51 protein-coding genes, 1 tRNA gene and 1 pseudogene (1 of these 53 running past the window's edge) are annotated in these 56069 nt (G+C 68.5%); 31 read left to right on the top strand and 22 right to left on the bottom strand.

Annotated elements, in window-relative coordinates; all coding sequences use genetic code 11:
- Both PV781_RS10915 and PV781_RS10920 read left to right on the top strand, forming a co-directional pair.
- A pseudogene (locus PV781_RS10915) lies at positions 1-647 on the top strand (hypothetical protein); the annotation flags it as partial.
- Between the two features lie 259 nt (positions 648-906).
- Positions 907-3312: an NfrA family protein gene (locus tag PV781_RS10920; RefSeq protein ID WP_274775667.1), complete on the top strand. Its 2406-nt coding sequence runs from the start codon at positions 907-909 to the stop codon at positions 3310-3312.
- Here the strand turns inward: PV781_RS10920 and PV781_RS10925 are convergent.
- Positions 3306-4274, bottom strand: a complete 969-nt coding sequence (locus PV781_RS10925; RefSeq protein WP_274775668.1) for a DUF4434 domain-containing protein — start codon at positions 4272-4274, stop codon at positions 3306-3308. The two genes, PV781_RS10920 and PV781_RS10925, sit on opposite strands and share 7 nt — an antisense overlap.
- Before the next feature lie 89 nt (positions 4275-4363).
- Here PV781_RS10925 and wecB point away from each other — a divergent pair, with 89 nt between their 5' ends.
- From wecB to PV781_RS10940, 3 genes are all read left to right on the top strand, one after another.
- A complete protein-coding gene (gene wecB / locus PV781_RS10930; RefSeq protein ID WP_274775669.1) occupies positions 4364-5509 on the top strand; it encodes a non-hydrolyzing UDP-N-acetylglucosamine 2-epimerase in 1146 nt (381 codons plus the stop codon).
- 122 nt (positions 5510-5631) lie between these two features.
- Entirely contained in the window at positions 5632-7965 is a 2334-nt protein-coding gene (locus tag PV781_RS10935; protein WP_274775670.1) for a hypothetical protein, read from the top strand.
- Positions 7966-8074: 109 nt separating this feature from the next.
- Positions 8075-10186, top strand: a complete 2112-nt coding sequence (locus tag PV781_RS10940) for a glycosyl transferase family protein (RefSeq protein WP_274775671.1) — start codon at positions 8075-8077, stop codon at positions 10184-10186.
- A gap of 30 nt (positions 10187-10216) precedes the next feature.
- On the opposite strand, the gene PV781_RS10945 is transcribed toward PV781_RS10940, so the two are convergent.
- From PV781_RS10945 to PV781_RS10955, 3 genes are all read right to left on the bottom strand, one after another.
- A complete protein-coding gene (locus PV781_RS10945; protein ID WP_274775672.1) occupies positions 10217-10984 on the bottom strand; it encodes an HpcH/HpaI aldolase/citrate lyase family protein in 768 nt (255 codons plus the stop codon).
- A gap of 27 nt (positions 10985-11011) precedes the next feature.
- Positions 11012-12751 (bottom strand): L-arabinonate dehydratase, encoded by a 1740-nt coding sequence (araD, locus tag PV781_RS10950; RefSeq protein WP_274775673.1) that lies wholly within the window; start codon positions 12749-12751, stop codon positions 11012-11014.
- A gap of 129 nt (positions 12752-12880) precedes the next feature.
- The gene (locus tag PV781_RS10955; protein ID WP_274775674.1) at positions 12881-13867 is read right to left on the bottom strand and encodes a Bug family tripartite tricarboxylate transporter substrate binding protein; all 987 of its coding nucleotides are present in this window, start codon (positions 13865-13867) and stop codon (positions 12881-12883) included.
- 134 nt (positions 13868-14001) lie between these two features.
- On the opposite strand from PV781_RS10955, the gene PV781_RS10960 reads away from it, so the two are divergent.
- From PV781_RS10960 to PV781_RS10975, 4 genes are all read left to right on the top strand, one after another.
- Positions 14002-14724 carry a GntR family transcriptional regulator gene (locus PV781_RS10960; RefSeq protein WP_274775675.1) on the top strand — a complete coding sequence of 241 codons (723 nt, stop codon included), beginning with the start codon at positions 14002-14004 and terminating at the stop codon, positions 14722-14724.
- A gap of 88 nt (positions 14725-14812) precedes the next feature.
- A complete protein-coding gene (locus PV781_RS10965; protein ID WP_274775676.1) occupies positions 14813-15997 on the top strand; it encodes a pyridoxal phosphate-dependent aminotransferase in 1185 nt (394 codons plus the stop codon).
- Between the two features lie 103 nt (positions 15998-16100).
- On the top strand, positions 16101-16760 hold the full coding sequence (locus PV781_RS10970) for a lysozyme inhibitor LprI family protein (protein WP_274775677.1): 660 nt from the start codon (positions 16101-16103) through the stop codon (positions 16758-16760).
- A gap of 149 nt (positions 16761-16909) precedes the next feature.
- Complete coding sequence (locus PV781_RS10975) at positions 16910-17833, top strand: sugar kinase (protein ID WP_274775678.1); 924 nt, start codon at positions 16910-16912, stop codon at positions 17831-17833.
- 37 nt (positions 17834-17870) lie between these two features.
- Here the strand turns inward: PV781_RS10975 and eda are convergent, their stop codons facing one another.
- A complete protein-coding gene (eda, locus tag PV781_RS10980) occupies positions 17871-18518 on the bottom strand; it encodes a bifunctional 4-hydroxy-2-oxoglutarate aldolase/2-dehydro-3-deoxy-phosphogluconate aldolase (protein ID WP_274775679.1) in 648 nt (215 codons plus the stop codon).
- A 276-nt stretch (positions 18519-18794) separates the two neighbouring features.
- Between eda and PV781_RS10985 the strand changes: the two genes are divergently transcribed.
- From PV781_RS10985 to PV781_RS11005, 5 genes are all read left to right on the top strand, one after another.
- A complete protein-coding gene (locus tag PV781_RS10985; RefSeq protein ID WP_274775680.1) occupies positions 18795-19034 on the top strand; it encodes a hypothetical protein in 240 nt (79 codons plus the stop codon).
- Complete coding sequence (gene aztA / locus PV781_RS10990) at positions 19031-19771, top strand: zinc ABC transporter ATP-binding protein AztA (RefSeq protein WP_274775681.1); 741 nt, start codon at positions 19031-19033, stop codon at positions 19769-19771. Before PV781_RS10985 ends, aztA begins: the two co-directional genes overlap by 4 nt.
- A 44-nt stretch (positions 19772-19815) precedes the next feature.
- Positions 19816-20688, top strand: a complete 873-nt coding sequence (locus PV781_RS10995; protein WP_274775682.1) for a metal ABC transporter permease — start codon at positions 19816-19818, stop codon at positions 20686-20688.
- Positions 20689-20794: 106 nt separating this feature from the next.
- On the top strand, positions 20795-21778 hold the full coding sequence (locus tag PV781_RS11000) for a metal ABC transporter substrate-binding protein (RefSeq protein WP_274775683.1): 984 nt from the start codon (positions 20795-20797) through the stop codon (positions 21776-21778).
- Positions 21779-21879: 101 nt separating this feature from the next.
- Positions 21880-22965 (top strand): CobW family GTP-binding protein, encoded by a 1086-nt coding sequence (locus PV781_RS11005; protein ID WP_274775684.1) that lies wholly within the window; start codon positions 21880-21882, stop codon positions 22963-22965.
- An 86-nt stretch (positions 22966-23051) separates the two neighbouring features.
- Here PV781_RS11005 and PV781_RS11010 read toward each other — a convergent pair whose 3' ends face one another.
- On the bottom strand, positions 23052-24437 hold the full coding sequence (locus PV781_RS11010) for a sodium:proton antiporter (protein WP_274775685.1): 1386 nt from the start codon (positions 24435-24437) through the stop codon (positions 23052-23054).
- A gap of 229 nt (positions 24438-24666) precedes the next feature.
- On the opposite strand from PV781_RS11010, the gene leuS reads away from it, so the two are divergent.
- The 4 genes from leuS (at position 24667) to PV781_RS11030 (ending at position 29448) form a co-directional block, all read left to right on the top strand.
- On the top strand, positions 24667-27285 hold the full coding sequence (gene leuS / locus PV781_RS11015; RefSeq protein ID WP_274775686.1) for a leucine--tRNA ligase: 2619 nt from the start codon (positions 24667-24669) through the stop codon (positions 27283-27285).
- Positions 27272-27817, top strand: a complete 546-nt coding sequence (locus PV781_RS11020) for a hypothetical protein (protein ID WP_274775687.1) — start codon at positions 27272-27274, stop codon at positions 27815-27817. The genes leuS and PV781_RS11020 overlap by 14 nt, the downstream gene beginning before the upstream one ends.
- 5 nt (positions 27818-27822) lie before the next feature.
- Positions 27823-28848, top strand: coding sequence for a DNA polymerase III subunit delta (gene holA / locus PV781_RS11025; RefSeq protein ID WP_274775688.1), 1026 nt, complete (start codon positions 27823-27825; stop codon positions 28846-28848).
- Positions 28849-28995: 147 nt separating this feature from the next.
- Positions 28996-29448, top strand: coding sequence for a hypothetical protein (locus tag PV781_RS11030; RefSeq protein WP_274775689.1), 453 nt, complete (start codon positions 28996-28998; stop codon positions 29446-29448).
- A 21-nt stretch (positions 29449-29469) separates the two neighbouring features.
- On the opposite strand, the gene PV781_RS11035 is transcribed toward PV781_RS11030, so the two are convergent.
- From PV781_RS11035 to PV781_RS11045, 3 genes are all read right to left on the bottom strand, one after another.
- Positions 29470-30825 carry an AmpG family muropeptide MFS transporter gene (locus PV781_RS11035; RefSeq protein ID WP_274775690.1) on the bottom strand — a complete coding sequence of 452 codons (1356 nt, stop codon included), beginning with the start codon at positions 30823-30825 and terminating at the stop codon, positions 29470-29472.
- Positions 30826-30969: 144 nt separating this feature from the next.
- Complete coding sequence (locus PV781_RS11040) at positions 30970-31644, bottom strand: response regulator transcription factor (RefSeq protein ID WP_274775691.1); 675 nt, start codon at positions 31642-31644, stop codon at positions 30970-30972.
- An 88-nt stretch (positions 31645-31732) separates the two neighbouring features.
- A complete protein-coding gene (locus PV781_RS11045; RefSeq protein ID WP_274775692.1) occupies positions 31733-32203 on the bottom strand; it encodes a secondary thiamine-phosphate synthase enzyme YjbQ in 471 nt (156 codons plus the stop codon).
- A gap of 93 nt (positions 32204-32296) precedes the next feature.
- Between PV781_RS11045 and PV781_RS11050 the strand changes: the two genes are divergently transcribed.
- Positions 32297-33247, top strand: a complete 951-nt coding sequence (locus PV781_RS11050) for an alpha/beta hydrolase (RefSeq protein ID WP_274775693.1) — start codon at positions 32297-32299, stop codon at positions 33245-33247.
- Positions 33248-33256: 9 nt separating this feature from the next.
- Here PV781_RS11050 and PV781_RS11055 read toward each other — a convergent pair whose 3' ends face one another.
- Together PV781_RS11055 and PV781_RS11060 are read right to left on the bottom strand one after the other, a co-directional pair.
- On the bottom strand, positions 33257-33712 hold the full coding sequence (locus PV781_RS11055; RefSeq protein ID WP_274775694.1) for a hypothetical protein: 456 nt from the start codon (positions 33710-33712) through the stop codon (positions 33257-33259).
- Between the two features lie 144 nt (positions 33713-33856).
- Positions 33857-34486, bottom strand: a complete 630-nt coding sequence (locus tag PV781_RS11060) for a 2-hydroxychromene-2-carboxylate isomerase (protein ID WP_274775695.1) — start codon at positions 34484-34486, stop codon at positions 33857-33859.
- A 377-nt stretch (positions 34487-34863) separates the two neighbouring features.
- On the opposite strand from PV781_RS11060, the gene PV781_RS11065 reads away from it, so the two are divergent.
- Both PV781_RS11065 and PV781_RS11070 read left to right on the top strand, forming a co-directional pair.
- On the top strand, positions 34864-35220 hold the full coding sequence (locus tag PV781_RS11065) for a hypothetical protein (protein WP_274775696.1): 357 nt from the start codon (positions 34864-34866) through the stop codon (positions 35218-35220).
- Positions 35217-35675: a phage holin family protein gene (locus PV781_RS11070; protein ID WP_274775697.1), complete on the top strand. Its 459-nt coding sequence runs from the start codon at positions 35217-35219 to the stop codon at positions 35673-35675. Before PV781_RS11065 ends, PV781_RS11070 begins: the two co-directional genes overlap by 4 nt.
- Before the next feature lie 21 nt (positions 35676-35696).
- On the opposite strand, the gene PV781_RS11075 is transcribed toward PV781_RS11070, so the two are convergent.
- Genes PV781_RS11075 through dapE form a run of 3 tightly spaced genes read right to left on the bottom strand, consistent with a single transcriptional unit; the run spans position 35697 to position 38159 of the window.
- The gene (locus tag PV781_RS11075; protein WP_274775698.1) at positions 35697-36146 is read right to left on the bottom strand and encodes a DNA polymerase III subunit chi; all 450 of its coding nucleotides are present in this window, start codon (positions 36144-36146) and stop codon (positions 35697-35699) included.
- A gap of 39 nt (positions 36147-36185) precedes the next feature.
- Positions 36186-36959 carry an alpha/beta hydrolase gene (locus tag PV781_RS11080; RefSeq protein WP_274775699.1) on the bottom strand — a complete coding sequence of 258 codons (774 nt, stop codon included), beginning with the start codon at positions 36957-36959 and terminating at the stop codon, positions 36186-36188.
- Positions 36960-36971: 12 nt separating this feature from the next.
- A complete protein-coding gene (gene dapE, locus PV781_RS11085; protein WP_274775700.1) occupies positions 36972-38159 on the bottom strand; it encodes a succinyl-diaminopimelate desuccinylase in 1188 nt (395 codons plus the stop codon).
- 132 nt (positions 38160-38291) lie between these two features.
- On the opposite strand from dapE, the gene PV781_RS11090 reads away from it, so the two are divergent.
- The 3 genes from PV781_RS11090 (at position 38292) to PV781_RS11100 (ending at position 43304) form a co-directional block, all read left to right on the top strand.
- Complete coding sequence (locus PV781_RS11090) at positions 38292-40946, top strand: DUF3772 domain-containing protein (RefSeq protein WP_274775701.1); 2655 nt, start codon at positions 38292-38294, stop codon at positions 40944-40946.
- A 60-nt stretch (positions 40947-41006) separates the two neighbouring features.
- The gene (locus tag PV781_RS11095) at positions 41007-41534 is read left to right on the top strand and encodes a CAP domain-containing protein (RefSeq protein WP_274775702.1); all 528 of its coding nucleotides are present in this window, start codon (positions 41007-41009) and stop codon (positions 41532-41534) included.
- Positions 41535-41729: 195 nt separating this feature from the next.
- A complete protein-coding gene (locus PV781_RS11100; protein ID WP_274775703.1) occupies positions 41730-43304 on the top strand; it encodes an AMP-binding protein in 1575 nt (524 codons plus the stop codon).
- 7 nt (positions 43305-43311) lie between these two features.
- On the opposite strand, the gene PV781_RS11105 is transcribed toward PV781_RS11100, so the two are convergent.
- The 3 genes from PV781_RS11105 to PV781_RS11115 all read right to left on the bottom strand — a co-directional run bounded on the left by PV781_RS11105 (position 43312) and on the right by PV781_RS11115 (position 45130).
- Entirely contained in the window at positions 43312-43839 is a 528-nt protein-coding gene (locus PV781_RS11105; RefSeq protein WP_274775704.1) for a queuosine precursor transporter, read from the bottom strand.
- Between the two features lie 68 nt (positions 43840-43907).
- A complete protein-coding gene (gene rpmB, locus PV781_RS11110; RefSeq protein ID WP_274775705.1) occupies positions 43908-44207 on the bottom strand; it encodes a 50S ribosomal protein L28 in 300 nt (99 codons plus the stop codon).
- 170 nt (positions 44208-44377) lie between these two features.
- Positions 44378-45130, bottom strand: a complete 753-nt coding sequence (locus tag PV781_RS11115; RefSeq protein ID WP_274775706.1) for an SDR family NAD(P)-dependent oxidoreductase — start codon at positions 45128-45130, stop codon at positions 44378-44380.
- Positions 45131-45241: 111 nt separating this feature from the next.
- On the opposite strand from PV781_RS11115, the gene PV781_RS11120 reads away from it, so the two are divergent.
- Entirely contained in the window at positions 45242-45898 is a 657-nt protein-coding gene (locus tag PV781_RS11120; protein ID WP_274775707.1) for a TetR/AcrR family transcriptional regulator, read from the top strand.
- Here PV781_RS11120 and PV781_RS11125 read toward each other — a convergent pair.
- Positions 45831-46754, bottom strand: coding sequence for a LysR family transcriptional regulator (locus tag PV781_RS11125; protein ID WP_274775708.1), 924 nt, complete (start codon positions 46752-46754; stop codon positions 45831-45833). The genes PV781_RS11120 and PV781_RS11125 overlap by 68 nt on opposite strands.
- A gap of 132 nt (positions 46755-46886) precedes the next feature.
- On the opposite strand from PV781_RS11125, the gene PV781_RS11130 reads away from it, so the two are divergent.
- The 3 genes from PV781_RS11130 (at position 46887) to mmsB (ending at position 50626) form a co-directional block, all read left to right on the top strand.
- The gene (locus PV781_RS11130) at positions 46887-48383 is read left to right on the top strand and encodes a CoA-acylating methylmalonate-semialdehyde dehydrogenase (RefSeq protein ID WP_274775709.1); all 1497 of its coding nucleotides are present in this window, start codon (positions 46887-46889) and stop codon (positions 48381-48383) included.
- Positions 48384-48487: 104 nt separating this feature from the next.
- A complete protein-coding gene (locus PV781_RS11135) occupies positions 48488-49630 on the top strand; it encodes an isobutyryl-CoA dehydrogenase (RefSeq protein WP_274775710.1) in 1143 nt (380 codons plus the stop codon).
- Between the two features lie 102 nt (positions 49631-49732).
- A complete protein-coding gene (gene mmsB / locus PV781_RS11140; protein ID WP_274775711.1) occupies positions 49733-50626 on the top strand; it encodes a 3-hydroxyisobutyrate dehydrogenase in 894 nt (297 codons plus the stop codon).
- A gap of 18 nt (positions 50627-50644) precedes the next feature.
- Here the strand turns inward: mmsB and PV781_RS11145 are convergent, their stop codons facing one another.
- The 4 genes from PV781_RS11145 to mnmA form a co-directional block, all read right to left on the bottom strand.
- Positions 50645-51004 carry a DUF805 domain-containing protein gene (locus tag PV781_RS11145; protein ID WP_274775712.1) on the bottom strand — a complete coding sequence of 120 codons (360 nt, stop codon included), beginning with the start codon at positions 51002-51004 and terminating at the stop codon, positions 50645-50647.
- Between the two features lie 176 nt (positions 51005-51180).
- Positions 51181-51257 (bottom strand) — tRNA-Met (locus PV781_RS11150).
- A 97-nt stretch (positions 51258-51354) separates the two neighbouring features.
- A complete protein-coding gene (locus PV781_RS11155) occupies positions 51355-51999 on the bottom strand; it encodes a class I SAM-dependent methyltransferase (RefSeq protein WP_209100735.1) in 645 nt (214 codons plus the stop codon).
- Positions 52000-52160: 161 nt separating this feature from the next.
- Positions 52161-53366 carry a tRNA 2-thiouridine(34) synthase MnmA gene (gene mnmA / locus PV781_RS11160; protein WP_274775713.1) on the bottom strand — a complete coding sequence of 402 codons (1206 nt, stop codon included), beginning with the start codon at positions 53364-53366 and terminating at the stop codon, positions 52161-52163.
- Between the two features lie 254 nt (positions 53367-53620).
- On the opposite strand from mnmA, the gene PV781_RS11165 reads away from it, so the two are divergent.
- The 3 genes from PV781_RS11165 to PV781_RS11175 form a co-directional block, all read left to right on the top strand.
- Positions 53621-54802, top strand: coding sequence for an ABC transporter substrate-binding protein (locus tag PV781_RS11165; protein WP_425532390.1), 1182 nt, complete (start codon positions 53621-53623; stop codon positions 54800-54802).
- Between the two features lie 66 nt (positions 54803-54868).
- A complete protein-coding gene (locus PV781_RS11170) occupies positions 54869-55789 on the top strand; it encodes a branched-chain amino acid ABC transporter permease (RefSeq protein ID WP_209100741.1) in 921 nt (306 codons plus the stop codon).
- A protein-coding gene (locus PV781_RS11175; protein ID WP_274775714.1) for a branched-chain amino acid ABC transporter permease crosses the window boundary here: on the top strand, positions 55786-56069 show its beginning. 652 nt of this gene lie beyond the right edge of the window; the window shows 284 of its 936 coding nt (coding positions 1-284); its start codon is at positions 55786-55788; its stop codon lies beyond the right edge, outside the window. The genes PV781_RS11170 and PV781_RS11175 overlap by 4 nt, the downstream gene beginning before the upstream one ends.

Raw genomic sequence — 56069 nt, forward strand, 5'->3', positions numbered from 1 at the left:
GCACGGCCGCGGCCCCGCCGGCCGCCCCGGTGCCGCTGCCCATCCGCGCGCCGCAGCCCAAGGTCACCACCGTGGCTCTCGCGCCGGCCCCGCTGCCGTCCGCACGGCCAGCGGAGATTGCGGCGGCCATCGTCACCGCCCAGGCCGTGCTGGCGCCTTTGCCCAACGCGCCATTGCCTTTGCGCCGTCCCGCCACGGCTGATGCCAGCCTCCAGGCGGCCGATCCCATCCAGACCGCCTCCATCCCGCCGCTGCCCGCCGTCATCACGCGCGGCACCGGGACGCCGGAAGGCGCGCTCTCCTTCGCGCCGTCCGGCGACATGATCGGCGGCGCGCCCAACACCATCTTGAGCCCCAACCTGCAGCCCATGCCCCAGAGGCCCCGGGAGCGGGCGCGCACGGCGGACGTGCCGTTCGGCCGGGTGTTCACGGCACCGAACTTCGCCTTCGAGCCCTATATGCGGGCGCCGGAAATGCGCGTGCTCACCGCCTTCATGAGCGCACCCAAGGATGTGGTGGCTACCGGCTTCACGGCCGATCCCACGGCGGGCCTCTCCACCAGCCGCTTCTCTGGACCGGCCATCGCGGCGATTCCGGTCTATGCCTTCGCGCCCTCCAGCGTGCGGCTGACCCAGCGCTTCCAGTAGGGGCGACATCGGCGCCCAAGTAGACCCCCCAAGCAGCCCCCCCAAGCAGACCACCGCCCAACCGGGCGGCGGTCCTTGGCTCAAGCTCCGGCCATCCCCAGGCGTGCCCCGTCGACCCGCACAAGGCGCTGCCCGGACCGAATGGGCGTGCCGATCGGGCGCGCGACATCGCCTTGGACGCCCCTAAACCGCTCAGTTCACGGGACAAACGCCGGTTAACCTTAACGGGCGATTAACCGCGCGGGCGCACGGTCTAGTCATGACCGCCGCGATTCGCCCGCTCTCCCGCCGCACCTCATGCCTGCGCCCCTGGACGGGGCCGGCGGGGGCGTCATTGATCGCGCTGGTGGTGGCGCTGGGAGCGCTCGGCCCGGTCCTGTCGCCGTGCGCCTTCGCCCAGGAGGGGACAGGTGCCGCCTGGTCCCTGGCCGACCAGGCCTATCGCGCCTTCGCGGCCGGCGACTATGGCGAGGCCACGGACAAGGTCCGCTCGGCCCTGGCGCTCCAGCCCGACGTGGTGCGATGGCGCCTTTTGCTCATCGATGCCCTCATCGCCGCCAATCGCCTCGCCGAGGCTGAGACGGAGATCCGCCGCGCGCGGGCGCTGGGCGTCACCGATCCCCGCCTCGCGGAGCGGGAAAGCGTGGTCGCCGAGCGGGAGAAGGGCGTCGAGACGCAGCCCGTCATCCCCCCGGTGCGCCAGCCTCAGCCGACCCCGCCGCCCCAAGCGGCGCAGCAAGCTGCCCCTCCGGCCGCATCCCCGCCGGCACCGGCGCAGGCCGCGCCCGCCCAACCTGTTCCCGCCCAACCCGTTCCGTCGCAGCCCGTTCCGTCGCAGCCCGTTGCGTCGCAGGTCGCGCCCGCACCCACGCGTCCCTCCCAGGCCGGGCCCGCGCCCGCGGCGCCGCCTCCGGGCCAGGGCGCCCCGGCGCAAGGGGCGGCTGCTCCGGCCGCTTCCGCCCCCCGCCCCCCGGCGCCCCCCGTTCCGCCACCGGCCGCTCCCGCTACAGCGGAACCGGCGGCCCCGTCGCCCGAACAGGTGGCCTACCAGGCCGCGGACGCGGCCTACAAAGCCTATGGCGCGAAAGATTATGCCGGGGCCGTCGCGTCCGCCCGCAAGGCGGTGGAGGTGGCGCCGCAGAATGGCAGCTATCGCGCGCTGCTGGTGACCGCCCTGTCGGCCGCCGGACGCTTCGCGGAGGCGGTGCAGGCGGCAGGGCAGGGGCTCGCCCGCGTCTCCGCCAAGGCCGAGCTGCTGCTTCTGCGGGGCTTTGCCTATCAGAAGCTCGGCCGGCAGGCGCTGGCGGCCCAGGATTTTGCCGCAGCCCTGCGCGATCCCGCCTTGCCGGCGGCGCAGGGGCGCGAGGTGCGCCTGTCGCTGGCCGATGCGGCGCTGGAAGCCAGGCAGCCGGGCGAGGCGCTCGCGGCGCTGGCCCCCCTCGCCCGCGAGCGCAGCTATGACGTGGCCGCCCGCCGCGCCTTCGCGCTCCAGGCGCTCGAACGCCACGGGGAAGCGCTGGCCGCCTTCGAACTGGGCGCCGCCACCGCCCGCACCGCCGCCGACCGCGCCACCATGCTGCGCGGGGCCATCGGCGAGATGGTGGCGCTGAACCGCAAGGAGGAGGCCCGCCAGCTGTTCCTCGCCCGGCTCGCGGCCGGCGACTTCGAGACCTTCCGGCCCCTGGACGTGGCCTATCTGGCCAACCAGGTGGGGGCGGAGAAGGAGGCGCTGGTTTTCTTTGAGAAGGCCAAGTCCTACGGCCAGCTGCGGGGTCCCTCGACGCTGGACGCGGCCTATGTGGCCAAGCGCCAGGCGGAGAACGGCCAGGCCATCGCCTTCTTCGAGCAGGCGCTGGACGAATACCGCGCCGGCACGCTCCCCTTGCCCGCCCAGACCGCCTTCGGCGTGCGGCGGGAGGTGGCGGACATGGAGCGCAGCTGGGGCGCCTATGCCTCCCTCTCCTATGGCGCGGTGGGCGTCATGCCCACCTCCATCATGGCCCCGCCGCCCGGCGTCGGTCATTCCCTGCAGGCGGGCGGCGAACTCTATTGGCGCCCCCCGGGCATCGGCTACCGGAACGGGGCGCTGTTCGAGGTGTTCGGACGGGCGTTCGAGACCCTCTATGCGGAGAATGACGGCGTCACCGGCTGGCCGTCCGTGCAGCTCAGCGCGGGCGCGCGGTGGAAGCCCTTCACCGATCAGAACCTCATCCTGGAAGTGAGCTACCTCTTTCCCGGCGGCAGCGCGGCCCGCACCGACTGGCTGTTCCGCATCGCCTATTCCACCGGCGAGGGCTCGGACCTGAGGGTCGACGTGCCCGACTGGACCTATTGGCAGGTCTATGGGGAGGGCGACTATTTCGCCCTCAACCCCGAGACCATCGGCAATTTCGAGGCGCGCTACGGCCGCTCCTACCGGCTGGACGGGATCAGCGACAAGGTGGTCTTCACGCCTTTCCTGGCCATAGGCGGGGCCTATGATTCCGTGCTCGCCACCCCCGGCGCGCTGGGGGCAGGACCGGGGGCGAACCTGCGCTTCTGGTTCCGCGAGGGCACCTATGCGGCGCCCCGCTCCTATGTGGACTTCACGCTGCAATATCGCTGGCGGCTGGCGGGCGACGACCGCGCCCAAGGCGTCTTCGCCTCCGCCTTCCTGTCCTACTGATTGAGCGCGTGGGCATAGGCGGTGCGCAGCGCCCCGGCGCCGGATGCGGGGCCGGTCATGTAGGGGTGGAGCGCGAAGGCGATGAGGTGCTGCGCGCCGCTGGCGGCGGCCAGGTCGAGCTGGGCGGACAGGCGCACGAAGTCCGCCGCGTCGGCGGAGAAGGCGCCGGGTTCCAGGGCGTCCGTGTGCTTCTGGGCGAAGAGTTCCACCACCATGTCGAAGGCACGGCCGGTGGCACGGAAATGGGCGAAGAGGGGAGCGAGGTGGCGGTAATTGGCCAGGCCGAACACGCCGACCCCGTCCTGCACCAGCGGGCGCAGGGCAAGGTCGGCCGGCACGGCCTGCCACAGGTCCACCAGCGTGTGGTCCGGCGCATTGGCGCTGTGGAAGCAGGAGATGGACATGGGGCTCGTGCCGCCGGCCAGGCGCAGGCGCGCCAGGAAGGCGATGAGGAGCGCCCGGTCCGCCGGGCGCGCCCAGCTGGCCTGGTCGAGCTCATAGGGAATATACCAGCCGGCAAAGGCAGGATGTCCGGCAAAAGGCGCCGCCTCCAGGAAGCGGGCGGCTTGCGCGGCGGCGGCCTCCAGGAAGGCGGGCCGGGGGCGCGGGCTTCGGCCTTCCAGGACCGCCCAATAGTCGGGATCATAGGGCAGCCCCACCTGGAGCCGGCAGCCGGCGGCCAGGGCGAGGTCCATGAGGCGGACGATGAGGTCGGCATCGAGCGCATAATCGGCGCCGTGGGCCGTCCATTGCAGGATGAGGGAGGGGCAGCCCAGGGCGCGCGCATCCGCCACCTTCTGCGCCCATTGGGTGCTGGACAAAGCAAGGTCGTCGCGCCAGGGCTGGATGAAGGTGCCGTCGAGCCGGCCCGCGAGGCGCCAGGGATCGCGCGCCGAGCGGGAGAGGAGGGCAAGCGTGCCGAAAGCTGCCGCCGCCAGAATGGCGCGGCGGCCGACAGGCACGGGGCTCCTTCCAGGTGTCATCTCAGGTCCATGGGGGCAGGCGCAGAGGGGCGCCGTGGGACGGGTCAAAGAGGGGGCAATTGGAAATCATGCGCATATTGTCGGTGTTCGGCACCCGCCCCGAGGCGATCAAGATGGCGCCTTTGGTCAAGTCGATCGAAGGGGAAGCTGGACTGACCTCCCTTGTCTGCGTAACCGGCCAGCACCGCGCCATGCTGGACCAGGTGCTCGGCCTGTTCCAGATCACCCCCGATTACGACCTTGATGTGATGGTCCCCAACCAGACGCTCAACGGCCTGACCGCCCGCGTGCTCTCCGCCCTCGACCCGGTGCTTGAAGAGGTGCGGCCGGACCGGGTGCTGGTGCATGGCGACACCACGACGGCGCTGGCGGCGGCGCTGTGCGCCTTCAATCGCGGCATTCCGCTGGGGCATGTGGAGGCGGGCCTGCGCACCTATGACCTCACCCAGCCCTGGCCGGAAGAGATGAACCGGCAGGTGGCGGACCGCTTGTGTGGCCTGCTGTTCGCGCCCACCCCCGCGGCGGCGGACAATCTGCGGGGCGAGCGCCTCGCCGGGACCATCCACGTCACCGGCAACACGGTCATTGATGCCCTGTTCCTGGCGCTGGCGCGGATCGATTCCGATCCCGCCCTCGCCACCGAGCTGGCCGGGCAATTCGCCTTCCTGGACGGCAGCCGGCGCTTGGTGCTGGTGACCGGCCACCGCCGCGAGAATTTCGGCCCCGGCTTCATCGCCATCTGCGAGGCGCTCTCGCGGCTGGCGGCGCGCAGCGACATCGAGATCCTCTATCCCGTCCATCTCAATCCACAGGTGCGCGAGCCGGTGCATCGCCTCTTGGGCGGGCGGGCCAATGTGCATCTCATTCCCCCGCTGGACTACCTGCCCTTCGTCTATCTCATGCGCCGCTGTCATCTGGTCTTGACCGATTCCGGCGGCGTGCAGGAGGAGGCGCCCTCCCTCGGCAAGCCGGTCCTGGTGATGCGCGACGTCACCGAGCGGCCGGAGGCGGTGGCGGCCGGCACGGTGGAACTGGTGGGGACGAACGCGGACCGCATCATCGGGGCGGTCGAGGCGCTGCTGGATAATGAAAAGCGCTACGCGGATTTCGCGCGACAGAACAACCCCTATGGCGATGGACAGGCTTGCGGGCGCATCGTATCGGCCTTGCTTGGCCGGGCCAGCGCGCCCTTTGCCGGCGGAGGGCGCGCATGAACGTGATGGGACAGCCGGCTTCAGCACGTGAAAAGGCGCAATTTGAGCCGAATTGCGATGGAATGGACGCCCGCCGCGGCACCCGGACAGGGCCGGCCCGGCGCGAGAGGCAGGACAGCACCTTGGGCAAGACAGGACCTTTCACCTTGGCCGGCCGGATGACCGGCGGCACGCGCGGCGCCATGGCCGCGCTCGCCCTTCTGGGTCTGACCGGCGCACTGGCGGCTCCGGCCGTCGCGCAATCGCAGCCGCAGCGCCCGGCCCAGGGTCCGGTGCAGCTTTCCGGTCCCGGCCAGCGGCTGGCGCAGGTTCAAGGCACCGGCCAGCCCGCCCCCGCCGCGTCCGGCCTTGTCGAGGCCATCAAGGCGCTGACCGACGGCACCGTCCAGGTGAGTGTTGCCCTGTCGGACCTCGGCATCGTCCGCCCCATCAGTCTGTCGGGCACCGATTTCCGCCGCAGCCTGTACCTGCCCGTGCCCTCCGGCATCCCGCTCAAGGACGCCGTGGTGACGCTGGACGCGCGCTATCTGCGCGGCGATGGCGGGCGCACCTCGGTGGTGGCCTCCGTGGACGGCACCGCCCAATGGGCGAGTTCTCCGACCGACCCGGAAGGCACGTTTTCAACGCCCATGCGCATTTCCGGCCAGCCGCGCGCCACCGGCTTCTTGGACCTGACGGTGTCCTGGGCCTCCATGGTGGCCGAACAGGTCTGCTTCGACGACCGGTCCATTGGCAATGTGCTGGAGGTCCAGCCCTCCACCCGCCTGACCTATTCCTATGACCGCAACGCGGTGCAGGACCTCACCACCGCCTGGACCGCGTTGCCCGCCCGCACCCGCGTGCTGGTGGCGCCCGGCACCTTGCCGAAGGAAAGCTTCGATGCGGCTTGGCGTCTGGGCACCGTGCTGGAGCGCGGGGGCAAGCGCGTCGCCTTCACCGTCCTGCCGGCGGTGGGGAGCGCGGTGGATCTGACTGGCCTTGCCATTCCCCAGCCGCTGCGGGCGATCCCTGCCTTCGCCGCGCTGGCCGGTGGAGGGCGTCATACCCTTGCGAACGCGGCGGAGCTGGGGGCCCTGCTGATGTTGGCCGGCCACGGTCCGGTGGTCGCCGATGTGGTGGTGAGCGATGCCACGCTGCGGGTCGCGCTGACGGCGGCCATGGATGCGCTGCGCACCCAGATGGCGGCGGCCGGGCCGGAGGCGCTTGCGGCCTTCGACGCCTGGCGCGCCTCCGGCTTCACGGCCGAGCGCGAGATCAGCGGGCGCAATCTGAACATTGCCATGCTGGGCGGCCGTTCGGTGATCGCGGTGGATGCCGCCGCCGCTGGAGCCGCCGCCGGGGTGCTCTCCGACACGTGGCGCCGGACGCTCCAGGTGCCGGCGGTGAAGGTGGAGGCCGCCCTCGCCCGTGCTCCGGGCGACGCCCGCGGCATTCCGCTGTCGCGCCTGGGCGGCCTGTCCGCCTCCTTCGACGTGCTTGTGCGCGGCGACTGGAGTGCCACCTTCGACATCGGCAAGGCGGTGACCGCCGGCGGCCTTCCCTCGCGCCTGGACCTGGACCTGGCGGCGGCCCCCAGCGCGGCGGCCTCCGAGCCGGTGGCCTCGGTGTTCCTGAACGACTATCTGCTGGGGGCCCGCAGCCTTGGCGGCAATGGCGGGGCGGAGCGGCTCTCGGTGGACGTGCCCTATTACGCGCTCGCCCCCGTCAATGTCCTGCGCGTCTCGTTCCAGCGCCAGCCCATGGGCGACCGCTGCCGGGAGACGCCGCAGCCTTATCCGGTGGCGGTGCTGCCCTCGAGCCGTCTCTTCTCGGACAACGTGGCCACCAGCACCGACTTCGTCGGGGTTCTGGCGCGCCTGTCCGGGCCGCTCGAGGTGATCGTGCCGCCGGCCTATCTCCAGGCGCCCCTGGAGGGCCTTCCCCGCGTGGTTTCGCTGATGGTGGCTGCCGGTGTCTCGCCTGAGCTTGGCCGGCTGATCGTGGCGCCGGAGACAGGCGCGGTGAAGCCGACGGCCAACTTCCTCGCCTTCGACGCCCCGGTGGAAGGCGCGGCGCGCAAGGTGCGCCTCGACGGCGACCGGCTCGTCCTCCTGGGCGAGGGGGAACGCACGCTGCTGGACCTGACCGGCCTTGATCGGGTTGCGGTGGTGCAGGCCATGGCGTCCGGCGAGCGCGTGGGCCTCGACTACCGGGCCGTGGGGGCGGGACCGGGTGCGGCGACCTTCCAGCTGGGCACCGGCGATGTGGCGGTGGTTTCCGACGCAGGAACGGTGGCGCAGATCAACACCACCAGCGCGGCCGAGGCCGTCGCGCAACGGCCCTGGGATTATGTGATGATGGCCTGGCGCGAGCGCGCCACCTGGGGGCCGATCGCCGCCGGGATCGCCATCGTGCTGTTTTTCGCGCTGCTGCTGGCCGCCCGCGCCATGCGCCGCCGGAACCGGACGGGTCATTGATGACCATACGGGGACACCACGCGCTCCGCCCCTTGCCTGCGACGGCGGCCCATAGGCCGTCCGCAGGACGGGGGGGCGCGCGCTGGGCCCTGGCGGGGAGGGTCCGGCCATGCTGAGCGCCGTCCTCCTTTATCCCGTCGCCTTCTATTACGCGGCGGTGGAATGGATCGCGGCCGTGGTGGCCGTGCTCATCATGATCTCCAGCCTCGATGACCTGTTCATCGACGCCTATTACTGGGTGCGGGAAATCGTCCGCGGCCTCACCATCAAGCGCGCGCCCAACTACAAGCCGCTGACGGCGGAGGGCCTGCGCGAGGCGCCGGAAAAGCCCATCGCCATCATGGTGCCCGCCTGGATGGAGGCGAATGTCATCGCGGTGATGCTCGACACCATGGTGGGCACGCTGGAGTATCGCAACTACCAGATCTTCGTCGGCACCTATCCCAATGACGAGGCCACCATCACCGAGGTGGAGCGCATGAAGCGGCGGTTCAAGCAGCTTCAGCGCGTGGAGGTGCCCCATCCCGGTCCCACCTGCAAGGCGGACTGCCTGAACTGGGTGGTGCAGGCCATCTTCCTCTACGAGCAGAAGCACGACGTGGAATTTGCCGGCGTGGTGCTGCACGACTGCGAGGACGTGATCCACCCCCTTGAGTTGCATCTCTTCAACTATCTCGTGCATCGCAAGGAGCTGGTCCAGATCCCGGTCATGTCGCTGGAGCGCGACTGGTACGAGCTGGTGGCCGGCACCTATATGGACGAGTTCGCCGAGTGGCACGCCAAGGACCTCCCCGTGCGCGAAAGCCTGTCGGGCATGGTGCCCTCGGCCGGGGTCGGCACCTGCTTTTCCCGCAAGGCGCTGCTGGCTTTGTGCGAGGAGACCAACAACCAGCCCTTCAACACCGACAGCCTGACCGAGGACTATGACATCGGCCTGCGCCTGACGCGCCGGAACATGAAGTCCATCTTCGTGCGCTTCCCCGTCCATTACCGGGTGATGCGCAAGAGCTGGTTCGGTGGTGCCGACACCCCGGTCACCATCACCATGCCCCTGTGCGTGCGTGAATTCTTCCCCGACACCTTCCGCGCCGCCTATCGCCAGAAGGCGCGCTGGACCCTGGGCATTGCGCTCCAAAGCTGGGTGCAGCTGGGCTGGCCCGGATCGTGGGCGACCAAGTACCTCTTGTTCCGGGATCGCAAGTCCATCGTCACCTCGCTGGTGTCGATCCTGGCCTATTTCGTGTTGCTGAACTTCCTCGGCTTCTTCATTGCTGCCGAGCTGGGTTATGGGCGCGATCGCTTCCCGCCCATGTTCGTCAACAACGACTTCATGATCTTTGTCCTGTTCTTCAATTTCATCGCCTTCACGCTGCGGGTGGTGCAGCGCATGTATTTCGTGGGCCTTCTTTATGGCTGGCAGCAGGGCGTGCTCTCGCTGCCGCGCATGGTGATCTCCAACGCCGTGAACTTCATGGCGGCCGCCCGCGCCTGGAAGCTGTTCCTCGGCTCGCTGCTGTTCGGCACCCGCGTGACCTGGGACAAGACCACCCACGCCTTCCCGACCACGGCGCAATTGGCCAAGCGCCGGGCGCGGCTCGGGGAATTGCTGCGCGCCTGGCAAGTGGTGGACGAGGTGAAGCTCGACGCGGCGCTGGAGCAGCAGGCCCAAACCCAATTGCCGCTCGGTCGCCTGCTGGTGGCGCAAGGCTGGCTGGACGACGACACGCTCGCCGAGGCCATCGCGGCTCAAGAAGACCTGCCGCGCGTCTTCCTCACGCAGGACAAGATCGAGGGCCACGGCCACGACCTGCCCCTCGAACTGTGCGTCCGCTATCGCTGCGTGCCCATCGGGCCGGACGCGCACGGCGTGCCGCGCGTGGCGGTGGGCGGCCCGCTGCGGGGCGACGCGGTCTCGGCGCTTGCGGCCGCCTTCGGCCAGCCCCCCATCCAGTGCGTGGCGCGCGAGAGCGAGATCGCCGCCGCCTTGCGGCTGCTCACCGGTGCCTCCGACACGTTCGACGCGCACACCGCTCCGCCCCTCCTGGGCGATGTGCTGATCGCGCTGGGGCTCGTCCAGCGCGATGCCTTTGAGGCTGCGATGGAGGACTATCACCCCGAGCGCGACGGCCGGATCGGCGAGCACCTGCTCCATCGCGGCGTGGTCACCTCGGACGCCCTGCGGCGTGGCCTGGAGGCCCAGCGGGAGCGGACGGCGGCCTGACGACCGCCGCCATGCCCGCGCGGAGCGGCCTCAGCCCGCCTTGAAGGACGCCGCCAGTGCCTCGGAATGGCGCACCAGCAGGCCGCTGTCCGACCCCACCGCCGTGAACACGCAGCCGGCCGCCATGTAGCGGCGGGCGAGCGTCGCGTCGGGGGTCAGGATGCCCGCCCGGTTGCCGGCCTTGGTGATGCGGCCGATGGCGCCCTCGATGAGCGTGACCACCGCTTCTTCCCCCTGCCGGCCGAGATAGCCGATGGAGGCGGAGAGGTCGCCGGGGCCGATGAACACCCCGTCAATGCCTTCCACCGCGCAGATCTCTTCCAGATTGTCGAGGGCGGTCTGGGTCTCCACCTGCACCAGCACGCACAATTCCTGCTCGCACTTGGCGTAATAGTCCTTCACCCGGCCGAAGCGCGAGGACCGCGCCGCCGAGGCAAAGCCCCGGATGCCCTTGGGCGGGTAGCGCGTGGCGGCCACCGCCGCGCGGGCCTCCTCCGCATTCTGCACCATGGGGATGAGGAAGGTCTGCACGCCGGCATCCAGATAGCGCTTGATGACGACCGCATCGTTCCAGGGAATGCGCACGATGGGATGGGCCGTGCCGCCATTCACCGCCTGGAGCTGGCTGTAGACATTGGCCAGCTCGTTGGGGGTGTGCTCGGTGTCGATGAGCAGCCAGTCGAAGCCGGAATTGGCCAGGATCTCGGCGGTGAAATTGGACGGGATGGAGCACCACAGCCCGATCTGCTGACGGCGGGCATGGATGGCGGCCTTGAAGGTATTGACGGGCAATTCCACGTTTCACTCCCGGTGAAAAAGGATCGGTCAGAAGATGTCCGGCTCGCCCGCGGAGGGGCCGAAGCTGGTTTCCAGGAAGTCGAAGTCGCACCCCTCGTGCGCCTGCTTGATGTGGCGGGAGAACATCCAGCCATAGCCGCGTTCATAGCGCGGCGGTGGGGGGGCGAGGGCGGCCCGGCGGCGCTCCAGCTCGGCCTCGTCCACCTGAAGGTGGATGCTGCGGGCCGCCACGTCCACCGCGATGATATCGCCCGTCTGGACCAAGGCCAGCGGCCCGCCCAGATAGGATTCGGGCGAGACATGCAGCACGCAGGCGCCATAGGAGGTGCCGCTCATGCGGGCGTCCGAGATGCGCATCATGTCCCGCACGCCCTGCTTCACCAGCTTCTTGGGGAGCGGCAGCATGCCCCATTCCGGCATGCCCGGCCCGCCCAGCGGCCCCGCATTGCGCAGCACCAGCACATGGTCGGGCGTGACGTCCAGGTTCTCGTCGTCGATGGCCGCCTTCATGGCGGGATAATCGTCGAACACCAAAGCGGGACCGGCATGCTTCAGGAGGCGGGGCTCGCAGCATCCCGGCTTGATGACGCAGCCCTCGGGCGCCAGATTCCCCTTCAGAACCGCAAGGGCGCTCTGGTCGGTGGCGGGGCGGTCGGGCGTGCGGATGACATCGTCATTATAGACCTCGGCCCCGGCAATATTCTCGCCCACGGTGCGGCCGGAGACGGTGAGGGCGTCAAGGTGCAGGTGGCCGCCGATGCGGTTCATCAGCGCCGTGAGGCCGCCCGCATAGAAGAAGTCCTCCATGAGGTAGGTGTCGCCGGTGGGCCGCACATTGGCCAAGGTGGGGACCTTGCGGCTCGCCGCCTCGAAATCGTCGAGGGTCACCGGGCAGCCGGCGCGGCGCGACATGGCCAGCACATGGATGATGGCATTGGTGGAGCAGCCCATGGCCATGGCCACCGCGATGGCATTCTCGAAGCTCGCGCGGGTGAGGATATCGGCGGGCTTCAGGTCTTCCCACACCATGTCGATGATGCGCCGGCCCGCTTCCGCCGCCATGCGCATGTGCCCCGCATCCGCCGCCGGAATGGAGGAGGCGCCCGGCATGGTGAAGCCGATGGCCTCCGCGATGGCCGTCATGGTGGAGGCCGTGCCCATGGTCATGCAATGGCCGTACGAGCGGGCGATGCCGCCCTCAATGTCTTTCCAGTCCTGGTCGGTGATGTTGCCGGCGCGGCGCTCGTCCCAGAACTTCCAGGCATCCGAGCCTGAGCCCAGCACCTTGCCCTTCCAATTGCCCCGCAGCATGGGCCCGGCGGGCACGAAGATGGCCGGCAGGCCGGCGCTGATGGCACCCATGATGAGGGCGGGCGTGGTCTTGTCGCAACCGCCCATGAGCACCACCCCATCCACCGGATGGGAGCGGATCAGCTCCTCCGTCTCCATGGCGAGGAGGTTGCGGTAGAGCATGGTGGTGGGCTTGACGAAATTCTCCGCCAGCGAGAGCGCCGGCAGCTCGATGGGAAAGCCCCCCGCCTGCAGCACCCCCTTCTTCACGTCCTCCACCCGCTCCTTGAAATGGGCATGGCAGGGATTGATGCCCGACCAGGTGTTGACGATCGCAATGGCGGGCCGGCCCACGAAGTCGGAATGGGCATAGCCCATCTGGAGAATGCGGGAACGGTGGCCGAAGCCGCGCAAATCGTCGGCGGAGAACCAGCGCGCGCTGCGCAGGGTCTGCGGTGTCTTCTTAGGCTCTGGCATGACGGGACCTGAGGGGAGGGGAGACGCCCCCGCCCGGGCCTTGGGGACCCGGGCGGGGAAAAGACCGGCTTCGGGCTTGGCCCTGCTTGGGGGCTTGGCCCGCTTGGGGCTTGGCCCGCTTGGGGCGATTCACTGCGAGGGGCTGATCTTGCCCTCGTCGATCACGCCTTTCCACATGGCCTGTTCCTTGGCCTGGAAGGCCTCGAACTCGGCCGGTGTGCTGTTGACCACCTGGAAGCCGATATCGTTGAACTTGCGGATCACGTCCGGGTCGGTGAGGGCGGCCTTGAAGGCGGCCACGAGCTTGGCCTTCACGTCGGCGGGAAGGCCCTTCGGCCCGGCGGCCGCCTGCCAGGAATAGACCTCAAGCCCGGGTACGCCGGCCTGCGTCATGGTGGGGGTGTCGGGGAAGAGCGAGGTGCGCTCTGCCGCGGTGACGGCGAGGATCTTCAGCTTGCCGGCTTTCACCTGGTTGGCCACCGAGCCCAGATTCTGGAACGACACATCCGCATGGCCGCCGATCAAATCGGTTATGGCCGGGCCGCCGCCTTTGTAGGGCACATGCAGGCCCTGGGTCTTGGTCTTCTGCCAGAACAGGGCGGCGGTGAGGTGGTCGGAGGAGCCGATGCCGGAGGATGCGAAGGTCACCTTGCCGGGATTGGACTTCATGTAGGCGATCAGCTCGGCCACCGTATTGGCCGGGAAATTGGGGTTCGCCACCAGCACATTGGGGGTGCGCACCGCCACCGTGAGGAGGTCGAACTCCTTTTGCGGATTGTAGGAGAGGTTGGGCATCAGCGCCGGATTGATGGCGAAGACGCCGATGGAGCCCACCAGCAGCGTGTAGCCGTCGGCCGGAGACTTGGCCACGTGGGTGGCCCCGGTGGCGCCGTTGGCGCCGGCCCGGTTGTCGATCACCACGGGCTGGCCGAGGGTCTCGCTCATCTTGGGCTGCATGAAGCGGGCCGTGCTGTCGGACGCGCCGCCCGCGGGGAAGGGCACGACCACGGTGACGGGCCGGTCAGGATAGCCGGCGGCCAGAACGGACGCGGTCAGGCAGGGCGAGGCGAGCGCGGCGCCCACAAGGGCCGCGCACAAGAGCTTGATCGGTGGCATTGGGGGACTCCCCTGGCGTTTCCCTGGGACGCCCTGTCTTGAGGGCGCTTGCTGCCCGTCTGAGGCGGGTCTGGCGAAAACAAAAACACTAATGCATTAGCGCGTCAAGCGCGCAGTCGTGCTATCACAGACCCATGAATCGCGCACTGGATCCCCAGTCCCTGCCCTCCAACCTGCCGCGTCCCGCCCGCGACCGCTCGCGGCAGGCGGCCCCGCAGGTGTTCGACTATCTGCGCGAGAAGATCGTCTCTCTGGTGCTGCCGCCCGGCACCGTCCTGCCGCGTGCCGCGCTCCAGGATTTGTTCGGCGTGTCCTCCACCCCCGTGCGCGATGCCCTGATGCGGCTGGAAGAGGAGGGGCTGGTGGATGTCTTCCCCCAGCATGCCACGCGGGTGAGCCCTATCGACCTCTCCCAAGCCCGCCGCGCCCAGTTCCTGCGCCGCTCCATCGAGCAGGAGGCGGTGCGCCTTTTGTGCGCGCAAGAGGGGCGGGCCGAGGCGGTCGCCGCCCTGCGGGCCGTCCTCGCCCGCCAGTCCGCTTTCCTGGAGGTGGGGGACCTGGAAGCGTTCGACGGCGAGGACCGGGCCTTCCATGCCACCTTGTGCGAGGCGGCGGGCGCGGCCGAGCTCTGGGCCCTGGTGCGCCGCTGGAGCGGGCATATCGACCGGCTGCGGCGGCTCAACCTGCCCATCTCCGGCAAGGCCCCGCAGATCGTCCGCGACCACACCGCCATCGTCGACGCCATCGCCGCCGGAGACGCCCCCGCCGCCCAGGCCGCCGTCCGCGACCACCTCTCCCGCTCGCTGGCCTCCGCCGAGGGCATGCGCCAGGTCCACCCCGACTATTTCAGGGATTGAGGCGGCGGCGCCGCGCCCATCCCCCCTTGCCGGATGGCGCCTGCTCCTGCACCTTCCGGCGCCTAGAACAATCCGCCGAGGAACCGCCATGCTCACCACCGTCGCCGCCTTTGATCGCATCGGCGAGGAGAATGCCTTTGCCGTCCTTGCCCGGGCGACCGTGCTGGCGGGGCAGGGGAAGGACATCATCAATCTGGGCATCGGCCAGCCGGACTTCCGCACGCCCGAGCATATCGTCGAGGCGGCGGTCAAGGCGCTTCAGGATGGGCAGCACGGCTACACGCCCTCGGTGGGCATCCTGCCTCTGCGCGAGGCGGTGGCCCGCGACCTCAACCGCCGCTATGGCGTGGAGGTGGACCCCGGCCTCGTCATGATCGTGCCCGGCGGCAAGGTCACCATGTATGCGGCGATCCGCCTGTTCGGCGAGCCGGGCGCGGAAATCCTCTATCCCGACCCCGGCTTTCCCATCTATCGCTCCATGATCGAACATACGGGGGCGACCCCGGTGGCGGTGCCGATCCGCGAGGAGAACGGCTTTGCCTTCTCGGCGGAGGAGACCTTGGCGCTCATTACCCCCGCGACGCGCCTCCTCATCATCAACTCGCCCGCCAATCCCACCGGCGGCGTTACCCCCAAGGCCGAGATCGACAAATTGGTGAAGGGCTTGGCCGCCCATCCCCATGTGGCGCTCATGTCGGACGAGATCTACGACCATTTCGTCTTCGACGGCGAGCAGCACCAGACGCTTCTGGCCTATCCGGAGATCCGCGACCGGCTGATCCTGCTCAATGGCTGGTCCAAGACCTATGCCATGACCGGCTGGCGGCTCGGCTATTCCATCTGGCCGCAGGCGCTCTATGACCAGGTGCGCAAGCTCTCGGTGAATGCCTGGTCGTGCGTGAACGCGGCCACCCAATATGCCGGCATCGCGGCCCTTGAGGGCCCGCAGCAGCCGGTGGCGGATATGGTGGCTGAGTTCAATGCCCGCCGCCGCATCGTGGTGGACGGGCTGAACGCCTTGCCGGGCGTCTCCTGCGCCACGCCGAAGGGCGCTTTCTATGCCTTCCCCAACGTGTCCGGCACCGGCTGGCGCTCGGCCAAGGCGCTGGCCTCCGCGCTTCTGGAGGAGGCGGGCGTGGCGGTGATCGGCGGGCCGGACTTCGGCATCCATGGCGAGGGCTATATCCGCCTCTCTTATGCCAATTCGGCGGACAATATCCGCATCGCACTCGATCGCATGGGCGCCTTCCTCGCCCGCCGCGACGCGGCCTGACGGGCGGATGGCGGAGGCGCGCCGGGCGCGGGACGGAGGCTGGAGGCGCGGTGGGCTTCTGCTAAGCCTTGGTCTTGCCTTTGGACTTCCTTTGGGGATCGCCTTGGGTGCCGGCCTTTCCATCTGGGCGCCGCCCCGGCTGGGTGCGGCCGTCTCGAGCTGGGTGAACGGCCTTTTCGCAGAAGAGGCGCCCGGCGGCGCCCCTCATCCCTCCGGGCCGACGCCGGCGCAGGTGCTGACCCATCAGCTCACCCGCGCGCCGGGGCGGGATGGGGCATCCGCACGCCCAACCGAGGCCACCGGCCCTATTGCCGCTTGGCCCCTGGGGGAGCGCTGCCCGCGTGGGGAGATGTCACCGCGCGAGTTCAGCCGCTGCCTGTTTGATGCCGTCCGCCTCAGCGACACCCAGCTGAATGCGGCGCTCGACACCGCCATCGAGGTGATCGAGGCCCGCGCCGACCTGATGCCCACCCAGCGCGCCCGCTGGAAAGGGCAATTGCAGGAGACCCATTCGCGCTTCCTCCTGTTCCGCAACATGGATTGCCAGGCGGTGGCGCCCTATGAAGGGGGCCGGGCCATCGGCAATTTCGAGCAGCGCTCCTTCTGCCTCATCGTCACCAATGAGCGCCGGGCCCAGGATTTGCGGCTGCGCTATGGCGAGGTCCCGGCGCCGCCGCCCGTGCCGGTGGCGGCGACGCCGGCCGTGAACGTGGGCCTGCGCCCCGCCACCTGGCTCCAGGGCACGGCGCCGCCGGTGGATTGAGGCCATCCGTCCTTTGAAACGGTTCAGTTTTGCCGCGTGAGGGCTTGCGCCCTGGTGTCGCTTGGCCAAAGGTGCGCCTCCGGATCCGGCCGGCCGCGTGCCGGTCCACGCACGAAAAGGGCGGCCCGCGGCGGCCCTGGGGAGAGAGAATGGTTCAGGTTGTTTCCGTGGGCGAGGTGATGGTGGAACTGGCGCGCGGCGCCGATGGCCGCTTCGGCCTCGCCTTTGGCGGCGATACGTTCAACACCGCCGTCTATCTCTCCCGCGCCGGCATCGAGACCTCCTATGCCACCGCGCTCGGGGACGACGCCTTCTCCAGCCAGATCCTGGAGCTGGCCGCCGCCGAAGGGCTGGCCGGGCGCACCGTGCTCATCGCCAAGGGGCGGGTGCCGGGGCTCTATCTCATCACCACCGACGACAAGGGCGAGCGCACCTTCCATTACTGGCGCGACAGCGCCCCTGCCCGCAGCCTGTTCGAGCTGGAGGGCTGGCAGGAGATCGCCCAGCAATTGGTGGAGGCCAAGGCGGTCTATTTCTCCGGCATCACCTTGTCGCTTTATACCAATACGGGCCTCGGGCGCTTCCTGGCCACGCTGGAGATGGCGGGTGAGCGCGGTGCTTGGCGGGTGTTTGACGGCAATTTCCGGCCCCGCGGCTGGGGCGGGGATCTCGGGCGCGCGCGCACGGTGTTCGCGGAGGCGCTGAAGCGCGCTTCGGTGGCCCTGCCCACCTTCGAGGACGAGGTGGCCCTGTGGGGCGATGCCTCGCCCCGCGCCACCATCGAGCGCATCACCACCTATGGCGTCTCCGAGGTGGTGGTGAAGAACGGCCCGGGCGGTGCTCTCGTCCATGCGGACGGGCAGACCATCGAGGTGCCGGTGGAGCGGGAGGTGAGGCCCGTGGACACCACCGGGGCCGGCGACAGCTTCAATGCCGGCTATCTCGCCGCCCGCCTCAAGGGCCAGAGCCCGCTGGACGCGGCGCTCGCCGGCCATCGGCTGGCCGCCGAGGTTATCATGCATCGCGGCGCCATCATTCCCCGCGCCATCCAGGCGGGGGTCAGCGCCCACTGAGGGAGAAGACCCGGGCGCCTTGCCCGGGTCATTCCCTTCAGCCGAGCTTGGCGGTGCGCTTCAGGACGGAGGCCGCCTTGGCGAGGTCGCGGACCTTGCCGAAGTCGCCGGCGCGGATGGCATCGGCGGGGACCACCCAGGAGCCGCCCACCGCCACCACATTGGGCAGCGCCAGATAGGTTTCCACATTGGCCGGGCCGATGCCGCCCGTGGGGCAGAAGCGCAGGCCTGGCAGCGGGCCGGCGATGGATTTCAGGAACGGCACGCCGCCGGCCGCCTCGGCGGGGAAGAATTTCAGCACCTGGAAGCCCAGCGCCGAGAGGGCCATGGCCTCGCTCACGCTGGCGCAGCCGGGCAGGACCGGGACCGGGGCCTGGGCCAGATGCCGGGCGAAGTCCGGCGTGGTGCCGGGGCTCACCAGATAGGCGGCGCCCGCTTCCAGCGCGGCTTCCACATGGGCGTTCTCGGTCACCGTGCCGGCGCCGAGAATGGCGCCTTCCACCTCCGCGGCGATGAGGCGGATGGCTTCCAGCGCCACGGGCGTGCGCAGCGTGACCTCGATCAGGGGCAGGCCGCCCTCGACCAGGGCCTTGGCCAGGGGCACCGCATCCTCCACCCGTTCGATGACGACCACCGGAATGACCGGGGCGCGGGCCACCAGCGGGAACGGATCGGGCAGGCTCATGGGTTTTCTCCCTTGGAGCGCGCGGGCTGGATGGCTCTCCATCCAACCGGACGACGGGCTCCCTTGCATGTCAGAGGCGGAGTATAGGCTAAATCGATTGAATCAAACCCGCTCCGGCGCGCCAGACGCGCAGCGCCCGTGTTGAAGCGCACCCGCGCGCCCGTGTCGAGGCCTCTGTTCAAAATCGCGCGCGCAGGCCCGCCCCTTGCGCGTCTGCCCCTTGGTTATGGCTGAACGGTGCTGGACAGACAAAATGATACTCTGTATCAAAGCCTCATGTCTTCGCCTGCGCCCATCCTTGCCAAGCCGCCCGAGCCAGCGCGCACGTCGCCTGCCGGCCCGGAGCGGACCGCGTCGCGGGGGCGCGGGCACGGCCATCGGCATGGCGACGCGTCGCGCCGAGAGGCTCGCCTGCCCGGCCTCTCGGCGCTGCGCGCCTCTCTGGGAGTCCGGCTCGCCGTGGTGGCGGTGCTGTGCCTGGTCATGTGGACCGCAATCCTGTGGGTGGTGGCATGAGTGCGCCCGTCCTGCATTTCCGCGACCTTACGCTCGGCTATGAGCGCCATCCCGCCATCCATCACCTGGATGGCGCGGTGGAGGAGGGCGCGCTCTTGGCTGTGTGCGGCCCCAACGGTGCCGGCAAGTCCACGCTCATGAAGGCCATTGCCGACGTGCTGCGTCCGCTGAGCGGCAGCATCGAGCGGTCGGGCATCGGCGCGCGCGAGATTGCCTATCTGCCCCAGGGGGCGGAGGTGGATCGCTCCTTCCCCATCAATGTCTATGACCTCGTCTCCATGGGCCTGTGGCGCAAGCGCGGCCTGTTCGGCGGCATCGGCCGCGCGGACCGGGAGCGCATCCGTGAGGCGCTGGCCGCCGTGGGCCTGGAAGGCTTCGAGGCGCGGCCCATCGGCACCCTCTCCGGCGGGCAGATGCAGCGCACCTTGTTCGCGCGCCTGCTGCTCCAGGATGCCCGCCTGATCCTGCTCGACGAGCCCTTCACCGCGCTCGACGCCAAGACCGTCTCCGATCTCGTGGACCTGGTGCGGCGCTGGCATGGGGAAAAGCGCACGGTGCTGGCCGTGCTGCATGATTTCGAGCTGGTGCGGGCGCACTTCCCGCAGACGCTTCTTCTTGCCCGTGGCCCGGTGGCCTGGGGCGAGACCCGTGATGTGCTGGCGCCTGAAAACCTCCTGAAGGCCCGCCGCATGGGCGAGTCGTGGGACGAGGACGCCACCCCCTGTGCGGCGGCCTGACCCGCCGCCTCCCGCCCGGCCCTGTCCGGCCGCCTGGATTTGTGATGAACCCTTACGACACGCTCATCGCCCCGTTCGCGGAATTCGAGTTCATGCGCCGCGCTCTGGTGGGCGTGTTCGCGCTGGCGCTCGGCGCGGGTCCCGTGGGCGCCTTCCTGATGCTGCGCCGCATGAGCCTGACGGGCGATGCCATGGCGCACGCCATCCTGCCCGGCGCGGCAGTGGGCTTTTTGTTTTCGGGCCTCGATCTGTTCGCCATGACGCTGGGCGGGCTCACCGCCGGCGTGGTGGTCGCGGTGGGGGCGGGCATGATCGCGCGGGCGACCGAGATCAAGGAGGACGCCTCGCTCGCGGCCTTCTACCTGATCTCCCTGGCGCTGGGCGTCATGATCGTCTCGCTGAAGGGCTCGAACGTGGACCTGCTGCACGTGCTGTTCGGCACCGTGCTGGGCCTTGATGATCCGACCCTGATTCTGGTGGCGGGCATCGCCACGCTCACCTTGGTGGCGCTGGCCTTCATCTGGCGGCCGCTGGTGCTGGAATGCGTGGATCCTGCCTTCCTGTCCTCGGTGAGCCGGGCGGGGGGGCCGAGCCACATCATTTTCCTGGCTCTGGTGGTGATGAATTTGGTGGGCGGCTTCCATGCGCTGGGCACGCTGCTCTCGGTGGGCCTCATGATGCTGCCCGCCGCCACCGCCCGCTTCTGGGTGCGGGATCTCACGCCCCTCGTGGTGGTGGCCACCCTCATCGCCTTCGTCAGCGGGGTCCTGGGGCTCCTGGTGTCCTACCATCTGGGCACCCCTTCGGGACCGTCCATCATTCTCGTGGCCGGGGTCGCCTATGCGGTCTCGGTCGTGTTCGGCCCCGCCGGTGGCCTGCTGCCCCGGCGCTGGCCGCAGCGTCATTTGGAGGCCTGAACTCCGGAGGCCCGAGCCCGCACGCTCGCTTCTGTGAAGACCCAGCGGACGCCCCACCGGCGCCCGAACGACCGCTCTTGTCCTGACTGATCACGGAGATCGTCTTATGACCTTGACCCGCCGCGCCGTTCTCGCCGCCGCGCTGGCCCTTGCCAGCGTGCCGGCCCTCGCCCAGTCTACTCCCGCACCGACCACGCCCGCGCCGACCGCCGCCGAGGCCAAGCTGCCGGTGGTGGCGTCCTTCTCCATTCTCGGGGATTTCGTGAAGAACGTGGGCGGCGACCGGGTGGCCGTGACCACCATTGTCGGGCCCAACAGCGACACCCATGTCTACCAGCCCACCCCCGCCGACGCGAAGAAGCTGGCGGGCGCCAAGCTCATCTTCGTCAATGGCCTGGGCTTCGAGGGCTGGATGGACCGCCTCATCAAGGCGTCCGGCTCCAAGGCGACGGTCGTCGTGGCCACCAAGGGGATCACCCCGCGCGAGCGCACCGCCACCGAGCCGCAGGACGATGACGAGAAGGACCACGGCAAGGGCAAGAAGCACGCCCATGACCACGGCCCCATCGATCCCCATGCCTGGCAGTCCATCGCCAATGCCAAGGTCTATGTGGCCAATATCCGCGATGCGCTGATCGCCGCCGACCCGGCCGGCAAGGCCGTCTACGAGGCCAATGCCGCCGCCTATACCCAGAAGCTCGACGCCCTTGAGGCCGACGCCAAGGCCGCCATTGCCGCCATCCCCGCCGACCGCCGGGTCATCATCACCAGCCATGACGCCTTTGGCTATTTCGGCGATGCCTATGGCCTGAAGCTGCTGGCCCCCGAGGGCGTGTCCACCGAGAGCGAGGCCTCCGCCAAGGATGTCGGCCGCATCATCCGCCAGATCAAGGCGCAGAAGGTGCCGGCGGTGTTCCTGGAGAACGTCACCAATCCCAAGCTGGTGGACCGCATCGCCAAGGAAAGCGGCGCAAAGGTGGGCGGCGAGCTTTATTCCGACGCCCTGTCCGATGACAAAGGCCCTGCGCCCACCTACATCGACATGGTGCGCTATAATCTGCGCGAACTTTCGGGAGCCCTGTCCTCCTGAGAGTGAGCCGGGGGGCGCCATCTCAGATTTCCGGCCGGTGCGGTCCTCCCGCGCCGGCCATCGACCGTCTAGCGGGCGCCAGGCCCGTGCTGGAGTACCCCATGGCCGCTTCCGAGAAGATCCCCGTCACCGTGCTCACCGGCTATCTGGGCGCCGGTAAGACCACGCTCCTCAACCGCATCCTGTCCGAGCCGCACGGCAAAAAGTTCGCCGTAATCGTGAACGAGTTCGGCGAGATCGGCATCGACAACGACCTGGTGGTCGGCGCCGATGAGGAAGTCTTCGAGATGAACAACGGCTGCATCTGCTGCACCGTGCGCGGCGACCTCATCCGCATCATTGACGGGCTGCTGCGCCGCAAGGGCGGGTTCGACGGCATCATCGTCGAGACCACCGGCCTTGCCGATCCCGCTCCCGTCGCCCAGACCTTCTTCGTTGACGAGGAGATGGGCGCGCGCACCAAGCTCGACGCGGTGGTGACGGTGGCCGACGCCAAGTGGCTCACCGACCGCCTCAAGGACGCGCCCGAGGCCAAGAACCAGATCGCCTTCGCCGACGTGATCCTGCTCAACAAGACCGATCTCGTCAGCCCCGACGAACTCGCCGAAGTGGAAGGCCGCATCCGGGCCATCAATCCCTATGCCAAGCTCCACCGGACCCAGAAATCCCAGATCGAGGTGGGCGAGGTGCTCAATCGCGGCGCCTTCGACCTCGACCGCATCCTGAGCATCGAGCCGGCCTTCCTTGAGGAGGACGACCATCATCACCACGACCATGAGCATGGCCCGGACTGCGGCTGTGGCCATGACCACCATGACCACCACCATCACGGTCACGACCATGGCCATTCCCAAGGCCATTCTCACGGCGGCCTGAAGCATTTCCACGACGAGGACATGCAGTCCGTGTCGTTCGCCAGCCAGAAGCCGCTGGACCCGGAGAAGTTCTTCCCCTGGGTTCAGAATCTGGTGGCCACCGAGGGGCCGAACATCCTGCGCTCCAAGGGCATCCTGGCCTTCAAGGACGACCCGGACCGCTTCGTGTTCCAGGGCGTGCACATGATCCTGGACGGCGACCACCAGCGGCCCTGGAAGCCCGGCGAGGACCAGACGTCCCGCATTGTCTTCATCGGCCGCAAGCTGGATGCGAAGGCGCTGGAAGAGGGCTTCCTGTCCTGCGTCGCCTGAACCAGGTGAGTTGACATGAAAAGGCCGGGCGTCCGACGGGCGCCCGGCCTTTTCATGTGCGGACCCGGCCCCGGAGGGCCAGGGGATCAGAGGAAATAAAGGAAGGTCAGCAGCCCGAAGCAGGGCAGCAGAAACACGCAGGACCAGGCCATGTAGCCGAAGAAGCTCGGCATCTTCACGCCCCGGTGCCGCGCGATCGACAGCACCATGAAGTTCGGCGCATTGCCGATATAGGTCATGGCGCCCATGAACACCGCTCCGGCCGAGATGGCCTCCAGCGTCACGGCCAGCGGCCCCATCAGCGTGTGGGCATCGCCGCCGGCGAGATTGAAGAAGACGAGATAGGTGGGCGCATTGTCCAGGAACGAGGACAGGGCGCCGGTCAGCCAGAAGTACCAGACATTCACCGGCTCGCCGCCCGGCCCCGTCACCAGGTTCACCAGCGGCGCGAAGGGGCCTGCCGTGCCGGCCCGCAGGATGGCGATCACCGGGATGATGGTGAGGAAGATGGCGGCAAACAGCTTGGCCACCTCCCGGATGGGTTCCCAGTCGAAGCCGTTCCGCTCACGCACCAGCTTGGGGGTGATGGCGATGGACAGGAAGGCGATGGCGATCAGCAGCACATCCCGCGCGATCCACTGCAACTCAACATGGGTGCCATAGATGGAAAAGCCGATGCCCGGCTTCCAAAGCGCGCTCAGAAGGATGGCACCGATGATGCCGATCAGCAGCGGCACGTTTTGCAGCCCGCGCACGCTCACCCGCTCGGTGTCCGGCGTGGGATCCCTGAGCGGCTTGCCCTCGCGGGCGTAGAAATAGCTGTCGAGGGCGTAGAAGACCACCAGCAGGATGCCCGCCACCACCACCGTGTCGTGGAAGAGATGGGTGGTGGTCCAGAAGAAGCTGACCCCCTTCAGGAAGCCCAGGAACAAAGGCGGGTCGCCGAGCGGCGTCAGCGAGCCGCCGATGTTCGACACCAGGAAGATGAAGAAGACCACGGTGTGGACATTGTGGCGCCGATTGTCGTTGGCGCGCAGCAGCGGCCGGATCAGCACCATGGACGCCCCGGTGGTGCCGATGAGCGAGGCGATGATCGTCCCGAAGGCGAGGATGGCGGTGTTGGTGGCCGGGCTGCCATGGATGTTGCCCACCACCAGGATGCCGCCGGACACCGTGAACAGCGCGAACAGCAGGATGATGAAGGGGATGTATTCCAGCAGCGCGGCATGCACCACCTCGTGGGCGGTCAGGTTCGGCCCGTGGAGCGCGGCGAAGGGCACCAGGAAGGCGAGACCCCAGAACAGGGCCACCTTGCCGTAATGGTGGTGCCAGAAATGCCCGGCCAGCAGCGGAAACAGCGCGATGGACAGGAGCATGCCGGCGAACGGGAGCGCCCAGAGCGGCGAGAGTGAAGCGCCATCAATCACCGGCGCGCCGGGAGCGGCGGCCTGCGCCGCGAAGGGAAGAAGCATCGCGACGAGCGCCGTCGCCGAACCGAAACCCACTCGGACCCAACGCGAATCCTGCACGCGCCCCCTCCCTTACCGCGCCGCCCCTGGAGCGCCGGACGATGCCTTATACTGCGCCCGCTGCATAGGTCTTTCGCTCCGCCATCCCATACGCAAGGACGCGTCGTGCTGAAGGTTGACCCAGACGCCGCTTTCATGTCCTAGTCCGCGCGCCCTTGGATCCGCAGAAGACATGAGCACAGACCGTTACAACGCGCGCGAAGCCGAACCCCGCTGGCAGAAGATCTGGAAGGAGCGCGGCATTTTCCGCACGCGCAACGACGATCCGCGCCCCAAATTCTTCGTCATGGAAATGTTCCCCTATCCGTCGGGGCGCATTCATATCGGCCATGGGCGCAATTATGTGATGGGCGACGTGCTGGCGCGCTACAAGCGCATGCGCGGCTACAATGTCCTCCATCCCATGGGCTGGGACGCCTTCGGCCTGCCGGCGGAGAATGCCGCCATCGAGCGCGGCATCCATCCCAAGGCCTGGACCTACGAGAACATCGCCTCCATGAAGGAGCAGCTGGAGCTGCTCGGCCTGTCGCTGGACTGGAACCGCGAGATCGCCACCTGCGATCCCTCCTATTATGTGGAGCAGCAGCGCATCTTCCTGGACTTCCTGGAGAACGGCCTCGCCTATCGCAAGGAGAGCGAGGTCAACTGGGACCCGGTGGACAATACCGTGCTCGCCAACGAGCAGGTCATTGACGGGCGCGGCTGGCGCTCCGGCGCCGTGGTGGAGCGGCGCAAGCTCGCCCAGTGGTTCCTGAAGATCACCGACTTCTCCCAGGACCTGCTGGACGCCCTCGACACGCTGGACCGCTGGCCCGATCGCGTGCGCCTCATGCAGCGCAACTGGATCGGACGCTCGGAGGGCCTGGAGGTCCTGTTCGAGCTGGACAAGGCCACCGCCCGCGATCGCGCACCCGGCGTTGGCGCAGTGAAGGTCTATACCACCCGTCCCGATACCTTGTTCGGTGCCTCCTTCCTGGCGCTCTCGGCGGACCATCCGCTGGCCCGGATGCTGGGCGCCAAGGACAAGGCGCTCGATGCCTTCATTGCCGAGTGCAAGACCGGCGGCACCTCCGCCGAGGCCATCGAGACGCAGGAGAAGAAGGGCTACGACACCGGCCTTAAGGTGGTGCATCCCTTGGATGCCAGCCGCACCGTGCCGGTCTATGTGGCCAATTTCGTGCTGATGGACTACGGCACCGGCGCCATTTTCGGCTGCCCGGCCCACGACCAGCGCGACTTCGACTTCGCCCGCAAATACGGCCTGCCCATCACCCCGGTGGTCCTTCCGCCCGGCGCGGATGCCGCCACCTTCGCGCTGGGCGACGAGCCCTATGACGGGGATGGCACCCTGTTCAATTCCCAGTTCCTGGACGGCCTCGACGTGGCCGCCGCCAAGGAGGCGGTCGCCCGCCAGCTGGAGCGCTTCCGGGTGGAGGGCGAGCCGCAGGGCACGCGGCGGGTGAATTTCCGCCTGCGCGACTGGGGCATTTCGCGCCAGCGCTATTGGGGCTGCCCCATCCCGGTCATCCATTGCGAGGCCTGCGGCGTCGTGCCGGTGCCGCGCGACCAGCTGCCCGTGGAACTGCCGGATGACGTGACCTTCGACCGTCCCGGCAATCCGCTGGACCGGGCCAAGGCCTGGCGCGACGTGCCGTGCCCCAAGTGCGGCGCCCCCGCCCGGCGCGAGACCGACACCATGGACACCTTCGTGGATTCGTCCTGGTATTATCTGCGCTATGCTTCCGACAACGTGGCGCGCCCGCTGGACAAGGACGCGGTCGCCCATTGGTTGCCGGTGGACCAGTATATTGGCGGCATCGAGCACGCCATTTTGCACCTTCTCTATTCCCGCTTCTTCACGCGGGCGCTGAAGGCGTGTGGCCGAGTGGATGTGAGCGAGCCCTTCGCGGGCCTGTTCACCCAGGGCATGATCGTCCACGAGACCTATAAGGACCAGGCCGGCCGCTGGCTGTTCCCCGAGGAGGTGAAGCTCCTCGGCAACGGCAAGGCCGTGAAGATGGACACCGGCGAGGACGTGGTGGTCGGCCCGCCCGAGAAGATGTCCAAGTCCAAGCGGAACGTGGTTCCCCCCGAAGTGGTGGCGGACACCTATGGCGTGGACTGCGCCCGCTGGTTCATGCTCTCCGACACCCCGCCGGAGCGCGACAGCGAATGGACCCAGTCCGGCATCGAGGGCGCCTGGCGCTTTGTCCAGCGCATCTGGCGCCTGGTGCACGAGGCCAAGGAGCTGGGCTCCGAGGGTTCCGCGCCTGAAAGCTTCGGGCCGGAGGCTCTGGCCTTGCGCCGGGCGTCTCACGCCTTGGCCGCGACCGTTGCCGATGACGTGGAGCGCCTGCGCTTCAACGTGGCGGTGGCCCATGTGCACGAATTCGCCAATGCCTTCGGGCAGGGCGTATCGGCCGCGCGTGCGGGCACCGAGGGCGGCCTTGCCTATGCCCTGCGCGAGGCGGCCGAGATCGTGGTGCGCGTGGTCGCTCCCATGACGCCGCACCTGGCCGAGGAATGCTGGGCCTCGCTCGGCAAGGAGGGCCTCGCCGCCGAGGCGCCCTGGCCCGAGCATGACCCGGCCTTGCTGGTGCGCAACACCATCGTGCTGCCGATCCAGATCAATGGCCGCAAGCGCGACGACATCGAGGTCTCCCGCGAAGCCTCGCCCGCCGAGATCGAGGCGGCGGTGCTCGCCATGGAAACTGTGCAACGCGCCCTCGACGGACGCCCGCCGAAGCGTATCATCGTGGTGCCACAGAGGATCGTGAATGTTGTCGCCTGACCGCGCCGCGCTGCTCGTCCGCCTCGCCTTCGTCGGTGCCGCTTCGGTGGCGCTGGCCGGCTGCTTCCAGCCCATGTATGCCACCACCACCACGGTGGCGGGGCCCAGCCTTCAGAACAAGCTGAAGGACATCGAGATCGTCAAGATCGAGGGGCGGCTCGGCAACGACCTGCGCAACGATCTGATCTTCAATCTCACCGGCGGCAGCGGCAATCCGACCAATGTGCCGTACAAGATGCTGATCACGGTGAAGTCGTCCTCCAGCTATGCCATCGTCGACACCGCCTCCGGCCTGCCGGAAGCCAAGACGGTGCGCGTGCAGGGCGACTGGAAGCTGCTGAAGTCCGGCGAGGAAGACAAGCCGCCGGTGGCCACCGGTTCGGCCGCGGCCTCCGCCTCCATCGATGTCAGCGTCGAGCGCTTCGCCAATTACAGCGCCACCCGCGATGCGGAGACCCGCGCCGCCTTGACCCTCTCCGAGATGATCAAGGCCCAGCTGGCCGCCTATTTCGTCAAGAATCCCGGGTCCTGACGCCCATGGTGGCGGTGCGAGCCGGGGACGCGGAAACCGCGCTCTCCCGGCGCGATCCCAAGCGCCCCGTCGTCCTCCTGTTCGGCCCCGACACCGGCCTCGTGCGCGAGCGCGCCGAGGGGCTGGTGCGGCGCGCCGTGCCGGATATGGCCGACCCCTTCGCCGTGGTCCGCCTGGACGGCGACGAACTGGCCTCCGATCCCCGGCGCCTCATCGACGAAACCCGCACCATCGGCCTGTTCGGCGGCCAGCGTGTGATCTGGGTGAAGGCCGGCAGCCGCAACATCGTGCCCGCCTTGGAGCCGGCCCTCTCGCCACCCTGCGACGCGTTGGTGGTGGTGGAGGCGGGGGACCTGAAGCGCGGCGCGCCCCTGCGCAGCCTGTGCGAGAATTCCCAAGCGGCCCTCGCCATCGCCTGTTATGCGGACGGCGAGCGGGATCTCGCCCGCCTCGTGGACACCATGCTGGGCGAGGCCGGGCTCACCATCGACCGCGACGCCAAGGAGTTGCTGGTCTCCCTCATCGGCGGCGACCGGCTGGCCTCGCGCGGCGAAATCGCCAAGCTCGCCCTTTACGCCAAGGGGCAGGGGCGGGTGACCGCGGAGGACGTGCGCCAGGCGGTGGGAGATGCCTCGGCGCTCGCCCTTGACGACGTGGTGGATTCCGCGCTGGCCGGGGATGCGCCGTCCGCCGCCGCGGCGCTGGCCAAGGCCTGGGGCGCGGCCAGCCGGCCGGACGCCATTCTCGGTGCCCTGCTGCGCGGCCTCACCAGCCTCCACCAGATGGCGCTGGCGGTGCAGGGCGGCACCTCCATCGACCGGGTGCTGGACCAGCAGAAGCCGGCGGTGCATTTCTCCCGCAAGCCCTATCTGGAGCGCGCGCTGCGGAGCCTGTCCGCCGACCAGTGCATGAGGGCGCTGCTGATGGCCGATGATGCCATCCTCGCCGCCCGACGGAACGCGCAGATGGGCGAGGTGATCGCCGAGCGCTGCGTCCTCCAGATCGCCTTGCGCCGGCGGGACCTGGGCTGATCGGGCTGACCAGCTTGGCCTTTCGGCCACTTTTCGCCATGCAGGGCAAGCCTGGGCGGTGCCTTATAGGTGGATCGCGAGGCAGGGGAGGGTTCCCTCGTGCCCCCAAGCCCGCATGACCGCGTCCACACATGCCAGGAGCGCCGCATGAACTGGATCTTGCCCGAGCGCATCGACAATCATTTTCCCGGCCATCGCGCGGTGGTGGCGGTGTTCGTCGCCATCACGCTGATGACGCTCGGCCGCAGCTTCTTCCACGTCCTGGCGCCCGATGGCGGCGCCCAGTCGGTGGCACATATCCCGCTGACGACCTTCTCGCCCGTGCAGGCCGGCCAGGCCGTGATCTTCGTGTTCGCCCTGTGGGGGCTGTCCCAGCTGATGATGGGCTTTGTCTATGTGGTCGCCCTGGCGCGGTACCGGGCGCTGATCCCGCTGCTCCTGATCCTGATGTTCCTGGAATATTCCGGCCGCTACCTGATCGGTCATTTCCGGCCGCTCGACCTGACCGGCACGCCGCCGGGCAAGATCCTGGACCATGTCATGATCCCGCTGTCGCTGGTGCTGCTCTATTTCAGCCGCCCCTCGCCCGGACGGCGCTGACACGTCTCTGGCGGAGGGCGCTCAGCCCTTCGCCTTGGCCAGTTCGCCGAAATGGCCGCGCATCTGGAGATAGGCCAGGAGCGCGAGGCCGGGAATGCCGGCCACGACGGTGATGGCGAAGAAGAGAGGCCAGCCGGTCGCCTCCGCGATGAAGCCGCCGCCGGACGCAAGGAAGGTGCGGCCGACGGCGGTCAGGGCCGTCAGCAGGGCATATTGGGTGGCGGTGTGCGCCCGCGCGCCGCACAGCGCCGACAGATAGGCCACGAAGATCACGGTGCCGATGGCGCCGGTGAAATTCTCCACCACGATGGCCGCTGTCAGGAACGGCACGTTGGGGCCGATCAGCGCCTGCACGGAAAAGACGAGGTTGGAGAGCGTCTGCAGGATTCCGCCGATCCAGAGGCAGGCCACGAGAGGTCGTGTGCGCGCCAGCGCGCCGCCGGCAAAGCCGCCGGCCAGCGCCGCGATCAGCCCCACCCCCTTCACGATGCCCGCATAGGTCGCCTTGTCGAAGCCGATGGAGATCACGAACGGCGCGGTGAGCACGCCGGCAAAGGCATCGCAGAACTTGTAGAGCAGCACGAAGGCCAGCACGGCGATGGCCTGGGGCCGGCTGAGGAATTCCGTGAAGGCGCTCACGGCGGTGGCCACCACCCGCTGGAGCGCGCCGGCCTTCTGGCCCTTAGCTTCGCCGTCATGGCGCACCGGGCCTTCCGGTTCGCGGGCGAGGAAGGTGGCGATCAGGCCCAGTCCCATGCAGGCCGCCGCCGCCACATAGCCCCACATCCACACTTGCGCGCGCGGGGTCCCCTGCAACTCCAGCGCCGCCACCAGCGCGATGACGCCGGCGCCCGACACGAGCATGCCGATGCGATAGGCGGCCACATAACCGGCCATGCCGGCGGCCTGCTCCGAGGTGTCGAGCCGCTCCACGCGGAAGGCATCGACCACGATGTCCTGGGTGGCGGAGATGAAGGCCACCGCCACCGCGCCGGCCGCCACCATCAAGGGCGCGGCCACCGGGTTCTGGAAGCCGAGGAACAGGATCGCCGCCGCCAGCAGCAACTGGGTGGCCAGCAGCCAGCCCCGCCGCCGGCCGAGCCAGCGCGACAGGAGCGGCACGTCGAGCGCATCCACCACCGGCGCCCAGAGGAATTTCAGCGTGTAGGGCAGCCCCACCAGGGAGAACAGCCCGATGGTGGAGAGATTGACTCCCGATTCGGTCATCCACACCGAAAGCGTGGTGCCGGTGAGCGCCAAGGGCAGACCGGAGGAGAAGCCCAGGAGGATCACCACCAGCACGCTCGGGCGGAAATAGACCGCCACCGCCTCCAGCCAGGGGGCGCGTCGGGCGGGGGAGGCGGCGGGCTCGCTCATGGGGTGAAGGGGCTCCGGAGGGACGCGGACAAGGAAGGGTCGAGCCCCCGGGGCCGCGATCCGTCAAGGGTGCGGTCCAGGGAACCGCACCAGCATGGCGCCATTTGGTTCAGAATGCGTAGCCGCGCGCGGGATGGCCGTGCCTCACGCCTGGCCCTGGCTCCATAGCCCCGATTCCACCTTGGAGACGGCAATCACCGCCTGGGTGCGGCTTTCCACCGCGAGCTTCTGCAGGATGGCGGAGACGTGGGCCTTCACGGTTGCTTCCGACACCGACAATTCGTAGGCGATCTGCTTGTTGAGGCGTCCTTCCGACAGCATCATCAGCACCCGCACCTGCTGCGGGGTCAGGGTGGAGAGGCGGGCGATGATGGCGTCCGTCTCCGCGTCCGAGCGGGCGGCGAGATTCACGTCCGGCGGCGACCAGGCGCCCCCCGCCATGACGGCGGCGATGGCGTCCCGCATGCCGGCGGTGCCCAGTGTCTTGGGGATGAAGCCGGAGGCGCCCAGATCCAGGCAGCGGCGAATGACCGCCGGCTCCTCATTGCCGGAGACCACCACCACCGGCACGCCGGCATATTGGGCGCGCAGATAGATGAGGCCGGAAAAGCCCCGCGCGCCGGGCATGGTGAGGTCGAGCAGCACCAGGTCGAAGTTGGAATCCTTTTCCAGCGCCGCGTGCAGGTCGTCGAACGTTCCCACCTCGACGATTTCGGCGGCCGGATAGAGGGCGGTCACGGCCTCGCGCAGGGCGCCGCGGAACAAGGGGTGGTCGTCGGCAATGACGAGGCGGATGGCGTTTTCGGCCGCTTCTCCCAACGAGACCTCCCCCCGGCCGCGCATCGGCGGTCCCTTTCAATTCTGAGCCGTTCTATTTTGATTGGCCCGCAAGGCGCACGCAAGCCGATCAAGGCTCCGCGCAATCCCCGAGGAAGGACAGAACCACCTCGCGCATATGGGGCCGGTCGCGGTGTTCGATGAGGTAGACGCCCTGCCAGGTGCCGAGCAGCGGCGTGCCCTTCGCCACCGGAATGGAAAGGCCGCTGTCGGTCAGCATGGTGCGGATATGGGCGGGCATGTCGTCCGGCCCCTCCAGGTCGTGAACCCAGCGCCCGGAGCGGGGGGCGAGGCTGTGAAGGGCGGTCAGAAGGTCCGTGCGGACGTCGGGATCGGCATTTTCCTGAATGGTGAGGGAGGCGGAGGTGTGGCGGCAGAAGACGTGCGCCAGCCCCGTCCGTGCGCCGATCTCGGTCAGGAAGGCGCGCAGCTCGCGGGTAATGTCGGTGAAGCCCTCGCCGCGCGTCTGAACGGTGAGCAGGGATTGCGCCGCGGTCGGCGCGGCGATCCGTCGCGCGGGCGTGCGGGAAAGGTCAGCCATTCCTCCTCCTTCCCCAGAGGCGGCCTTGACGATGGCGCCACGGGTCTCAATCTGGCCCGGCCGTGTGGCGGGGGCGTGGGAGACTAAGCGAGCATGATCGAAATAAGGGAAGAGACCTTCGCGCGGGCGGCGGTGGATGTGGGCACGCGGATGGTCAACGAGGCCATCATCAAGGCGCTCGGCGCCATCCCCAATCGCGGCGAGCTGCCTCCGGCGGTGATTCGAAAGGCGCGCCTGGAGGGCAAGGGACCGTTTCCCCTGCCGCCGGAAAGCCCCCATGCCAGCACGCTGGAGATCGAGGCGCCGCAGGGCATCGTGCGCGTGCGCATCTATATGCCGGCGGGGGCGCCGAAGGGCGTCTATCTGCACATTCACGGGGGCGGCTGGACGCTGGGCTCGCCCCGGGAGAATGACGGCTCCAACGACCGCATCGTCACCCGCACCGGCTGGGCGGTGGTCTCGGTGCAGTATCGCCTCGCCCCCGAACACCCCTATCCCGCCGCTCCCGACGATTGCGAGGCCGCAGCCCTGTGGCTGGCGCGGGAGGCGCAGGCGCGCTTCGGCACCACACGCCTCGTCATTGGCGGCGAATCGGCCGGCGGAAATCTGGCCGCCGCCACCCTGGTCCGCCTGCGGGACCGGCATGGCCTTGCGCCCTTTGCCGGGGCGATCCTTACCGCCGGATGCTTCGACCTGCGCCTCACCCCCAGCGCCCGCCAGTTCGGCGATACGCCTCTGGTGCTCAACACGGCCGATATCCATCGCTTCGTGGCCTATTACTTGGCGGGCGGCGGCAGCGCGGAAGATGCGGATGTCTCGCCCCTGCTGGCGGACCTGGCGGGCCTGCCGCCGGCGCTGTTCCTGGTGGGCACCCGCGATGCGCTGCTGGACGACACCCTCTTCATGGCCGGCCGCTGGCTGGCGGCGGGCAATGCCGCCGAGCTGATGGTTGCGCCCGGCGGCTGCCACGTCTTCACGCACTTCCCCGGCAGCCTCACCGACCAGGCCATGGCGCGGTTCGACGCCTTCCTGGCGCGCCTGTAGGCGCGCGCGTCAGGTGGGATTGGCGGGCTCGCCGGCGCGCAGATTGTCCAGCATCTGCTTCAGGCGGCGCATGACGCGCTCGGCATAGTCCATGGCGGCATCGAGATTGGACTCGTCCGTCGCGGGCGGGGCCTCTCCCGCCTTGGGCTTGCCGCCCTGAAGGGTCTCAACCTGCTGTTGGAGCCGGCCGATCTCCGCCTCATAGGCGTCCCGGGTGTCCGGCACGGCCTCGCACAGGTAGTTTCCATTGGACCGGCCGCAGAAGGAGACCTTGCCGGTGAGGGTGTCGAGCTTTAGCGCGCCGCCCTCCACCGGGGCGAAGCTGTAGCGCGCTTGCGGCGGGGCGGGCGGTGCCGGAGGGCCGGGTGGGGCCGGGGGCGCGGGTGGCATCTGGGCCAAGGCCGGCGCGGCGGCCAGGGCGAGCACCGTGCAGGCGGCGAGGGCGGAGGCCGGGATACGGGGCATCGGACACCTTCGTGACATGGGAGAACGCGGCGTTTGGACCATACCCCGAGACCATGACCCAGGATCAGGGCGCAAGAACGGCGCCGCGCGCACGCGCACGGGAGAGGTCCCGGGGCACGCGCGGTCGCGAACCCCGGGCGCGCCTCAGTCCTTGGGCACGAAGCGGAAGGGCGCGCGGCCGGAAGCGAGCGCGTCATCCAGCAGGTCGATGCGATCCTGGCCCCAGAAGACCTCCCCATCCAATACGTAGGAGGGGGCGCCGAACACGTCGTTGGAGAGCGCCAGCGCGCGGTTCTCCGCGTAGGCGGCCGTGATCTCCTCGCTCTGCGCCCGCTCCACCAGCTCGACGCCGGGCAGGCCGGCTTCGGTGACGATGGCCGCCAGGCTCCCGGCATCGGCGAGATTCTCCTGCTTCTGCCAGACGCCGGAGAACAGGCGGGGCAGCAGGGTGTCCACGGACAGGTCGCCATCCAGCGCGGCCATCACGGTGCGGTCGGCGAGGGTGGCGTCGAACGGCCAGAAGCGGGGATGAAGATGGAAGTCGACCCCCCGCTTCACCCGCCAGCGCTGCAGTTCCACGATGCGGTAGCGCTGGCGTTCCGGCGCGCGCTTGGCCAGCGGCAGGCCGCCGGTCTCGGCGAAGACAGGCCCCAGCTCCACCGGCCGCAGGCGAACCTCGGCCCCGTGGCGCTGCGCCACCTCCATGAGGGGAGCGTGGCCGAGAAAGGACCAGGGGCTGGCGAGGGAAAAGAAATAATCGATGGTTCGGTTCATGGGCGCCTCCCTCCCTGTTTTAGAGGGCTGGCTCTGCCGCGCAAACCGACCACGGCGCGCGGCGGACGAAGATCATTAATACACAAAAATAATGGATTTAATTTATTGAATTGACAACGGGGCGTGAATTTAGGATCGTTCGGTTATCGGGATGTTTCGTTCGAGAGAGCGGACGTCTCCGGTCCTTTGGTGGGTCCTCCCTTCACACTGGGGTGCGGAACAATTGTTTCGCGCCCTTTCTTTTGTCCCGGGGATCGGGCATGGCGTCGCTGGCCCCAGGGCGACGGGTGACACGGAAGGTTGCCTGTTGCAGTCTTCACAGGCGCTGAACGCAGCCCGATCCCCTGGATCGGCAGATATCAGTGAGGGAGTGGGCGATGGCGGCGCGCAGCCGGAAAGCCGAATTGAACGCGCTGAGGGCGGAACTGGCGGGCGTTCCCGCGGCGCGGCGGCCGGTGGAAGAGCCGGCAGAGCAGATCGCCGCGGAAGCCGAGGCCCTCGCCGCTGCGGATCTTGCCGCCGAAATGGCTGCCGAAAGCGCGGCGGAATTGGCCGGTCGCGCCGGGGAGGCCCTGTCGGACGCCAAGGCGCGCGTGGCGGACGAGGCCAGCGCCGCAGTTCGCGGCGTCAAGCGCAGGATCGAGACCGCCGTGATCGCACGCCCGCTGGCGGGTGTGGCGGTCGCATTCGTCATAGGGCTCATGCTGGGCCGGGGACGGGGACGAGACAGATGAAAGTGGACAATGTGGTGCGCACCCTGCGGGTGCTTCTGCGCGCCAATACGATCATCGCCGACATCTATCTGCGCAACGCCTTGGCGCGCGCCGGCATCTATGCCTTTGCGGGCCTGATCGCGGCGTTCGGTCTGCTGATGCTCGGCATCGGCCTCTTCTTCGCGCTTGAACAGCTCTGGGGGCCGGTCTGGGCCGCCGTGGCGGTGGGCGGCGGCAATGTGGTGCTGGCGCTCATCCTGGCGCTCATCGCCGCCCAGGTGAAGCCAGGCCGCGACCTGGAACTGGCCAATGAGATCAACCAGTCGGCCATGGACGCCCTGACGGTGGAGTTGAAGACCGTCGAGCAGGATGTGCGCGGCCTCACCAATATCGTCCGCAATCCCCTGGATTCGGCCCTGTCCGGCATGCTGGTTCCGGTGCTGGGCATGGTGCTGAAGACGCTGCGGCGGAAATAGCCCAGGCGTCCCCCGCCCCTCTCAGGCCTTGCGCACCCAGCGCCCGTTCTCGTCCTGCTGCCAATAGGTGAGGGTATGGCCGGCCGCTTTTGCCGCCCGCCATTTGTCGCGGGCGGCGGCGACGGCATCGTCGTCCCGCCCGTCAAACATGTGCACCACCCGGACATAGGGCGAGGCATCCTCGATCGCCGCCCCATCCACCAGGAAGCGCACCTGGGCCCCGTTTGGATTGCCCGGCCCGAGCGCGATCAGCACCGGCTGGCGCTCCGGCAGGGGCTGCGCATCCGTGCCGTGGGGCAGGAAGGATGCATCGTCATAGGTCCACAGATGGGCATCCAGCGCGTCGCGCCGCTCGGGCGAGCTGCACTGGACCACGCAGCGCCAGCCCCGCTCCAGGCTCTTCTCCAGGAGCAGGGGAAGGGCGTCCTCCAGCCGGCGCCGCTCCAGATGGTAGAAGAACACTTCGGTCACGCGCGCTCCCCATCCGGGCCCAATCCCGCCAAAACGAGCTTATACAAGGCCGTCCAGCACATCCACGAGCCGTGCCAGGTCTTCCTCGCGCGACAGGCGGTGGTCGCCGTCCTTCACCAATGTGAACACCACGTCGTCCTCGGCCAGGCAGGTGACGAGGCGCATGGCGTGCTGCCACGGCACGTCCTCGTCCCGCGCCCCCTGAAGGATGCGCACCGGGCAGCCCACCGCGAAGGGCGCACCGAGAACAGTGTGGCGCCGCCCATCCTCGATCAGGGCGCGGGTGATCACATAGGGCTCCTCGCTATAGGCGGAGGGACGGGCATAGCGGCCGGTGGACAGGATCTCGTCCTTCACCGCCTGCGGGAAGCGGGCCCACATGAGGTCCTCGGTGAAGTCGGGCGCGGGCGCGATGAGCACCAGGGCTTTCAGCCGTTCCGCCGCCGCCCCCCCTTGCGCCGCGAGCGCCTTGGCCAGCAGCAGGGTGATCCAGCCGCCCATGGACGAGCCCACCAGGATCTGCGGGCCGTCCGTCGCCTGCTCAAACACCGCCTTGGCATCCGCCAGCCAGTCGGAAATGGTACCGTCCTCGAACCTGCCGCCCGAGGCGCCGTGGCCGGAATAGTCGAACCGCACATAGGCTCGCCCGCGCTCCATGGCCCAATGGGCCAGCGCCTCGGCCTTGCTGCCGGTCATGTCGGACTTGAAGCCGCCCAGCCACATCACGCCCGGCCCCTGGCCGGGAATGGCGCGCACCGCGATGCGGCGGCCGGCGACATCCAGATCGGTTTGCGTTTCGGCTCCCGGCGTCATGGGTCCTCCCTCTCAGGCGGGGATGGCGAAGTAACGGTCGATGATGCGGGCGTAGATCTGCGCCAGCGCCTCGAGGTCGGCCACCGGTGTGGCCTCGTCCACCGCATGCATGGTCTTGCCCACGAGGCCGAATTCCACCACCGGGCAGATGTCCTTGATGAAGCGGGCATCCGACGTCCCGCCTGAGGTGGACAGCTCCGGCGTCCGGCCGGTCACCTCGGCGATGGCAGCGCTCACCACGTCGACGAAGGGGCCCGGCGCGGTGAGGAAGCTCTCGCTGCCTCCGGCGCGGATCTCGAGGCTGTAGGCGATGCCCTCTCCCACGGCGGCCAGGCGGCGCCGGAGCTCCGCTTCCAGGCTGGCGAGGCTGTAGGTGTCGTTGAAGCGCACGTTGAAGCGTGCGGTGGCCGCGGCGGGAATGACGTTGAAGGCGGGATTGCCCACGTCGATGGACACCACTTCCAGGTTGGAGGGCTGGAAATGGGCGGTGCCGGCATCGAGCGGGGCAGCCAGCAGCGCCGTGACGAGACGCACCAGCTTGGGGACGGGATTGTCGGCCAGATGCGGATAGGCCGCATGGCCCTGGCGGCCCGTCACGGTGATGACGCCGGAGAGCGACCCCCGCCGGCCGATCTTCACCGCATCGCCCAGGGCCTCGGGGTTGGTGGGCTCGCCGAGCACGCAATGATCGATGCGCTCGCCCTTCGCCTTCAGCCACTCCACCACCTTGATGGTGCCGTCGAGGGCGGGGCCCTCCTCGTCGCCGGTGATGAGGAAGGACAGGCAGCCTTGCGCGGGCCGGCCATGCGCGAGCGCCGCCGCGAGGGCGGCGCCGACACCACCCTTCATGTCCACCGCGCCGCGCCCATAGAGCTGGCCGTCCACCACGTCACCCGAGAAGGGACCATGGCGCCAGTGGGCGGCATCGCCGGGCGGCACCACGTCCACATGGCCGGCAAAGCACAGGTTGGGGCCGGCCTCGCCGATGCGCGCATAGAGGTTGGCGATGGCGGGGCCGCCCGTGTCGAACGTCAGGCGCTCCACCGTGTAGCCGGCCGCTTCCAGGGCCTTGGCCACCACCTCCACCGCCGCGCCCGAATGGGGCGTCACCGAGGGCGTGCGCAGCAGGGCCTGCGTCCAGGCGAGGGCATCGCCGGCGAGGGTGTCTTTGCTCTTGACGGGGGCGGTGGGGCTGCTCATGGAAGGGCGCATTCCGTGACGATTTCGCGCCGTTCTAGAGCGGTTTCGCGCCGGAGGGAAATGGTCCCGCCGGAAGGGCTGCCTTGGATGCGCCGCGTTTGAAGGCTTGGAAGGCCGCCAGGAGGACGTTGCATGATCGGTTTGTTCGCGCGCCGCGCCGGCCCTGTCCGGGGGGCGCTCGCGGGCTTGGCCTTTGCCATCGCCTTGGTTCTGGTGGTCGCGCCCGCCACGCGCGTGGATGCCCAGTCTCCTGCCGCCCCGGCCGCGACGACGCCGGCGCCCGCCGCTTCGGGCGCCCCGGCGCCCGCCACAAATGGCGCCGCGCCGGCTGCGACGCCCGCCCCGGCCCCTGTCCCCGTGCCTGTCGATCCGGTGGCGCAGGCGGCGCGGGAGAAATCCGAATCTCTGCGTGCGGCCCTTGATAGCCTTGAGGCGGCCCTGCGGGTGGAGGGCTTGCGGGCCAATGATCTCGACGACCTGCGCTCGCGGCTCGACCCGGTGCGCAAGGACGTGCAGCGCCTCGCCGACGATCTCTCGCCGCGCCTGAACAACGCCAAGACCCGGCTGACCGAACTCGGCCCCGCCCCCAAGGACGACGCGCCGCCGGAGGATGCCACCGTTACCGCGGACCGCCAGCAGTTGCAGGCGCTGAACGCGCAGCTTGATGCCGCCCTGAAGCAGAACCGGGCGCTGGCCGCCCGGGTCGACCAGGTCTCCGACACCATCGCCAGCCGCCGCCGCGTCCTGTTTGCGGGCCAGGTGTTCGACCGGTCCGCCAGCATTCTGGATCCCCGCTTGTGGAGCGATGCGGCCTCGGCGCTGTCCGTGGAATGGCGCTCCATGAGCTATCTGGCCTCTGACTGGCTGGGCTATGCCCGCCAGCGCCAGGAGGGGCCGATCATTGCCGCTATTGCGTGCGGCGCCATCGCCATTTTTCTCGCAATCTATCTCATCGGCCGAAAGCTGCGGGCGCGGTTGCGCCGGCCGCCCCCCGTCGACGGCGAGGCCTATCATCGCCTGCGCGCCACGCGGGAGGCCTTGAAGATTGCCTTCTTCAACGCCGTCATCACGCCGGCCGCCACCATCGGTGCCTATGCGTTCCTGACCGGATTCGAGTTGGTCCCGCCTCGGGTCGGGGAAGTGCTGAACGGACTGGTGATCGCCGTGTGCATCCAGTCCGTGGCCATGGCCATGTCGCGCGCGGTCCTGGCGCCCAACGAGCCCTGGCGCCGCCTGCCGCCCGTCTCGGATGAAAGTGCGCGCGTCACCCATCGGTATTTTTCATGGACGGTGTGGACCTTGTCCATCGCCGTCTTCCTGAACGGCATGCACCGGTCGCTCTTCGCCCCGGTGACGCTGACGGTGGCCACCAGTGCCATCATGGCGCTGCTCATTTCCGTCTTCATCGCCCGCGGCCTCATCCTCATGGCGCAGGAAGCGCCGGACGATGAGGACGAGGCGCCCGCCAATTACGATCCCGTCACCGGTGCGCCCACCGGGACCGCATTCCGGCCCTGGGCCCGGTTCCTGGTCTGGGTGATCCTGGTGGTGCTGCTGAGCGCGCTGGTGGCCGGCTATGTGAGCTTTGCCGCCTTCATCGCCGCGCGCATGGTGCTCGCGACGGCGGTCTTCGGGCTGGTCTATCTGTGTTTCAATCTGGTGGATTCCTTCCTGGCCAGCATCCGGCCGGATACGCACCAGGCCAAGGTCTTCGCCAAGACGCTGGGCCTTGGCGCCCCTAAGCTCGAGCTGATCGCCATCCTGCTGGGGGCGATCATCAAGATCGCCACCGCCATCCTCGGCCTGATGTTGGTGGCGGGCAGCTGGGGGGCGTCCAGCGCCGACGTGCTCGACACCATCGAGCGCGTCTCGTTTGGCGTGCGCATCGGCAACACCACGATCACGCTGTGGAACGTGCTCTATGCGGTCATCCTGCTGCTTGTGGGCGTGGTGATCGCGCGGACCATACAAAGCTGGATGTCCAAGCAGGTGCTGCCGCGCCTGGGGCTGGAGCCGAGCCTGCAAAGCTCCATCTCCACGGTCATCGGCTATGTGGGCACCATCCTCGCCATCGCCATCGCGATGAGCGAGATCGGGCTCAACCTTGAGAACATCGCCCTCGTTGCCGGTGCCCTCTCGGTGGGTATCGGCTTCGGCCTCCAGTCCATCGTCTCCAACTTCGTGTCGGGCCTGATCCTTCTGGCGGAGCGGCCGATCCGGGTGGGCGACACCATCAATGTGAAGGGTGAGGAGGGCTATGTCCGCCGCATCAGCGTGCGGTCGACGGAGATCGAGACCTTCGAGCGGTCCACGGTCATCGTGCCCAATTCCGATCTCATCACCGGGATGGTGAAGAACTTCACCCATTCCAACACCACCGGCCGGGTGATCGTCTCCATCAACGTCACCTATGACGCGGACGTGGACGAGGTGCGCGACATCCTGGTGGGCTGCGCCTGCGACCATCCGCAGGTGCTCCAGACGCCGCCGCCGCGCGTGTTCCTGTCCAAGTTCGTGGATGCGGGCATGGTGTTCGAGCTGCGCTGCGTGGTGGCGAACGTGGATTATGGGCTGACCGTGAAGTCGGACCTGCACTTCTCCATTCTCACGCGCTTCCGCAAAGCGGGCATCGGCATGGCCTGCCAGCCCTGGGCCTCGCTCGCACGCGCCTCCACCGCCCTGGTGCCGCCCGCCGCAAAGCCCGAGCCGCCCCCGCCCACCACAGAGGACCTGGACCTGCCCCCCGCCAAGGGCGCATCGGACGCAGGCGCCAAGGATGGGCGCTAACGCTTCCTCAACCAGGCCGGCCTCACATGGCGGCACGTTCCCTTTTACGCGGAGGCCGCCATGCGGTTCGCGCCCTTCTTCGTGCTGCTCTCGCTTGGCTTGTCACTTGGCCTTGCCGGTTGCGGCACCGTGCCCACGGAAGACGCCAAGCCGGCCTTCTATGACAACCTCGCCAAGAGCGGCCAGCCGGTGGACCCAGAGGCCGCTGCGGCGCTCTTGAACTCCTACCGCGCCACCAAGGGCCTCTCCCAGGTCACCATCGACCCGACGCTCACCCGCATCGCGCAGGACCAGGCCAATGCCATGGCGGCGGCCGACACACTCTCGCACGAGGTGGGTGGGCGCACCTTCGTCGCCCGCGTCAAGGCGGCGGGCTACTCCCCCGCCATCGCGGTGGAGAATGTGGGCGCGGGCTACCATACTTTGGCCGAAGCCTTCTCTGGCTGGCGGGATTCCCCGCCCCACAACAAGAACATGCTGACGGCCGGCGTGACGCGCATGGGCATCGCCACCGCCTTTGCGCCCAAGTCCAAGTACAAGGTCTATTGGGCCCTGGTGTTGGCCCAGCCGGACGAGAAGTCCCGCTGATTTCAGGGCAAAGGCGCGCCGGCGCATGCCACGCCGGCTCGCGGCGCCGCAAAAAAGTGTCCGCGTCATCTCGCACACGCGAAATGATGTGGACGCGCACGCCTGCGCGATCTAGCTTGTTTCCTGCCTAAGCTTTAAGCAGGACATGCCGGATTGCTTCTCACTGCGTTTCCCGCCTCGGACCCTTATGAGCGGATGCGCGCAGCGTTCCGCTGGCAGATCCCCGCCCGCTACAACATGGCCGTCCATGCCTGCGACAGCTGGGCGGCGCTGGAGGCGGAACGGCCCGCGCTGCTGATCAAGGGGCGGAACGGCTTTTCTGCCTTGAGCTACGGGACCCTGGCGGCCCGCTCCAATGCCCTGGCGCGCGCGCTTGCGGCGCGGGGCATCGGGCGTGGTGATCGTGTGGGCATTCTCGCGCCGCAATGTCCCCAGGTGCTGATCAGCCATTTCGCGCTCTATAAGCTCGGCGCCATCGCTGTGCCGCTGGCGGCCGTGTTCGGGCCCGATGCCATCGCCTATCGCCTCACCGATTCCGGCGCCAAGGGACTGATCGCCGATGCGGCGGGTTTCGCGAAGGTGGCGGAGGGGCTCCCGGCGCTCGAGGTTCGCATCTGCATGGACGGCGCGGGCGGCGGGCTGGAGGGTTTCGATGAGCTGGTGGCGGGCGCGAGCGCAGCTCCGCACGAGATCACCACCGGTCCCGACGATCCGGCCCTCATGATCTACACCTCCGGCACAACGGGCCAGCCCAAGGGCGCGCTGCATGCCCATCGCGTGCTGATCCCGCACGTGACCGGCCAGGTCTTCACCCATGACGACCTGCCCCAGCCGGGCGATCGCATGTGGACGCCCTCGGACTGGGCCTGGGCCGGCGGGCTCCTCAACACCGTGCTGCCGGCCCTGGCCCATGGCGTGCCGGTGGTGGTGCAGCCGCCCGGCAAGTTCGATCCCGAAGCCGCCTTCGCCCTTCTGGCGGAGGCTGAGGTACGCAACGTCTTCATCCCCCCGACCGCGCTCAAAATGATGCGGTCGGTGGCGCGGCCCCGCGCGCGCTTCGGCTTTTCCCTGCGCACCGTGGGCTCGGCCGGCGAGGCGCTGGGGGCCGAGACCTTCGCCTGGGGGCGGGAGGCGCTGGGCGTGCCGGTGAACGAGTTCTACGGCCAGACCGAATGCAATTACGTGATCGGCTCCAATGCCCGCATGGGGGTCGCGCGTGCCGGCGCAACCGGCAAGGCGGTGCCCGGGCATGAGGTGGCGGTGCTGCGCGAGGATGGCAGCCCGGCGGATGTGGACGAGATGGGCCAGATCGCCGTGTGCACCCCCGATCCGTCCCTGTTCCTGTGCTATTGGAACCGCCCGGAGGCCACCGCCGACAAGTTTCGTGGCCCCTGGATGCTCACCGGGGACCTGGCCCGGCGGGATGGCGACGGCTTCATCCACTTTCTCGGGCGGGATGACGATGTCATCACGTCGGCGGGCTATCGCATCGGGCCGAGCGAGATCGAGGACTGCCTGTTGCGGCATCCCAGCGTTGCCTTAGCGGCGGTGGTGGGCAAGCCGGACCCGGTGCGCACGGAAATCGTGAAGGCCTTCATCGTGCTGGTGCCGGGCGCCGCCCCCAGCGAGGGGCTTGTGGGCGAGCTTCAGGCGCTGGTGCGCAATTCGCTCGCCGGCTACGAATATCCGCGCGAGGTCGCCTTCGTGGACGAATTGCCGCTGACCACCACGGGCAAGGTCATCCGCCGGCAGTTGCGGGAGCGCGGCTGAGGCGGAATCAGAGCGAGGCGGTCGCCGAATTCCCGCGCGGCTGCCAGACCGGCATGCGGGCGATCAGCACCCGATAGGGGCCCAGGAACAGGGCGATCATGGCCAGCTTCACCCCATAGTCGCACAGGGCCCAGTTCTGCCAGGGCAGATCCGTGCCGGCGAAGGCCAGGGAGAAGAAGAGGACCGTATCCACCGCGCTGGACACAAAGCCGGACATGAGCGGGGGCAGCCACCAGGCGCGCCGGCGCAGCCGGTCGAACACCGCCACGTCCAGCAATTGGGCGCACAGGAACGCCGTGCCGGAGGCAAAGGCGATGCGCGGGCTGGCGAAGGCGATGGACAGAAGCACCGCCAGGGCAAAGCCCACATAGACCACGCGCCGCGTGCGGCTGGGACCCAGCCGGCGGTTGGTCAGGTCGTTCACCAGGAAGGTGACGGGATAGGTGAAGGCGCCGTAGGTCAGGTAATCCGCAAGGCCGAACGGCTTGAACGGAAACTGCACGAGGATGTTGGCGGCCAGAACCGCCGTGCACATGCAGAAAACCGCGAGCGCGAACGCCCGCGGTTCCGAACCTTTGGGGAAGAACAGCTTGGTCACGCCGGTCAGGCGGCCGCGCTGGCCTCAGCCTGAGCCTTGGCGATCTGGCGCTTCAGCTCGAGCGCGAGGGGAGAGAGCTCCTCCGCGCGGGCCTTCTTGAGGAAGGCGTCGAGGCCGCCGCGGTGATCCACGCTCTTCAGCGCGTTGGCGCTGATGCGCATGCGCACGGAACGGTTCAACGTCTCGCTCTGGAGCGTCACGTTGCACAGGTTCGGCAGGAACCGGCGCTTGGTCTTGCGGTTCGAGTGGCTCACGAGGTGGCCGGTCAGAACCGCCTTGCCGGTCAGGTCACACCGCCGGGACATGGCAGAAGTCCTTCAAATTCGTTGCGCGAAGACGAGGGTGTCCAGGGCCGTAGAGCCCTTCGTCGCCCACCCGTCTTATCGGGAAGGCGCTCGTATAAGCGGCTCTGCGGCCATCGTCAAGGTGCGCGCGCCGCCCCCCATGACGGCACGCACGCCCTCGCGCCGTCGTCTCACGCATTGGCGCCGCCGTCCACCGTGAAGCTGGCGCCGGTGATCTGGCGCCCGGAGGGACCGGCGAGGAAGGCCACCATGTCGGCGATGTCCTGGGGCGTTCCGAACTGCTTCAGCGCCATGGAGGCAAGCTGTACCGCGCTGCCGGGGCCCTCGGCTGGGTTCATGTCGGTGTCCGTGGAGCCGGGCTGGACCACGTTTACCGTGATCTTGCGCTCTCCCAGGTCGCGGGCGAGGCCGCGCGTGAAGGAGACCAGGGCCGACTTGGTCATGGAATAGACGGAGATGCCGGGCATGGCGACCCGCTCGCCCAGGCACGAGCCGATATTGATGATGCGCCCGCCCTCGGACAGGAGCGGAATGGCCGCCCGGGTCGTGAGCACCACGCCGCGCACATTCACGCCGATCAGGGCGTCGATGTCCTCCAGGCTCATGGTTTCCAGCGGGCCGCCGCGACCAATGCCGGCATTGTTCACGAGAATGTCGACCCCGCCCAGCGCGCCCGCGGCCTCTTTCACCGCCGCCTCCACCGCCGCGCCATTGGCGGCATCCGCCTGAATGGCCCGGCCGCGCCGGCCCAGCGCCTCGATCTGCTTGATCACCTCGGCCGCGCGGTCCGCCGAGCGTTCATAGGTGATGGCCACGTCCGCACCGGCCTTGGCGAGGGTCAAGGCGATGGCGGCGCCGATGCCGCGGCTGGCGCCGGTGACAAGGGCTTTCTTGCCGGCGAGATCCTGTCCGTTGTGCTGCATGGGAGTCTCCTGGAGGAGGAATAATATAATGATCGTTACATAAATAGACTCGCAAAAGGCCGTCAAGGCATTATTTAATGAGCGATACAGAAAAAGGAGCGGGAGCCGGACATGGCGGCACGCGGCAGGCCAAGGGGCTTTGATCGGGACGCTGCGTTGCAGGCGGCCATGGAGCTGTTCTGGCGCAAGGGCTTTTCCGCCACCTCAATGGCGGACCTGTGCGGGGCCATGGGCATCAATGCCCCCAGCCTCTATGCCGCCTTCGGCAGCAAGGAGGCGCTCTATGAGGCGGCGCTTCAGCATTATTCCGAGGCCGCCACCCCGCTCATCTGGGGCGCGTTCGAAGCTGCCCCCACCGCGCGCGACAGCATTGCCGGCCTCTTGATGGCGTCCGCCGCCAACCTGCCCGGCACGGATCGCCCGCCCGGCTGCATGATCACCCTTGCGACCGCCGGCCAGGAAGGCTGCGCGCGGCTGGGAGACTTGGTGGCCCAGGCGCGGGCGGACGGCGAGGCGTTGATCGCCGCTCGCCTGCGGCGTGCCGTGTCGGAGGGCGAGCTCCGGCCGAGCACCGACATTGCCGCCCTCGCCGCCTTCTACGCCTGCGTCCAGCATGGCATGTCCATCGAGGCGCGGGACGGGGCCGATCGGCAGAAGCTGGAAGCCATCGCCCGCTGCGCGCTTTCCGCCTGGCCGATGCTCACCGGCGCGGATGCGCCTCCTCTGGCAGGAACAGGGTGCGCGCCTCCTGCACCTCCCGCACAATGAAGTCCGCGGCAACGCGGATGCGCGCCAAGGTGCGGGTGTCCGCATGGGTGATGAGCCAGAAGGTGCGGGTGATCTCCACCTCGTCCGCCAGCAAGGGGAGGAGATCGTCCTCCCCGTCCGCCATGAAGCGCGGCAGCACGGCGATGCCCGCTCCCGCCTTCACCGCCATGAACTGGGCCACCAGCGAGGAGGAGCGCACCCGTGGCCTCAGGTCTTTGGCCACGAGGGGCGCATAGTCCAGCTCGGGCGCATAGAGCAGCTCGTCCACATAGGAGATGAAGGTGTGCCGCAGAAGGGCCCCCCGCGTCTCGATGGGGCCATGGGCGGAAAGATAGGCCCGCGAGGCATAAAGGCGCAGGCGATAGTCGGTGAGCTTGCGGGCATGGAGGCGTCCCTGCTTGGGCCGGCTCAGGGAGATGGCGATGTCCGCCTCGCGCTTGGTGAGGTTGAAGACGCGCGGCATGGCGAGGAACTGCACCTCCAGCGCCGGATGCCCCGCCGCCAGCCGCCCCATGCGCGGCGCCAGGAAGAAGGTGCCGAACCCGTCGGGCGCGCCGATGCGCACGGTGCCGGCCACGCCCAGATCCGCCCCGCCAATCTCCTGCTGGGCGGCGGAGGCCAGTGTCTCCATGGCTTCCGCCGTGCCCAGCAGGCGTTCCCCCGGCGCGGTGAGCACATAGCCTTGGGGTTGGCGATCGAACAGCTTCGCCCCCAGCCGATCCTCCAGCGCGCCGATGCGCCGGCCCACCGTGGAATGCTCCACGCTGAGTTGCCGCGCCGCCACCGTTAGCTTGCCGGCGCGCGCGACGGCGAGAAAATAGCGCAGGTCCGACCACTCGAACTCACCGGCGGCCATGGGGCGGGGCTCCGATCATGCGAAAAAATGCACGCGCATGGTGCGCGAATTCGCCTTTATGTGCAAAAAATCATAAGCCATTGTGCCGGCCAACAAGCGGACCGAAATCAAGAACCCCCTTAGGAGGCGCCCATGCGCGAGATCGGACATTTCATCAACGGCAAGCATGTGCCCGGCACGTCCGGACGCTATTCGGATGTCTGGCAGCCCATGACGGGCGAAGTGGTGGGCCGTGTCGCGCTCGCCTCCACCGCCGAGATGCGGGCCGCCGTCGAAAACGCCAAGGCCGCCCAGGTGGGCTGGGCCAACACCAACCCGCAGCGCCGCGCCCGCGTGCTTATGAAGTTCCTGGAACTGGTGCAGCGCGACTATGACGCGCTGGCCGACCTGCTCGCCCGCGAGCACGGCAAGACCGTTCCCGACGCCAAGGGCGACATCCAGCGCGGCCTCGAAGTCATCGAGTTCGCCTGCGGCATCCCGCATTTGTTGAAGGGCGAGTTCACCGACGGCGCCGGCCCCGGCATCGACGTCTATTCCATGCGCCAGCCCTTGGGCGTGGTGGCCGGCATCACGCCGTTCAACTTCCCCGCCATGATCCCCATGTGGAAGTTCGGCCCCGCCATCGCCTGCGGCAATGCCTTCATCCTGAAGCCGTCCGAGCGTGATCCCGGCGTGCCCATGCGCCTCGCCGAGCTGATGATCGAGGCTGGCCTGCCGGCGGGCGTGCTGAACGTGGTGAACGGCGACAAGGAGGCGGTCGACGCCATCCTCGACGATCCGGACATCCAGGCCGTGGGCTTCGTGGGCTCGTCTTCCATCGCCCAGTACATCTATTCCCGCGCCGCCGCGACGGGTAAGCGCTGCCAGGGCTTCGGTGGCGCCAAGAACCACATGATCATCATGCCCGACGCGGACATGGACCAGGCGGTGGACGCCCTCATCGGCGCCGGCTACGGCTCCGCCGGCGAGCGCTGCATGGCCATTTCGGTGGCGGTGCCCGTGGGCCAGGAGGCGGCCGACCGGCTGATCGAGAAGCTGGTGCCCCGCGTGGAGAGCCTGAAGATCGGCCCCTCCACCGACATGACCGCCGATTTCGGCCCCCTCGTGACCCGCGAGGCGCTGGAGCGGGTGACCAAGTATGTGGACATCGGCGTCCAGGAAGGCGCCAAGCTGCTGGTGGATGGCCGCGGCTTCAAGCTCCAGGGCTATGAGAACGGCTTCTATCTGGGCGGCTGCCTGTTCGACCACGTGACGCCGGACATGCGCATCTACAAGGAAGAGATCTTCGGCCCGGTGCTCTCCGTGGTCCGCGCCAAGGACTATAAGGAAGCGCTGCGCCTGCCCACCGAGCATGAATATGGCAATGGCGTCGCCATCTTCACCCGAGACGGCGATGCCGCCCGCGACTTCGCCTCCAAGGTGAATGTGGGCATGGTGGGCATCAACGTTCCGATCCCGGTTCCGATCGCCTACCACACCTTCGGCGGCTGGAAGCGCTCGGGCTTCGGCGATCTCAACCAGCATGGCCCGGATGGCGTGCGCTTCTACACCAAGACGAAGACCGTCACCTCGCGCTGGCCGTCCGGCGTCAAGGACGGGGCGGAGTTCGTCATCCCCACCATGAACTGACGGTCTCCTTCCGGAGACGGACAAGCGCGGTGCGGCGCGGCCTCAGGCTGCGCCGCTTCCCAGTGCATGGCGGAGGAACCGCCAGCCTGCCCGTGGGAGGTTCCATGTTCGAGCTCACCGAGGACCAGATCGCCATCCGCGACATGGCGCGCGACTTCGCCGCCGCCGAGATCGCGCCCCATGCGGTCGAGTGGGACGAGAAGAAGCATTTCCCCGTCGACACCCTGCGCGCCGCTGCGGCGCTCGGCATGGGTGGGGTCTATGTGGGCGAGGATGTGGGCGGGTCGGGGCTGTCGCGGCTCGATGCGGCTTTGATCTTCGAGGCGCTGGCCACCGGCTGCCCGGGCACCTCGGCCTTCATCTCCATCCACAACATGGCCGCCTGGATGATCGACCGCTATGGCACGCTTGAGCAGCGCCAGCGGTTCCTGCCCGATCTGTGCACGATGAAGGCGCTGGCCAGCTATTGCCTCACCGAGCCCGGCTGCGGCTCGGACGCCGCCGCGCTGAAGACGCGGGCGGTGCGCGAGGGCGACCATTATGTGGTGGATGGACAGAAGCAGTTCATCTCCGGCGCTGGGGCGGCCGACTATTACGTCACCATGGTGCGCACGGGCGGGGAGGGGCCGAAGGGCATTTCCACCCTCGTCATTCCCGCCGGCCTGCCGGGCCTTTCCTTCGGCGCCAACGAGAAGAAGATGGGCTGGAACGTCCAGCCCACCCGCGCCGTGATCTTCGAGGGCGTCCGCGTGCCGGTGGAGAACCGCATCGGCGCCGAGGGCGAGGGCTTCCGCATCGCCATGGCCGGCCTTGATGGCGGCCGCCTCAACATCACCGCCTGCTCGCTGGGCGGCGCCCAGGCCGCCCTCGACAAGGCGCTGGGCTACATGGCCGAGCGCAAGGCGTTCGGAAAGCGGCTCGATGAATTCCAGGCGCTGCAATTCCGCCTCGCCGACATGGCCATCGAACTGGAGGCGGCGCGCACCTTCCTGTGGCGCGCGGCGGCGGCGCTGGACGCCAAGACGCCCGACGCCACCAAGCTGTGCGCCATGGCCAAGCGCTTCGGCACCGATATCGGCTTCGAAGTGGCCAACCAAGCTCTCCAGCTACATGGCGGCTATGGCTATCTAGCCGACTACGGAATCGAGAAAATCGTTCGGGACCTGCGGGTTCACCAGATCCTGGAAGGCACCAACGAGATCATGCGCCTGATCGTGTCTCGCGCACTGATTGCCGGCTCCAACTGACCTTTTGCCGGCGCAGCGCGCCGCGCCTTTCTCTTTGTCTCACCGCATTCCGTGCTGCGAACGGAGCGCCTTTCGCTCGGACATGCTCCAGGGAGGATCCTCATGACCCATGTCGCATTTCTCGGCCTCGGCAATATGGGCGGGCCCATGGCCGGCAATCTGGTCAAGGCCGGCCTGACCGTCACCGGCTTCGACCTCGTTCCCGCCGCTTTGGAGGCCGCCAAGGCGCGGGGCATCGCCATTGCCGCGAGCGCGGCCGAGGCGGTGGCGCAGGCGGATGTGGTGGTCACCATGCTGCCCTCCGGCAAGCATGTGCTGGGCGCGGTGGACGGCCCGGATGGCCTGTTCGCCCATGCCCGCAAGGGCGCGCTGTTCATCGACAGTTCCACCATCGACGTGGCCTCCGCCCGCGCCTTCCATGCCGCCGCCGCGGCGGCGGGCCATGAGAGCCTGGACGCGCCGGTCTCGGGCGGCGTGGTGGGCGCGGAAGCCGGCACGCTCACCTTCATGGCCGGCGGCACGGCGGAGGCTTTCGCCAAGGCGCAGCCGCTGCTCTCTCATATGGGCCGCAAGGTGGTCCATTGCGGCGAGGCGGGCGCCGGCCAGGCGGCCAAGATCTGCAACAATATGATCCTCGGCATCTCCATGATCGCCGTGTCCGAGGCCTTCGTGCTGGCGGAGAAGCTGGGCCTGTCCCATCAGGCGCTGTTCGACGTGGCGTCCACGTCGTCCGGCCAGTGCTGGGCGCTCACCACCAATTGCCCGGTGCCGGGCCCGGTGCCGGCGAGCCCCGCCAATCGCGACTATAAGCCCGGCTTTGCCACCGCCCTGATGCTGAAGGACCTGCGGCTCTCCCAGGAAGTGGCCGAGCAGGCCGGCGCCGCCACCATTCTCGGCGCCAAGGCGACCGAGCTTTATTCCACCTTCGAGGCGCAGGGGAATGGCGGCACGGACTTTTCCGGCATCATCAAGTGGGTGCGCGACCAGGAGGGCTGAGAGCCTCCAAAGAACGTCTCAGACGAGGTCCGGCCCGGCGCCATAGGCGTTCGGGCCGGGCCGCGAGGGCTGCGCCCACCAATAGATCAGTACCAGCAGGCCGATCAGCGTGACGGCCAGCAACTGCCACCAGCCGCTGCGCCCGATATCGTGAAGACGCCGGGCGGCGATGGCAATGTTGGGCACCAGGAAGACCAGCGTCACCAGAAGGTGCAGCACTTCTCCCGCAGTCTCGGAGACCAGCGAGCCGATGATGGCCGCGCCGAGAGAGACCAGGAAGTTGAAAAGGTAGAACCACCAGAATGCGCTGCGCGAGGAGCGCCCGCGAAAGGTGGCGTAGTTGGACAGGCCGCTGGAAATCGCCTGCGTAAATCCCATTTCCCCCTCCCGCATCCTGCCGGTTCGTCCCGCGATCTACCTCGGTCGTCGGCGGCCGCGCCCCTGCATGTCGCATCACATCCCACAAGCGCCGCCGAGGGAAGTGCGAATGCATGCGCGCGATCAGCTGCGCGCTCACGCAGGGAAGAGATATCGGAGCGGAAAACGGAAAGAGGTGGTAGCAGCGGGCGGACTTGAACCGCCGACCTCCGGGTTATGAATCCGGCGCTCTCACCAACTGAGCTACGCTGCCACGACCGGCCGGGCGAGCCGCCCAGCGCATGGAGCGCGCATATAGGAGCGCGCGCCGCAGGCTGTCAAGAAAGAGACGGGCCTTTGCCCACAGCCGTTCAACCGGCCTTCCGGCGCAGGCGTGCCAGCTTGAAGAAGCCGGCCGGGAAGACGGGGGCAATGCCGACCACTTCCATGTCGGGATGGCGCGCCGCCCAGGCATGCAGGCGGCTCGGGCGGAAGGCAATGCTCCAGCCCACTTTCTTCACCAGGGGGGCGAGCGCCGCCTCCACATGCATGGTGGGGCCGGAATCGGCACCGAACTTGGAGGCGATGATGATCTCGCCGCCCGGCCGCAGCACGCGGCGCATCTCGTCCAGGGCGCCTTCCGGATCCGGCACCAGCGTGATGACGAACGGAACGGTGATGGCGTCGAAGCGCTGGTCCGGGAAGCCCAGCGCGCAGGCATCCATGGCGGCCAGAAGCGAGACATTGGACAATTGCCGGCGATGGGTCTTGGCCACCGCCTTCTTGAGCATGTCGAATGACAGGTCGATGCCGGTCACATGGCAGGTGCGGGGGTAATAGGGCAGGACGAGGCCGGTGCCGACGCCCACTTCCAGGATGTCATTGCCGCAGCGGGCCGCCGCATGGGCCGCCTTCTTCTGCGCATCCGCAAGGAGCTTCTCGTAAACGGCATCATAGATGGGGGCCCATTTGGCATAGACCTTCTTCTGGCCCTCGAGATCGTACTGAACCGCCATTTTTCTCTTCGCCCCAGCCTCGCCGGCTTGCCCCGCCCGCGCACCCCAGTGTCGCCAAGCGTGGGCCTCGTCCTGTGGTCACACGCCCAATAGTCACACTTCAAATAGTCACACTTCCAAGACGGCTGTGCGACCCCCAAGGAGGTCGTCTGCCGCCCCCTTCACGCCACTTGCGCGCGCGCAGGTGCCGGCGTGGGCGGCGCCATCTCGGCGGGCAGCGTGCGCAGGATGGTGCCACCACCCAGGAGCCGCGCCGCGCCTTCCGCCCCATCGTAGAACACGCAGGCCTGCCCGGGTGCAACACCCTCTTCCCCGTCATGGAGGTGAACCAGAGGCGCCCCTTGCGCGTCGGTGCCCAGGTGCCCCGGCGCCGGCGGGCGCGTGGAGCGCACCTTTACGAACACCTCCGCCTCGGAGGCGCAGGCGGCGGCAAAGGGCAGGTCACCCAGCCAGTTCACGTCCTCGATGCGGATGGTGCGCACCTTCAACGCCTCGCGCGGGCCGACGCGCACTTCGCGCCGCGCGGCATCAATGGCCACCACATAAAGCGGGTCCGGCGTCGACAGGCCAAGGCCACGCCGCTGGCCGATGGTGTAGTGCATCACGCCCCGGTGGCGCCCCAGCACCCGTCCGTCCAGGTGGACGATATCGCCCGCCTCGCCCGCCTCGGGACGCAGGCGCTCGACCACCTCGGCATAGTCGCCGCCGGGCACGAAGCAGATGTCCTGGCTGTCCGGCTTGTCCGCCACCACCAGCCCGAAGGATTGCGCCAGCGCCCGCACATCGCCCTTGCGCAGCCCGCCGAGCGGAAAGCGGAGCTTGGCCAGTTGCTCGGGCGTGGTGGCATACAGGAAATAGCTTTGGTCTCGGCTTTCCTCGGCCGCGCGGCTCAGCACCCGCCGCCCATCGGGCAGGAGGCGGCTTGAGACATAATGGCCCGTGGCCAGGATGTCGGCGCCCAGGTCCTCGGCGGTGGCGAGGAGATCGCGGAACTTTACCGTGCGGTTGCAGTCCACGCAGGGAATGGGGGTGACGCCGGAGGCATAGCTGTCGGCGAAGCGCTCGATCACCTCCGCCCGGAAACGGCTTTCATAATCCAGCACGTAATGGGGGATGCCCAGCTTATCGGCCACCGTGCGGGCATCATAGATGTCCTGTCCGGCGCAGCAGGCGCCCTTGCGGTGGGCGGCCTCGCCATGGTCGTAAAGCTGGAGCGTCACGCCCACCACGTCATAGCCGGCATGGGCCAGCAGGGCGGCGACCACGGAGGAATCGACGCCGCCGGACATGGCGACCACCACGCGCGTCCCGGCCGGGTCGGCGCCCATCAGGTCGATGATGTCATCGCGGGAGAGGAAAGGGGTCATCCGGTTCTGTCTTTGTCAGGCCGCGCCGAAAGGGGCGGGCGACGGCCATTCTCTCCATTTACTATAGGTGCGCGCGGCGCGATCGCAATCCGGTGTCGATGCATGGGCATGGCGCGAGGGCGGCATGTCCGTGGGCAAAGGTGGCTGGGCGGTCTCGTCCATGTGCAAAGAGTGGCTTTTGGCGAAAGGCTTCTTGTGAGCCGGGCGGCTCTCTGCAAGTGTGCCGCAACGAAACTTCCACGATGGGGATGACCATGGTCGGGTTGAGGGGCTTCACACTGGCGGGACTGGCCGCCGCGGGCATCGCCATGGGCGCGGGCGCGCCGGCCTTGGCTGACCCGGTGAAGATCGGCTTCCTGGCCACCCTGTCCGGCCCCTCGGCGGTGCTGGGCCAGCACATGCGCGACGGCTTCCTGCTGGCGGTCAAGGAACTGGGTGGCAAGCTCGGCGGACAGGAGACGGAAGTCATCGTGGTGGATGACGAATTGAAGCCGGACGTCGCCGTCCAAAAGGCCAAGGGCCTGATGGAGCGCGACAAGGTGGACTTCATCGCCGGCCTCGTTTTCTCCAATGTGGCTGGCGCGGTGGTCAAGCCCGTGACCGCCAACGACACCTTCCTCATCTCCGCCAATGCCGGGCCTTCCCCCATTGCAGGCGCGGGATGCAGCCCCTTCTTTTTCGCCGCCTCCTACCAGAACGACCAGAACCACGAAGTGCTCGGCCAGTATGCCCAGTCCAAGGGCTACAAGAAGGTCGTGCTGATGGCGCCCAACTACCAGGCGGGCAAGGATGCGCTCGCCGGCTTCAAGCGCTATTTCAAGGGCGAGGTGGTGGACGAGATCTACACCCCCCTCGGCCAGCTCGACTTCTCTGCCGAGCTTGCCAAGGTCGCCGCCGCCAAGCCCGATGCCTTCTTCACCTTCATGCCCGGCGGCATGGGCGTGAACCTGGTCAAGCAGTATCGCCAGGCGGGCCTTGCCGAGACCATTCCGTTCCTGTCCGCCTTCACGGTGGACGAAACGACGCTGCCCGCCACCGGCGAGGCGGCGCTCGGCTTCTATTCTGGCGCTGCCTGGGCGCCGGACCTGAACGTGCCGGCCAACAAGGCCTTCGTGGCGGCCTTCGAGAAGGAATATGGCTATGTGCCCGCGCTCTATGCGGCGCAGGGCTATGACGCCGCCAAGCTCATCGACAGCGCGGTGAAGGCCACCGGCGGCAAACTTTCCGACAAGGAGGCCGTGCGCGCCGCTCTCAAGAAGGCCGACTTCACCTCCGTGCGCGGCGACTTCAAGTTCAACACCAACCAGTTCCCGATCCAGAACTTCTACCTGGTGAAGGTGGCCAAGCGCCCCGACGGCAAGGTGGAGACGGAAGTGGCCGAGAAGATCTTCTCCAATTATGGCGATGCCTATGCGGAGAAGTGCGCCATGAAGTGACGGCCGGGGAGGGCTTATCCCTCCCTGCCGGCGCCCGCATTTCCTGACGGCGCACCCTGAAGGCTCATGTCCACCACGCTGCTTCTCGTCCAGCTTCTCAACGGGCTTCAGCTCGGCATCCTCCTCTTCCTGGTGGCGGCCGGGCTGACGCTCGTCTTCGGCGTCATGGACGTGATCAACCTCGCCCATGGCGTCCAGTACATGCTGGGCGCTTATCTCATGGTGACCGCCACCGCGCTCACCGGCAGCTTCTGGCTGGGCCTGCCGCTCGCGCTTGGCGCGGCTCTGGTGCTGGGGCTCGTGCTGGAGCGCCTGGTCATCCGCCCGCTTTATGGCCGTGACCACCTGGAGCAGGTGCTGGCCACTTTCGGCGTCATCCTGTTCGTGAACGAGGCGGTGAAGATGGCCTGGGGCTCGGCGCCCTTGTCCATCCCCATGCCGGCCTTGCTCTCCGGCTCGGTGCGGCTGATGGATGGCCTGAACTATCCCGTCTACCGGCTGGTGCTCATCGGCGCCGGCCTCGCCGTGGCGGGCGGGCTCTATCTTCTCGTCACCCGCACCCGCACCGGCATGCTGCTGCGGGCGGGGGCCACCAATGCGCCCATGGTCTCGGCGCTGGGCGTGGATATCGGCCGCCTGTTCGCCAAGATCTTCGCCTTCGGCGCCATGCTGGCTGCCTTTGCCGGGGCGCTGGCAGGGCCCATTCTGTCGGTGGAGCCGGGCATGGGGGATGGGCTTCTCATCCTCGCCTTCGTGGTCATCGTCATCGGCGGCATCGGCTCCATGCGGGGGGCCTTCGTGGCGGCGCTGCTGGTGGGGCTGATCGATACGCTCGGCCGTTCCTTCCTCACCGATCTCCTGAAGCTCATCATGAGCGCCTCCGCCGCCACCCAGGCGGGACCGGCGCTCGCCTCCATGTCCATCTATCTGCTGATGGCGGGGGTGCTCTTCTTCCGGCCGCGCGGCCTGTTCCCGGCGCCGGCATGATGGCGCGCTTTCTCCTGCCGCTCGCTGTGTTCGCCCTGCTCGCCGCCGCGCCTTTGGTGGCGGACAATTATCTTTTGTCGCTCATCGCGCGCGGCATGATCCTGGCGATCGCCGCCGTGAGCCTGGATTTGATCCTGGGGGCCGGCGCGCTCGTCTCCTTCGGCCATGCGGCGGTGATGGGGATCGGCGCCTATGCGGTGGGCATCCTCGCCGAGGAGGGTGTGACGGACGCCCTGTGGGCTTTTCCGGCGGCCATGGCGGTGGCGGGGCTGTTCGCGCT

It is taken from the genome of Aquabacter sediminis (assembly GCF_028863665.1).
GTDB lineage: Bacteria > Pseudomonadota > Alphaproteobacteria > Rhizobiales > Xanthobacteraceae > L1I39.

Coding starts and splice junctions, on each gene's coding strand:
- dapE (WP_274775700.1), bottom strand. CDS start 38,159: ATGAGCAGCCCCACCGCCCCCGTCAAGAGCAAAGACACCCTCGCCGGC.
- leuS (WP_274775686.1), top strand. CDS start 24,667: ATGAGCACAGACCGTTACAACGCGCGCGAAGCCGAACCCCGCTGGCAG.
- PV781_RS11065 (WP_274775696.1), top strand. CDS start 34,864: ATGGCGGCGCGCAGCCGGAAAGCCGAATTGAACGCGCTGAGGGCGGAA.
- PV781_RS11055 (WP_274775694.1), bottom strand. CDS start 33,712: ATGCCCCGTATCCCGGCCTCCGCCCTCGCCGCCTGCACGGTGCTCGCC.
- PV781_RS11125 (WP_274775708.1), bottom strand. CDS start 46,754: ATGGCCGCCGGTGAGTTCGAGTGGTCGGACCTGCGCTATTTTCTCGCC.
- PV781_RS11010 (WP_274775685.1), bottom strand. CDS start 24,437: ATGCTTCTTCCCTTCGCGGCGCAGGCCGCCGCTCCCGGCGCGCCGGTG.
- PV781_RS10975 (WP_274775678.1), top strand. CDS start 16,910: ATGGTTCAGGTTGTTTCCGTGGGCGAGGTGATGGTGGAACTGGCGCGC.
- araD (WP_274775673.1), bottom strand. CDS start 12,751: ATGCCAGAGCCTAAGAAGACACCGCAGACCCTGCGCAGCGCGCGCTGG.
- PV781_RS11095 (WP_274775702.1), top strand. CDS start 41,007: ATGCGGTTCGCGCCCTTCTTCGTGCTGCTCTCGCTTGGCTTGTCACTT.
- PV781_RS11060 (WP_274775695.1), bottom strand. CDS start 34,486: ATGAACCGAACCATCGATTATTTCTTTTCCCTCGCCAGCCCCTGGTCC.
- PV781_RS10985 (WP_274775680.1), top strand. CDS start 18,795: ATGTCTTCGCCTGCGCCCATCCTTGCCAAGCCGCCCGAGCCAGCGCGC.
- PV781_RS11020 (WP_274775687.1), top strand. CDS start 27,272: ATGTTGTCGCCTGACCGCGCCGCGCTGCTCGTCCGCCTCGCCTTCGTC.
- PV781_RS11115 (WP_274775706.1), bottom strand. CDS start 45,130: ATGCAGCACAACGGACAGGATCTCGCCGGCAAGAAAGCCCTTGTCACC.
- PV781_RS10960 (WP_274775675.1), top strand. CDS start 14,002: ATGAATCGCGCACTGGATCCCCAGTCCCTGCCCTCCAACCTGCCGCGT.
- PV781_RS11070 (WP_274775697.1), top strand. CDS start 35,217: ATGAAAGTGGACAATGTGGTGCGCACCCTGCGGGTGCTTCTGCGCGCC.
- PV781_RS11155 (WP_209100735.1), bottom strand. CDS start 51,999: ATGGCGGTTCAGTACGATCTCGAGGGCCAGAAGAAGGTCTATGCCAAA.
- holA (WP_274775688.1), top strand. CDS start 27,823: ATGGTGGCGGTGCGAGCCGGGGACGCGGAAACCGCGCTCTCCCGGCGC.
- PV781_RS10920 (WP_274775667.1), top strand. CDS start 907: ATGACCGCCGCGATTCGCCCGCTCTCCCGCCGCACCTCATGCCTGCGC.
- PV781_RS11120 (WP_274775707.1), top strand. CDS start 45,242: ATGGCGGCACGCGGCAGGCCAAGGGGCTTTGATCGGGACGCTGCGTTG.
- PV781_RS11105 (WP_274775704.1), bottom strand. CDS start 43,839: ATGTGCACGGCGGTTCTGGCCGCCAACATCCTCGTGCAGTTTCCGTTC.
- PV781_RS11050 (WP_274775693.1), top strand. CDS start 32,297: ATGATCGAAATAAGGGAAGAGACCTTCGCGCGGGCGGCGGTGGATGTG.
- PV781_RS10955 (WP_274775674.1), bottom strand. CDS start 13,867: ATGCCACCGATCAAGCTCTTGTGCGCGGCCCTTGTGGGCGCCGCGCTC.
- PV781_RS11170 (WP_209100741.1), top strand. CDS start 54,869: ATGTCCACCACGCTGCTTCTCGTCCAGCTTCTCAACGGGCTTCAGCTC.
- PV781_RS11035 (WP_274775690.1), bottom strand. CDS start 30,825: ATGAGCGAGCCCGCCGCCTCCCCCGCCCGACGCGCCCCCTGGCTGGAG.
- PV781_RS11165 (WP_425532390.1), top strand. CDS start 53,621: ATGGTCGGGTTGAGGGGCTTCACACTGGCGGGACTGGCCGCCGCGGGC.
- PV781_RS11145 (WP_274775712.1), bottom strand. CDS start 51,004: ATGGGATTTACGCAGGCGATTTCCAGCGGCCTGTCCAACTACGCCACC.
- eda (WP_274775679.1), bottom strand. CDS start 18,518: ATGAGCCTGCCCGATCCGTTCCCGCTGGTGGCCCGCGCCCCGGTCATT.
- aztA (WP_274775681.1), top strand. CDS start 19,031: ATGAGTGCGCCCGTCCTGCATTTCCGCGACCTTACGCTCGGCTATGAG.
- PV781_RS11130 (WP_274775709.1), top strand. CDS start 46,887: ATGCGCGAGATCGGACATTTCATCAACGGCAAGCATGTGCCCGGCACG.
- mnmA (WP_274775713.1), bottom strand. CDS start 53,366: ATGACCCCTTTCCTCTCCCGCGATGACATCATCGACCTGATGGGCGCC.
- mmsB (WP_274775711.1), top strand. CDS start 49,733: ATGACCCATGTCGCATTTCTCGGCCTCGGCAATATGGGCGGGCCCATG.
- PV781_RS11100 (WP_274775703.1), top strand. CDS start 41,730: ATGCGCGCAGCGTTCCGCTGGCAGATCCCCGCCCGCTACAACATGGCC.
- rpmB (WP_274775705.1), bottom strand. CDS start 44,207: ATGTCCCGGCGGTGTGACCTGACCGGCAAGGCGGTTCTGACCGGCCAC.
- PV781_RS10940 (WP_274775671.1), top strand. CDS start 8,075: ATGCTGAGCGCCGTCCTCCTTTATCCCGTCGCCTTCTATTACGCGGCG.
- PV781_RS11000 (WP_274775683.1), top strand. CDS start 20,795: ATGACCTTGACCCGCCGCGCCGTTCTCGCCGCCGCGCTGGCCCTTGCC.
- PV781_RS11030 (WP_274775689.1), top strand. CDS start 28,996: ATGAACTGGATCTTGCCCGAGCGCATCGACAATCATTTTCCCGGCCAT.
- PV781_RS11080 (WP_274775699.1), bottom strand. CDS start 36,959: ATGACGCCGGGAGCCGAAACGCAAACCGATCTGGATGTCGCCGGCCGC.
- PV781_RS10995 (WP_274775682.1), top strand. CDS start 19,816: ATGAACCCTTACGACACGCTCATCGCCCCGTTCGCGGAATTCGAGTTC.
- PV781_RS11090 (WP_274775701.1), top strand. CDS start 38,292: ATGATCGGTTTGTTCGCGCGCCGCGCCGGCCCTGTCCGGGGGGCGCTC.
- PV781_RS11005 (WP_274775684.1), top strand. CDS start 21,880: ATGGCCGCTTCCGAGAAGATCCCCGTCACCGTGCTCACCGGCTATCTG.
- PV781_RS10965 (WP_274775676.1), top strand. CDS start 14,813: ATGCTCACCACCGTCGCCGCCTTTGATCGCATCGGCGAGGAGAATGCC.
- wecB (WP_274775669.1), top strand. CDS start 4,364: ATGCGCATATTGTCGGTGTTCGGCACCCGCCCCGAGGCGATCAAGATG.
- PV781_RS11135 (WP_274775710.1), top strand. CDS start 48,488: ATGTTCGAGCTCACCGAGGACCAGATCGCCATCCGCGACATGGCGCGC.
- PV781_RS11045 (WP_274775692.1), bottom strand. CDS start 32,203: ATGGCTGACCTTTCCCGCACGCCCGCGCGACGGATCGCCGCGCCGACC.